The 55,954-nt window shown below is 61.7% G+C and carries 52 protein-coding genes and 6 tRNA genes (2 of these 58 only partly in view); 37 read left to right on the top strand and 21 right to left on the bottom strand.

The features are described from left to right. The 3 genes in view from cobW to cobO are tightly spaced (at most 3 nt apart) and all read left to right on the top strand, a layout consistent with a single transcriptional unit that may run on beyond the window. Positions 1-690, top strand: partial view of a cobalamin biosynthesis protein CobW gene (cobW, locus tag QWE_RS22705; RefSeq protein ID WP_006728523.1) — the 3' portion only. Its footprint begins 387 nt before the window's first position; 690 of the gene's 1,077 nt are visible here — the last part of the coding sequence; its start codon lies off the left edge, out of view; its stop codon occupies positions 688-690. Positions 691-693: 3 nt separating this feature from the next. Further along, positions 694-4,773: a cobaltochelatase subunit CobN gene (cobN, locus tag QWE_RS22700; protein ID WP_006728522.1), complete on the top strand. Its 4,080-nt coding sequence runs from the start codon at positions 694-696 to the stop codon at positions 4,771-4,773. Continuing rightward, positions 4,770-5,405 carry a cob(I)yrinic acid a,c-diamide adenosyltransferase gene (gene cobO, locus QWE_RS22695; RefSeq protein WP_006728521.1) on the top strand — a complete coding sequence of 212 codons (636 nt, stop codon included), beginning with the start codon at positions 4,770-4,772 and terminating at the stop codon, positions 5,403-5,405. Before cobN ends, cobO begins: the two co-directional genes overlap by 4 nt. A gap of 3 nt (positions 5,406-5,408) precedes the next feature. Here cobO and QWE_RS22690 read toward each other — a convergent pair whose 3' ends face one another. Then, positions 5,409-6,194, bottom strand: coding sequence for a TSUP family transporter (locus tag QWE_RS22690; protein WP_006728520.1), 786 nt, complete (start codon positions 6,192-6,194; stop codon positions 5,409-5,411). Positions 6,195-6,541: 347 nt separating this feature from the next. Here QWE_RS22690 and QWE_RS22685 point away from each other — a divergent pair, with 347 nt between their 5' ends. The 8 genes from QWE_RS22685 to QWE_RS22650 all read left to right on the top strand — a co-directional run bounded on the left by QWE_RS22685 (position 6,542) and on the right by QWE_RS22650 (position 16,118). Continuing rightward, the gene (locus QWE_RS22685) at positions 6,542-7,915 is read left to right on the top strand and encodes a sirohydrochlorin chelatase (RefSeq protein WP_006728519.1); all 1,374 of its coding nucleotides are present in this window, start codon (positions 6,542-6,544) and stop codon (positions 7,913-7,915) included. A 1,082-nt stretch (positions 7,916-8,997) separates the two neighbouring features. Next, complete coding sequence (locus QWE_RS22680) at positions 8,998-9,678, top strand: precorrin-8X methylmutase (RefSeq protein WP_052018260.1); 681 nt, start codon at positions 8,998-9,000, stop codon at positions 9,676-9,678. Beyond that, positions 9,671-10,912, top strand: coding sequence for a bifunctional cobalt-precorrin-7 (C(5))-methyltransferase/cobalt-precorrin-6B (C(15))-methyltransferase (locus QWE_RS22675; RefSeq protein ID WP_006728517.1), 1,242 nt, complete (start codon positions 9,671-9,673; stop codon positions 10,910-10,912). The genes QWE_RS22680 and QWE_RS22675 overlap by 8 nt, the downstream gene beginning before the upstream one ends. Positions 10,913-11,069: 157 nt before the next feature. Next, the gene (gene cobI / locus QWE_RS22670) at positions 11,070-11,807 is read left to right on the top strand and encodes a precorrin-2 C(20)-methyltransferase (protein WP_006728516.1); all 738 of its coding nucleotides are present in this window, start codon (positions 11,070-11,072) and stop codon (positions 11,805-11,807) included. After that, complete coding sequence (gene cobJ, locus QWE_RS22665; RefSeq protein WP_006728515.1) at positions 11,807-13,822, top strand: precorrin-3B C(17)-methyltransferase; 2,016 nt, start codon at positions 11,807-11,809, stop codon at positions 13,820-13,822. The genes cobI and cobJ overlap by 1 nt, the downstream gene beginning before the upstream one ends. Further along, the gene (gene cobM, locus QWE_RS22660; RefSeq protein ID WP_006728514.1) at positions 13,819-14,601 is read left to right on the top strand and encodes a precorrin-4 C(11)-methyltransferase; all 783 of its coding nucleotides are present in this window, start codon (positions 13,819-13,821) and stop codon (positions 14,599-14,601) included. Before cobJ ends, cobM begins: the two co-directional genes overlap by 4 nt. Before the next feature lie 33 nt (positions 14,602-14,634). Continuing rightward, positions 14,635-15,087: a GFA family protein gene (locus QWE_RS22655; protein ID WP_006728513.1), complete on the top strand. Its 453-nt coding sequence runs from the start codon at positions 14,635-14,637 to the stop codon at positions 15,085-15,087. Between the two features lie 65 nt (positions 15,088-15,152). After that, positions 15,153-16,118: a nucleoside hydrolase gene (locus QWE_RS22650; RefSeq protein WP_006728512.1), complete on the top strand. Its 966-nt coding sequence runs from the start codon at positions 15,153-15,155 to the stop codon at positions 16,116-16,118. An 88-nt stretch (positions 16,119-16,206) separates the two neighbouring features. On the opposite strand, the gene QWE_RS24900 is transcribed toward QWE_RS22650, so the two are convergent. After that, on the bottom strand, positions 16,207-16,353 hold the full coding sequence (locus QWE_RS24900) for a DUF1127 domain-containing protein (protein WP_006728511.1): 147 nt from the start codon (positions 16,351-16,353) through the stop codon (positions 16,207-16,209). A 572-nt stretch (positions 16,354-16,925) separates the two neighbouring features. Here QWE_RS24900 and QWE_RS22645 point away from each other — a divergent pair. From QWE_RS22645 to QWE_RS22625, 5 genes are all read left to right on the top strand, one after another. After that, on the top strand, positions 16,926-18,035 hold the full coding sequence (locus QWE_RS22645; protein ID WP_006728510.1) for a DUF2157 domain-containing protein: 1,110 nt from the start codon (positions 16,926-16,928) through the stop codon (positions 18,033-18,035). Then, complete coding sequence (locus QWE_RS22640) at positions 18,032-18,604, top strand: GDYXXLXY domain-containing protein (protein ID WP_006728509.1); 573 nt, start codon at positions 18,032-18,034, stop codon at positions 18,602-18,604. Before QWE_RS22645 ends, QWE_RS22640 begins: the two co-directional genes overlap by 4 nt. 148 nt (positions 18,605-18,752) lie before the next feature. Beyond that, positions 18,753-18,837, top strand: a tRNA-Leu gene (locus QWE_RS22635). A gap of 184 nt (positions 18,838-19,021) precedes the next feature. Further along, entirely contained in the window at positions 19,022-20,500 is a 1,479-nt protein-coding gene (gene tig, locus QWE_RS22630; RefSeq protein ID WP_006728508.1) for a trigger factor, read from the top strand. 77 nt (positions 20,501-20,577) lie between these two features. Then, a complete protein-coding gene (locus QWE_RS22625) occupies positions 20,578-21,327 on the top strand; it encodes an MBL fold metallo-hydrolase (RefSeq protein ID WP_006728507.1) in 750 nt (249 codons plus the stop codon). Positions 21,328-21,332: 5 nt separating this feature from the next. Here QWE_RS22625 and QWE_RS22620 read toward each other — a convergent pair whose 3' ends face one another. The 6 genes from QWE_RS22620 to QWE_RS22595 all read right to left on the bottom strand — a co-directional run bounded on the left by QWE_RS22620 (position 21,333) and on the right by QWE_RS22595 (position 27,242). Next, a complete protein-coding gene (locus QWE_RS22620; protein WP_006728506.1) occupies positions 21,333-22,547 on the bottom strand; it encodes an MFS transporter in 1,215 nt (404 codons plus the stop codon). A gap of 154 nt (positions 22,548-22,701) precedes the next feature. Further along, entirely contained in the window at positions 22,702-24,126 is a 1,425-nt protein-coding gene (gene sthA, locus QWE_RS22615) for a Si-specific NAD(P)(+) transhydrogenase (protein WP_006728505.1), read from the bottom strand. 147 nt (positions 24,127-24,273) lie between these two features. Continuing rightward, complete coding sequence (gene radC / locus QWE_RS22610) at positions 24,274-25,140, bottom strand: RadC family protein (protein ID WP_006728504.1); 867 nt, start codon at positions 25,138-25,140, stop codon at positions 24,274-24,276. Positions 25,141-25,254: 114 nt separating this feature from the next. After that, positions 25,255-26,079, bottom strand: coding sequence for a type I methionyl aminopeptidase (gene map / locus QWE_RS22605; RefSeq protein WP_006728503.1), 825 nt, complete (start codon positions 26,077-26,079; stop codon positions 25,255-25,257). A 41-nt stretch (positions 26,080-26,120) separates the two neighbouring features. Next, complete coding sequence (gene sfsA, locus QWE_RS22600) at positions 26,121-26,840, bottom strand: DNA/RNA nuclease SfsA (RefSeq protein WP_006728502.1); 720 nt, start codon at positions 26,838-26,840, stop codon at positions 26,121-26,123. Between the two features lie 18 nt (positions 26,841-26,858). Continuing rightward, complete coding sequence (locus tag QWE_RS22595; RefSeq protein ID WP_085942955.1) at positions 26,859-27,242, bottom strand: winged helix-turn-helix transcriptional regulator; 384 nt, start codon at positions 27,240-27,242, stop codon at positions 26,859-26,861. 77 nt (positions 27,243-27,319) lie between these two features. Between QWE_RS22595 and QWE_RS22590 the strand changes: the two genes are divergently transcribed. Both QWE_RS22590 and QWE_RS22585 read left to right on the top strand, forming a co-directional pair. Continuing rightward, positions 27,320-27,649, top strand: coding sequence for a nuclear transport factor 2 family protein (locus QWE_RS22590; protein ID WP_040300884.1), 330 nt, complete (start codon positions 27,320-27,322; stop codon positions 27,647-27,649). Then, on the top strand, positions 27,646-28,443 hold the full coding sequence (locus QWE_RS22585; RefSeq protein WP_006728499.1) for an SDR family oxidoreductase: 798 nt from the start codon (positions 27,646-27,648) through the stop codon (positions 28,441-28,443). Before QWE_RS22590 ends, QWE_RS22585 begins: the two co-directional genes overlap by 4 nt. A 40-nt stretch (positions 28,444-28,483) precedes the next feature. Here the strand turns inward: QWE_RS22585 and phaC are convergent, their stop codons facing one another. After that, positions 28,484-30,316, bottom strand: a complete 1,833-nt coding sequence (phaC, locus tag QWE_RS22580) for a class I poly(R)-hydroxyalkanoic acid synthase (protein ID WP_006728498.1) — start codon at positions 30,314-30,316, stop codon at positions 28,484-28,486. A 160-nt stretch (positions 30,317-30,476) separates the two neighbouring features. On the opposite strand from phaC, the gene QWE_RS22575 reads away from it, so the two are divergent. From QWE_RS22575 to recJ, 5 genes are all read left to right on the top strand, one after another. After that, positions 30,477-30,887, top strand: coding sequence for an SHOCT domain-containing protein (locus tag QWE_RS22575; RefSeq protein WP_240532604.1), 411 nt, complete (start codon positions 30,477-30,479; stop codon positions 30,885-30,887). Between the two features lie 230 nt (positions 30,888-31,117). Beyond that, complete coding sequence (locus tag QWE_RS22570) at positions 31,118-32,335, top strand: LL-diaminopimelate aminotransferase (protein ID WP_006728496.1); 1,218 nt, start codon at positions 31,118-31,120, stop codon at positions 32,333-32,335. Positions 32,336-32,406: 71 nt separating this feature from the next. Next, positions 32,407-33,726, top strand: a complete 1,320-nt coding sequence (locus QWE_RS22565) for a homoserine dehydrogenase (protein WP_006728495.1) — start codon at positions 32,407-32,409, stop codon at positions 33,724-33,726. Positions 33,727-33,895: 169 nt separating this feature from the next. After that, complete coding sequence (locus QWE_RS22560; RefSeq protein WP_006728494.1) at positions 33,896-34,105, top strand: hypothetical protein; 210 nt, start codon at positions 33,896-33,898, stop codon at positions 34,103-34,105. Positions 34,106-34,243: 138 nt separating this feature from the next. After that, positions 34,244-36,049, top strand: a complete 1,806-nt coding sequence (gene recJ, locus QWE_RS22555) for a single-stranded-DNA-specific exonuclease RecJ (RefSeq protein WP_006728493.1) — start codon at positions 34,244-34,246, stop codon at positions 36,047-36,049. A gap of 36 nt (positions 36,050-36,085) precedes the next feature. On the opposite strand, the gene QWE_RS22550 is transcribed toward recJ, so the two are convergent. From QWE_RS22550 to gloA, 5 genes are all read right to left on the bottom strand, one after another. After that, positions 36,086-36,160: transfer RNA gene (locus QWE_RS22550), tRNA-Glu, on the bottom strand. Between the two features lie 170 nt (positions 36,161-36,330). Continuing rightward, positions 36,331-36,405: transfer RNA gene (locus QWE_RS22545), tRNA-Glu, on the bottom strand. 170 nt (positions 36,406-36,575) lie between these two features. Then, positions 36,576-36,650 (bottom strand) — tRNA-Glu (locus tag QWE_RS22540). A 160-nt stretch (positions 36,651-36,810) separates the two neighbouring features. Further along, positions 36,811-37,788, bottom strand: coding sequence for a hypothetical protein (locus QWE_RS22535; protein WP_006728492.1), 978 nt, complete (start codon positions 37,786-37,788; stop codon positions 36,811-36,813). 105 nt (positions 37,789-37,893) lie between these two features. Continuing rightward, a complete protein-coding gene (gene gloA, locus QWE_RS22530) occupies positions 37,894-38,334 on the bottom strand; it encodes a lactoylglutathione lyase (RefSeq protein WP_006728491.1) in 441 nt (146 codons plus the stop codon). Between the two features lie 182 nt (positions 38,335-38,516). Here gloA and QWE_RS22525 point away from each other — a divergent pair, with 182 nt between their 5' ends. The 6 genes from QWE_RS22525 to QWE_RS22500 all read left to right on the top strand — a co-directional run bounded on the left by QWE_RS22525 (position 38,517) and on the right by QWE_RS22500 (position 41,148). Then, positions 38,517-39,095: a cold-shock protein gene (locus tag QWE_RS22525; protein WP_006728490.1), complete on the top strand. Its 579-nt coding sequence runs from the start codon at positions 38,517-38,519 to the stop codon at positions 39,093-39,095. A 79-nt stretch (positions 39,096-39,174) separates the two neighbouring features. Continuing rightward, positions 39,175-39,576, top strand: coding sequence for a DUF192 domain-containing protein (locus QWE_RS22520; RefSeq protein WP_240532603.1), 402 nt, complete (start codon positions 39,175-39,177; stop codon positions 39,574-39,576). Between the two features lie 104 nt (positions 39,577-39,680). Beyond that, positions 39,681-39,757, top strand: a tRNA-Pro gene (locus QWE_RS22515). Positions 39,758-39,840: 83 nt separating this feature from the next. Next, a complete protein-coding gene (locus QWE_RS22510; RefSeq protein WP_006728488.1) occupies positions 39,841-40,146 on the top strand; it encodes an ETC complex I subunit in 306 nt (101 codons plus the stop codon). Positions 40,147-40,179: 33 nt separating this feature from the next. After that, positions 40,180-40,256: transfer RNA gene (locus QWE_RS22505), tRNA-Arg, on the top strand. Between the two features lie 160 nt (positions 40,257-40,416). Next, the gene (locus QWE_RS22500) at positions 40,417-41,148 is read left to right on the top strand and encodes a hypothetical protein (RefSeq protein ID WP_006728487.1); all 732 of its coding nucleotides are present in this window, start codon (positions 40,417-40,419) and stop codon (positions 41,146-41,148) included. 84 nt (positions 41,149-41,232) lie between these two features. Here QWE_RS22500 and QWE_RS22495 read toward each other — a convergent pair whose 3' ends face one another. The 4 genes from QWE_RS22495 to QWE_RS22480 form a co-directional block, all read right to left on the bottom strand. Next, on the bottom strand, positions 41,233-42,006 hold the full coding sequence (locus QWE_RS22495; protein ID WP_006728486.1) for an amino acid ABC transporter ATP-binding protein: 774 nt from the start codon (positions 42,004-42,006) through the stop codon (positions 41,233-41,235). A gap of 17 nt (positions 42,007-42,023) precedes the next feature. Then, a complete protein-coding gene (locus tag QWE_RS22490) occupies positions 42,024-43,175 on the bottom strand; it encodes an amino acid ABC transporter permease (protein ID WP_006728485.1) in 1,152 nt (383 codons plus the stop codon). Between the two features lie 2 nt (positions 43,176-43,177). Then, on the bottom strand, positions 43,178-44,371 hold the full coding sequence (locus QWE_RS22485; RefSeq protein ID WP_006728484.1) for an amino acid ABC transporter permease: 1,194 nt from the start codon (positions 44,369-44,371) through the stop codon (positions 43,178-43,180). Between the two features lie 166 nt (positions 44,372-44,537). Next, positions 44,538-45,566, bottom strand: coding sequence for an amino acid ABC transporter substrate-binding protein (locus tag QWE_RS22480; RefSeq protein WP_006728483.1), 1,029 nt, complete (start codon positions 45,564-45,566; stop codon positions 44,538-44,540). 356 nt (positions 45,567-45,922) lie between these two features. Between QWE_RS22480 and QWE_RS22475 the strand changes: the two genes are divergently transcribed. After that, positions 45,923-47,113, top strand: coding sequence for a cystathionine beta-lyase (locus QWE_RS22475; RefSeq protein WP_006728482.1), 1,191 nt, complete (start codon positions 45,923-45,925; stop codon positions 47,111-47,113). A gap of 12 nt (positions 47,114-47,125) precedes the next feature. On the opposite strand, the gene QWE_RS22470 is transcribed toward QWE_RS22475, so the two are convergent. Together QWE_RS22470 and QWE_RS22465 are read right to left on the bottom strand one after the other, a co-directional pair. Beyond that, complete coding sequence (locus tag QWE_RS22470; RefSeq protein ID WP_006728481.1) at positions 47,126-48,289, bottom strand: FAD-dependent monooxygenase; 1,164 nt, start codon at positions 48,287-48,289, stop codon at positions 47,126-47,128. Between the two features lie 29 nt (positions 48,290-48,318). Continuing rightward, positions 48,319-48,564: a zinc-finger domain-containing protein gene (locus tag QWE_RS22465; RefSeq protein ID WP_006728480.1), complete on the bottom strand. Its 246-nt coding sequence runs from the start codon at positions 48,562-48,564 to the stop codon at positions 48,319-48,321. A gap of 162 nt (positions 48,565-48,726) precedes the next feature. On the opposite strand from QWE_RS22465, the gene QWE_RS22460 reads away from it, so the two are divergent. Next, positions 48,727-49,512 (top strand): alpha/beta fold hydrolase, encoded by a 786-nt coding sequence (locus tag QWE_RS22460; protein ID WP_006728479.1) that lies wholly within the window; start codon positions 48,727-48,729, stop codon positions 49,510-49,512. A 3-nt stretch (positions 49,513-49,515) separates the two neighbouring features. On the opposite strand, the gene QWE_RS22455 is transcribed toward QWE_RS22460, so the two are convergent. After that, a complete protein-coding gene (locus tag QWE_RS22455; protein ID WP_052018256.1) occupies positions 49,516-50,319 on the bottom strand; it encodes an enoyl-CoA hydratase-related protein in 804 nt (267 codons plus the stop codon). Between the two features lie 71 nt (positions 50,320-50,390). Here QWE_RS22455 and cysE point away from each other — a divergent pair, with 71 nt between their 5' ends. The 6 genes from cysE to QWE_RS22425 all read left to right on the top strand — a co-directional run. Continuing rightward, positions 50,391-51,215 (top strand): serine O-acetyltransferase, encoded by an 825-nt coding sequence (gene cysE / locus QWE_RS22450; RefSeq protein WP_006728477.1) that lies wholly within the window; start codon positions 50,391-50,393, stop codon positions 51,213-51,215. Positions 51,216-51,341: 126 nt separating this feature from the next. Then, a complete protein-coding gene (locus QWE_RS22445) occupies positions 51,342-51,545 on the top strand; it encodes a DUF3126 family protein (RefSeq protein WP_006728476.1) in 204 nt (67 codons plus the stop codon). 206 nt (positions 51,546-51,751) lie between these two features. Next, a complete protein-coding gene (locus QWE_RS22440) occupies positions 51,752-52,099 on the top strand; it encodes a phasin family protein (RefSeq protein WP_006728475.1) in 348 nt (115 codons plus the stop codon). A 241-nt stretch (positions 52,100-52,340) separates the two neighbouring features. Continuing rightward, the gene (gene clpS, locus QWE_RS22435) at positions 52,341-52,688 is read left to right on the top strand and encodes an ATP-dependent Clp protease adapter ClpS (protein ID WP_006728474.1); all 348 of its coding nucleotides are present in this window, start codon (positions 52,341-52,343) and stop codon (positions 52,686-52,688) included. A gap of 9 nt (positions 52,689-52,697) precedes the next feature. Continuing rightward, positions 52,698-55,175 (top strand): ATP-dependent Clp protease ATP-binding subunit ClpA, encoded by a 2,478-nt coding sequence (gene clpA, locus QWE_RS22430; RefSeq protein WP_006728473.1) that lies wholly within the window; start codon positions 52,698-52,700, stop codon positions 55,173-55,175. 73 nt (positions 55,176-55,248) lie between these two features. Next, a protein-coding gene (locus QWE_RS22425) for an AzlC family ABC transporter permease (protein WP_006728472.1) crosses the window boundary here: on the top strand, positions 55,249-55,954 show its 5' portion. The gene runs 77 nt beyond the window's last position; the window shows 706 of its 783 coding nt (coding positions 1-706); its start codon is at positions 55,249-55,251; the stop codon falls past the right edge of the window.

Below are 55,954 nucleotides of genomic sequence, written 5' to 3'. Positions count from 1 at the left end.
GTCACCGTGGTCGATAGCGCCGCCGTCGCCGCCGGCCGTTTTGCCGACGACCACGATGCGGTCGCTGCCCAGCGCGCCGAGGACGACAATCTCGACCACGAAAGCCCGATCGAGGAACTCTTCGAGGACCAGCTGACCTGCGCTGACCTGATCGTCCTCAACAAGACAGATCTGCTGGATGCTGCCGGGATTGCTGCCGTGCGCGCTGAGGTGACCAGCCGCACCAGCCGCAAGCCTTCGATGATCGAGGCAAAGAATGGTGAGGTGCCCTCGCTTGTCCTGCTCGGCATCGGCGCCAGCACCGAAGACGACATCGAAAACCGCAAGTCGCATCACGAGCTGGAGCATGAGGCACTGCATGCCTCGGGCGAAGACCACGACCATCATCATGATCACGACGAGTTCGAAAGCTTTGTGCTGAAGCTCGGCGCGATCAAGGACGCTTCCGATTTCATCGACCGCCTGAAGCCTGTCATCGAGAAGCATGACATCCTACGCCTGAAGGGTTTCATCGACGTGCCCGGCAAGCCGATGCGCCTCGTCATCCAGGCCGTCGGCACCCGCATCGACACCTATTTCGACCGCCCCTGGACATCGAGTGAAAAGCGCGAGACGCGCATCGTTGTCATCGGTCTGCATGAATGGGATTTTGGCGCCGTGGTCGAAGACGTCCAGACAGCGGCTGGCTGATCCATGCATCTGCTTCTCGCCCAGAAGGGATCGATCAGCGACGGTGACGAGGCGATCGATCTTGGCCAGACGCCGGGGGACGTGTTGTTCCTCTCGGCGGCTGACACGGAGCTTGCGGCAATCGCCGCAGCCGTGGAGGCGAGGGGCGAGCAAGCGGTGCGCTGGCGGCTCGCCAGCCTGATGACGCTCAAGCATCCGATGTCGGTCGATACCTACATCGAACGTACGGCACGCCATGCGCGGCTGATCGTGGTCAGGGCCTTGGGCGGGGCAAGCTACTTCCACTACGCGTTGGAGGCGCTGCACGCCTGCGCCCGTCGCAGCGGCGCCGTCATTGTCGTGCTGCCCGGTGACGACAAGCCGGATGAGGGTCTTTCGCCATTCCAGGCCTGTGCGGAGGACGAACGCCAGGCTCTCTGGACCTATCTGACCGAAGGCGGGGCGGGGAATGCCTCGGCTTTCGTGTCCTATGCCGAGGCTATTCTCGACGGTACCGACCGTCCGGAACCGGCGCGTCCGCTGCTGAAGGCCGGCATCTGGTGGCCGGGTAGGGGCGTGATCGGGGTTGAGGAATGGGAAAGGCTGGCGTTTCCGGAGCCCCCCTCTGGCCTGCCGGCCATCTCCCCCACAAGGGGGGAGAGCGGCGAGACGCAAGCGTTGGCTCTTCCTTCTCCCCGTTCACGGGGAGAAGGTGCCCGAAGGGCGGATGAGGGGCGAACCTCTGCGCAAGACCAGCCCCTCACACTGACCTCCTCCCCGCAGGCGGGGAGAGGGAATGTCGCCCCCCTCTGCTTCTACCGCGCCCTCGTCCAGAGCGGCGAAACGGCACCCGTCGAAGCCATGGTCGAAGCGCTGAAGGCCAAGGGCCTCGTTCCTCTGCCAGTCTTCGTTTCGAGCCTCAAGGACCAGGTCTCCGTCGACACGCTGCGCGCCATCTTCAACCGCTTTCCGCCATCTGTTGTCATCAACACCACAGGCTTCGCCGTCTCCACGCCGGGCGCGGAAAAGCCATCGACCGTGCTCGACGAGACGGGTGCCGTGGTCCTGCAAGCCATCTTCTCCTCGTCGTCACGCGAGACCTGGGAGGCTTCGACCCAGGGCCTCAGCGCCCGTGACCTGGCGATGAGCGTCGCCCTGCCGGAGGTCGATGGCCGGGTTCTGACCCGCGCCGTCTCCTTCAAGTCGAAGGCGCGGTTCGATGAGCGGGTCGAGGCCAATCTCGTCAGCCACGAGCCGGATCCCGGCCGCATGCGCTTCGTCGCCGAACTCGCTGCCAACTGGGCGAAGCTTCGCGCGACCGAAGCTGCGGATCGCCGGGTCGCCTTGATCATGGCCAATTACCCGAACCGCGATGGCCGCCTCGGCAATGGCGTCGGACTGGACACCCCCGCCGGCACGATTGAGGTGATGCGTGCCATGCGCGACGCCGGTTACGACGTCGCCGATCTGCCTGCCGATGGCGACGCGCTGATGCAGGCCCTGATGGCTGGGCCAACCAATGCGGCAAATAATGGGCGCGTCATCCGCGAATGTCTTTCCGTAAGAGATTACATTGGGTTCTACGAGGATCTTCCCAAAGAAGTTCAAGCTCGCGTCACCGCGCGCTGGGGTGCACCGGAGGCGGATCCTTTCCATCTCGACGGCGCCTTTGCGCTGCCGCTGATGCGTTTCGGCAAGCTTATGATCGGCATCCAGCCGGCCCGTGGCTACAACATCGATCCCAAGGAAACCTACCATTCCCCGGACCTCGTTCCGCCGCACGGCTATCTCGCCTTCTACGCCTTCCTGCGCCGGGAGTTCAGGGCGCAGGCCGTCATCCACATGGGCAAACACGGCAATCTCGAATGGCTGCCTGGCAAGGCGCTGGCGCTGTCGGAGACGTGTTTGCCTGAAGCCGTGTTCGGGCCGCTCCCGCATCTCTATCCCTTTATCGTCAACGACCCCGGCGAGGGCACCCAGGCCAAGCGCCGGACTTCGGCCGTCATCATCGACCACCTGACCCCGCCGCTAACGCGAGCCGAAAGCTACGGTCCGCTGAAGGATCTGGAGGCGCTGGTGGACGAATACTACGAGGCCTCGGGCGGCGATCCTCGCCGGCTGGTGCTATTGAAGAAGCAGATCCTCGAGCTGATCGCCGACATCGGCCTCGACCAGGATGCCGGCATCGCCAAGGGCGAGGCGGAAGATCAGGCGCTGGAAAAGCTCGACGCCTATCTCTGCGACCTCAAGGAAATGCAGATCCGCGACGGCTTGCATATCTTCGGGCTCGCGCCGGAGGGACGGTTGTTGACCGATCTCGTCGTTGCGCTGGCGCGGGTGCCGCGGGGGCAAGGCGAGGGCGGGGATGCGAGTTTGCAGCGGGCGATTGCGGGGGATATCCAGCTTCAGAAAAACCCTTCCCCAACCCCTCCCCACAAGGGGGAGGGGCTGACCCCGCATTCGGCGTCGGCCGTAGTGGTCGAGCCGGTGCCGCTTGTCCTCTCCCCCCTTGTGGGGGAGATGGCCGGCAGGCCAGAGGGGGACTTGGCTTCAACCATTGACCCTCTCGACTGCGTCATGTCCGATCCGTGGACCGGCCCGAGGCCTGCCATCCTCGCTGATCTCACCTATGCCCCGTGGCGGACCCATGGCGACACCGTCGAGCGCATCGAGCTACTTGCTGCACAGTTTGTCTCCGGCGGCGTCACGTGCCCAGAGGATTGGCCGCGCACCCAAGCCGTCCTCGCCGAAATCGAAACCCGCCTCAAACCCGCCGTCGTCTCCTCCGGCCCCGCCGAAATCCGGGGGCTGCTGAAGGGGCTCGCCGGCCAGTTCGTGCCCCCCGGTCCCTCCGGCGCGCCGACCCGTGGTCGCCCGGACGTGCTGCCGACGGGGCGAAACTTCTACTCCGTCGACAGCCGCGCCGTGCCGACGCCGGCGGCCTATGAACTCGGCCAAAAATCCGCCGAACTGCTGATACAGCGTTATGTCCAGGATCACGGCGAATGGCCCGTTTCCTTCGGCATTACCGCCTGGGGCACGTCGAACATGCGCACCGGCGGCGATGATATCGCACAAGCCTTGGCCCTGATCGGCGTCAAGCCGCTCTGGGACATGGCCTCGCGCCGGGTCACCGGCTTCGAGGTGATCCCGATGGCGATCCTCGGTCGGCCGCGTGTCGATGTGACGCTTCGCATTTCCGGCTTTTTCCGCGATGCCTTCCCCGAACAGATCGCGCTCTTTGACAAGGCAGTGCGTGCCGTCGCAGCTCTCGATGAAGACGAAGGCGACAATCCGATTGCGGCCCGTGTGCGGGCCGAAACCGAGAAGCTGAAAGGCGAGGGACTTGACGAAAAGCAGGCTGCTCGCCGCGCGGGCTACCGCGTCTTCGGTTCCAAGCCTGGCGCCTATGGCGCAGGCCTGCAGGCCCTGATCGACGAGAAGGGCTGGACCGACCGCGCAGATCTCGCGGAGAGCTATCTCGTCTGGGGTGGTTATGCCTATGGTGCCGGCGAGGAAGGGAAAGCGGAACGCGGCCTGTTTGAGGAGCGGCTGCGCTTGGTGCAGGCCGTGGTGCAGAACCAGGACAACCGCGAACACGATCTGCTCGACAGCGACGACTACTACCAGTTCGAGGGCGGCATGACGGCGGCAATCGAACATGTCGCGGGTGTGAGGCCCACGGTTTATCACAACGACCATTCGCGACCGGAAAAGCCTGTCATCCGCAGCCTTGAGGAGGAGATCGGCCGCGTCGTGCGTGCCCGCGTGGTCAATCCCAAATGGATCGACGGCGTCATCCGCCACGGTTACAAGGGGGCTTTCGAAATCACCGCTACGGTCGACTACATGTTCGCCTTTGCGGCGACGACGGGCGCCGTCCGTGACCACCATTTCGAGGCCGTCTACCAGGCGTTCATCCTTGATGAGCGCGTGCGCGACTTCATGGCCGAGAAGAATGCTCCGGCACAGAAAGAACTCGCCGAGCGGCTGATCGAAGCGATCGAGCGTGGCTTGTGGACGCCGAAGAGCAATTCGGCAAAGTTTACATTGGAGGAGCTGGCCGCTGTCGGCTCCAAGGATTTGAAGGAAGTGCGGATATGAGCGACGAGCCCACCATCGAAACCTCCGAGACCGATCTCGCCCGCCATGCGGAAAAAATGGCGAAGAAAAAGGCCGCCCGCGACAAGATCATGGCAACGAAGACGGGCGAGAAGGGCCTGATCATCGTTCATACGGGCAAAGGCAAAGGCAAATCGTCCTCCGCGTTTGGCATGATCTTCCGCCATATCGCCCATGGCAAGAAATGCGCCGTGGTGCAGTTCATCAAGGGTGCGATGTCGACGGGCGAGCGCGACCTGATCCTGAGGCATTTCTCGGATCTCTGCGAATTTCACACCATGGGCGAGGGCTTTACCTGGGAGACGCAGGACAAGGCGCGCGATATCGCCATGGCCAAGGCTGCCTGGGACAGGGCCAAGGAACTGATCCGCGACCCCGCCAATTCCATGGTGCTGCTCGATGAGGTGAACATTGCCATTCGCTACGACTACATCGACTTCGCCGAGGTGCTGGAATTCCTGGCGACCGAAAAGCCCCCGATGACCCATGTCGTGCTCACCGGCCGCAACGCCAAGGATGAGCTGATTGAACTTGCCGATCTCGTGACCGAGATGGAACTGGTGAAGCATCCATTCCGCTCCGGCATTAAGGCGCAGATCGGCGTGGAGTACTAGCGATCAGACCCCGAGCCAAACCCGGATCGGATTGGTCGGATCGGCGAGCAGGCGGATGGCAAGGGCGACGCAGGTGATCACAAGCAACGGCTTGATCAGGCGTGCGCCGTTCTTCATGGCGAGTTTCGACCCGGTCTGGGCGCCGAGGAACTGGCCGATGCCCATCATCAAGCCGATTTTCCAGAGCACTACGCCGCTCGCGACGAAGATCAGGAAGGCGCCGACATTGGAGCCGAGGTTCAGAAGCTTCGTATGCGCCGTCGCCTTCAACATGCCGAAGCCGGCAAGCGAGACGAAGGCAAGCATGAAGAACGAGCCGGTGCCCGGGCCGAACACTCCGTCATAGAGGCCGATCAGCGGCACTAGCGTAACGCCGAACATGAAGGGCGTCATGCGCTGATGGCGGTCTTCGTCGGAAATGTTCGGCTTCAGCGCAAAGTAGAGCGCGATGGCAACAAGCAGGAAGGGCATGAGCACCCGCAGAACGTCTCCCGGCACCACGGTTGCGATCAGGGCACCGATGGCACCACCGATGACCGCCATGACAGCCATCGGCAGCTGCTTTTTCAGATCCACATGACCTTTGCGCGCATAGGCAAGCGTCGCGGAGCCAGCGCCGAACATCGATTGCAGCTTATTGGTACCAAGCGTTTCCAGCGGCGGAATGCCCGCGATCAGCATCGCAGGAATGGTGATCAGCCCGCCGCCACCCGCAATCGAATCGATGAAGCCGGCGATAAAGGCGGCAATGAACAGCAGCAGCAAAGCTTGGAAAGCGAGATCGGCCACGGCGAGACTCGTGAAGGGTGAGGGAAGGTGGCGCCGTTGTGGACCAAACGCCTCGGCTGCGCAACCTTGCACGCCATGTCGTGCAGGTCGCGCAAGGGACATTCTGTGAACTGCCGCTTCCGTCACACAAAGCGCCGCAATCCGGTTTGACCGTTCGATAAGCCTTCGATAAAGCTCAGGGTAATGTGCGACGGCGCCTGTTCGACAGGCTGGAAATAGTCCGGTGCGGCCGACCCAAACAGGGGGCCAATTCCGGAGCTGTCCCAAAGGCCATGGACCGTGTCGAAAGGCGCGATAAGTCCGGCGCTTCGTACAGAAAGAAAAACGAAGCAGGGAGGCCTTGTCTCATGGCAGAAAAACTCGGAATCATGGTCTGCGGCCACGGCAGCCGCAATCAGAACGCAGCGAAGGAATTCGCTGTGATCGCGGAGGCGCTGCGCGCCCGCAATCCCGACATGCCGGTGGAATACGGCTATCTCGAATTCTGCAATCCGGTGATTTCTGCCGGCCTCGACAGCCTGCGCGAACAGGGCGTGACCCGCGTGCTCGCTGTCCCCGGCATGCTCTTTGCCGCCGGCCATGCCAAGAACGATATTCCCTCGGTGCTCAATACCTATCAGGCGCAGCACAAGGATTTTGTCATCAATTACGGCCGCGAGCTCGGCATTGACCTGAAGATGATCCGTGCCGCCGGCGACCGCATCCAGACGGCGGTCGACGAGGCAAACGAAACGCTGGGCTTCGTGGACAAGCACGAGACGCTGTTGATGGTCGTCGGCCGTGGCTCGTCGGATCCGGATGCCAATTCCAACGCCACCAAGGTCATGCGCATGCTCTGGGAAGGCATGGGCTTTGGCTGGGGCGAAACCTGTTATTCGGGCGTGACCTTCCCGCTGGTCGAGCCGGGTCTGACGCATGCCGCCAAGCTGGGCTACAAGCGCATTGTCGTTTTCCCCTATTTCCTCTTCACGGGTGTGCTGGTGAAGCGCATCTACAGCTATACCGACGAAGTCGCTGCCCGTTACCCGGAGATCCAGTTCGTCAAGGCGAGCTATCTCAACGACCACCCGCTGGTGCTCGATGCCTTCCAGGATCGCGTCAAGGAAATCCTCGAAGGCGCGGCGGTGATGAACTGCCAGATGTGCAAGTACCGCGAACAGGTGCTCGGCTTCGAGGCCGATGTCGGCCAGCCACAGGAAAGCCACCACCACCATGTCGAAGGCATCGGCGGCGGTCTGGAAAACTGTCCCTGCAAGGGCGATTGCGATGCCTCCTGCCGCGACCCCGATTTCTGTCGCGAGCATGGTCTGCCCTGGACGCCCGTGCACAGTCATGCGGAACCGGCACCGTTGACGCCCGTGCCGGTCGAGCCCGCATTCGACTATGCGCCGTCCTTCACGCTCGGCGGCAAATATGCAGTCCTGAAGGACAAGACGCCGGATGCCGAACTGCAGGCCGTCATGGACGCTCCGTCCTCGGGCAAAGTGGCGCATCACGAGCATGGACCCAATTGCGGCTGCAGCCACCACGACCATGATCACAGCCATGCCCATGCGCACGACCATGGGCACCATCACCACCATGATGACCACGGCCACCAACATCATGGGCACGATCACGGTCATGATCACGCCCATCATCATGGCCACGACCATCACCACGCGCCTTATCCGCATGCGGATCATCCGCTGGGGCCGAAGTCGATGCAGAAGAAAAAGTAATGCCGCTTTTCGATCGCATCCTGATCGTCGATTGGTCCGGGGCCGGGCAACCGGTCACCGGCAAGAACTCGCTCTGGGCGTGCCTCGCCCGGCGAGATGACGATGGTCATGCGATCGAATGGATCGAGAACTTTTCGACCCGACACGCCTTCATGCAGCGACTCGATGCGGTAGTCGGCGCAGCGGTCGCCGAGGGCCAGCGCCTCCTCTGCGGTTTTGACTTTGCCTTCGGTTATCCCGCCGGCACCGCCGAACGGTTGACGGGGGAGCCACACTGGCGGTCGCTCTGGCGCAAGATCGCCGACGAGATCGAGGACGCGCCCGACAACCGCAACAACCGCTTCGATCTCGCCTCGCGCTGGAACGCCATCCATTTTGCCGGCGAGCCGCGCTTTTGGGGACGGCCGCATCAGCATGCCTATGCCGATCTCTCGGACAAGAAGCCGTCAGCCCCGCAAACGGCGCCATTTGCATTTCGTCGCTCGGAGCAGTTCGCCAAAGGGGCTAAATCCGTCTGGCAATTGACCTATAACGGTTCCGTCGGCAGCCAGACATTGCTTGGCATCAACAGACTGTTGCGTTTCCTCGACGAGAGCGGCCATGGTGAACACATTGCCGTTTGGCCGTTCGAGACCGGCTTTGCCACAGGTTTCGAGAAGCTGATCGTTTTCGCAGAAATCTATCCGTCGTTGTTCGACCTGTCGGGAGAGGACGCGGTCAAGGATCAGGCGCAGGTCCGCACCGTCGCCGAAACCTTCGCTCGGTTCGATGCGGATGGCCGGCTTGCAATGCTGCTGGATCGTCCGGCGGTGTTGTCGGATGACGAGGTCGCCGTTGCGATTGCGGAAGAGGGTTGGGTCCTCGGGATCGGGCATCGGGAACTGGAGATCGCGGGTGGGGATACCCCCCTCTGGCCTGCCGGCCACCTCCCCCACAAGGGGCGAGAGCGGACTGCGACTGGCATCGTGCCAACCTCTGATGTCGATAGTCTATCCGTAAATGCCGGGGCTGCCGTGAGCGATCATGTAGCTGTGTCCGAGGCCGCCACACGGCACACCCCGCTCTCCCCCCGTGTGGGGGAGATGTCGCGCAGCGACAGAGGGGGGTATCCACACGCCGCGGCATGCTCCCTCGACTACATCCGCGATCCTGCCGAAATCTATCGCCAGTCCTTCGCCACCATCCGCGAGGAAGCCGATCTCGATCGATTCCCAGCTGTCCTCCAGCCGCTGGTGATCCGCCTCATCCATGCCTGCGGCATGGTGGATCTAGCCGATGATGTCAGGTGGTCCGAAGGCGCATTCGAGGCCGGTGCTGCAGCGCTGGAAAAGGGGGCCCCAGTTCTTGTCGATGTCGAGATGGTCCGCCACGGCGTGATCCGCCGCCTGCTGCCGGTCGAGAACGAGATCCTCTGCCTCTTGAACGATGAGCGTGTGCGTCCGAAGGCCGCCGAGATTGGCAATACGCGCTCGGCCGCCCAGGTCGACCTCTGGGACGAGCATCTAGAAGGCGCCGTGGTCGCGATTGGCAATGCGCCGACGGCACTCTTCCGCCTGCTGGAACGCATCGATGCCGGAGCGCCGAAGCCGGCGGTCATCCTCGGTTTCCCGGTCGGTTTCGTTGGTGCGGCCGAAAGCAAGGATGAACTGATCGCCAATCCCAGGGGCATCCCCTATGTCGCCGTGCGCGGCCGCCGGGGTGGCTCGGCCATGGCCTCGGCTGCTGTGAATGCCTTGGCGGGAGGGCTCGGCACCAATGTCTGACGCGCAGCACACCCCCTGGCTCACCATTATCGGCATCGGCGATAACGGGCTGGAAAGCCTGACCCCTGAGGCGCAGGCCATTGTTTGGCAGGCGGAAACGCTGGTCATCGGCGAGCGACTGGATGCCGTGATTGATGGCTCGAACCTGCCGCAGCTAAAGCGCATGCTCACCTGGGGCGCCGGCTTCCGCGAGACACTGGCGGAGATCCTGAAACTGCGCGGCACGCCAGTCACGGTGCTTGCAACCGGTGACCCCTTGCATTTCGGCATCGGCGCGACGCTTCGACGCTATGTGGCGGCCGAAGAGATGTTCGTGCTCCCGAGCCCGTCCGCCTTTTCGCTCGCGGCTGCACGGCTCGGCTGGCCCGTGCAATCGGTGACGCAGATCTCGCTGCATGGCAGGCCGCTGGCCTTCCTCAACCGTCACGTCATGCCGCGCGCCCGCATTCTCGCGCTGACCTCCGACGCGTCCACAGTGCAGGCCGCTGCCGTGCTGCTCGCGGAGCGCGGCTTCGGCGCTTCCGTCCTGCATGTGCTCGAACATATGGGCAGCCATCGCGAGCGCATTCTGCGCATGACCGCGCTCGAAATGGCAGAGACATGTCCTCACATGTCGGACTTCAACACGCTGGCGATCGACTGCGCCGCGGACGGACCATTGCTGGCGCCGGTCCCCGGCTTGCCAGACGAGGCCTTCCGCCACGACGGGCAACTGACGAAGCGTGAGATCCGGGCCGCGACCCTGGCGCAACTGGCTCCGTTTCCGAATGCGCTGCTCTGGGATGTCGGCGCCGGCTGCGGGTCGATCGCCATCGAATGGATGCGATCCGGCATGGGAACCAAGGCGATCGCCATCGAGGCGAAGGCCGAACGCCTTGCGATGATCCGCGAGAATGCCGTGACGTTGGGCGTGCCGGATCTGGATATCGTCGAGGGTCATGCGCCGGAAGCACTCGCCGGTCTCAAGCGTCCCGACGTGATCTTCATCGGCGGCGGCATCAGCGGCGAGGGACTGTTCGAGGCCTGCTGGGCAGCGCTTGGGCTCGGCGGGCTGCTGGTGGCCAATGCCGTCACCATCGAAGGCGAGGCGCGGCTTGCTGGATTGCGCGGGATCTATGGCGGTGATCTCGTTCGCATCCAGGTGGCGCGCGCGGCTCCGGTCGGGCGCTATTGCGGCTGGAAGTCGCTGATGCCGGTTACGATGTGGACGGTGGTGAAGGGAGAGGGTGCGTGAGTTTGAACCGCTGCCCCTCATCCGGCTGCCGCCACCTTCTCCCCGCATGCGGGGAGAAGGCCAGCGTGGCTGGCGTCGTGCCCCCTTCTCCCCGTTCACGGGGAGAAGGTCCCAGCAGGGGGATGAGGGGCAAAGTGCCAAGCAAGGAGCAGCGTACATGATCGGTAAACTCTACGGCCTTGGCCTTGGCCCCGGCGATCCGGAGCTGCTGACGCTGAAGTCGCATCGAATCCTGACGAGCTGCTCCGTTGTCGCCTATCCGGCGCCCGATACCGGGCCGAGCTTTGCCCGCCAGATCGCGGCCCCTTATCTCACCGCCGCCCAGCTGGAGGTGCCGATCATCGTGCCGATGCGTGTCGAGCGTTTTCCGGCCCAGGATATCTACACGAAGGCCGCCGAGACGCTGTCGCATCATCTCGATGCCGGCTCGGATGTGGCGGTTCTTTGCGAGGGCGACCCCTTCTTCTACGGCTCCTTCATGTATCTCTTCGAGCGGTTGGCTGATCGTTACCCGACCGAGGTGGTCCCCGGCGTGTCCTCGATGATGGCCGCGGCCGCGGGTCTGGGGAGGCCGCTCGCGGCCCGCAACGACGTGTTGACGGTGCTGCCCGGACCTCTCTCGGATGACGAACTCGCCGCCCGGATCGAGGCCTCCGGCGCCGTCGCCATTATCAAACTCGGCCGGCATTTCGTTCGGATCCGTGCGCTGATCGAAAGCCTCGGGCTGACAGCGCAGGCGGGTTATGCCGAGCGCGTCAGCCTTGCCGAACAGAAGCTCACGCCATTGGCCGATGTGGCAAACGATACCGCCCCCTATTTCTCGATGATCCTGATCTACAAGGGCGACGAGCGTTGGCATCCGGCGCTCGCCAAGACGCTTGGAAGCGAGGACTGATGTCGGGGCTTTCCACATCTGCGCCCTCGGTGGCGACACCTGCCATTGTCATCCTGAGTGACGCAGCCCGCCAGCTCGGCCGCCAGATTGCGTTGGAAGTGTCCGGCGAGCTGCATGGCGCGGCAGCGCGTGTGACGGATCCGGATGTCAGCTTCACCTCCGCCAAGGATCATCTCCAGTCCCTGTTCTCTGCCGGTCGGCCGATCATCGCCGTCATGGCCTCAGGCGCTCTGATCCGCTTGTTGGCGCCGCTACTCCGAGACAAACACGCGGAACCGCCGGTTCTTGCCGTCGCCGAGGTCGGCTCCTCGGTGGTGCCGCTTCTCGGCGGTCACCACGGTGCCAACGATCTTGCACGGCGGATTGCGACCGCCCTCGGTGCCCACGCCGCGATCACTACGGCTGGGGATCTCAAGTTTGGCGTGGCGCTGGATCAGCCGCCTGAGGCTTATGTGCTGGGCAATCATCAACAAGCCAAGGCCGTGATGGCAGAGCTTGTCGCGGGCGCTGGCGTGCGGCTCGTCGTTGATGGCATTGCGGTTACCCCCCTCTGGCCTGCCGGCCATCTCCCCCACAAGGGGGGAGAGCGAAACACCGCCGATGTTGCCGGTGAGACCGGCGTCGAAACGAGCGCCCACTCTCCCCCCTTGTGGGGGAGATGTCACGAAGTGACAGAGGGGGGTGCCGTTCCGACAATCGCCGACTGGCTCATTCAATCAAGACTCCCATTCCAACAAGAGGCCCGCGTGACGCTCTCCGTGACCGACCAACAGAAGACCGCAGGCGAGCTGGAACTCGTCTATCACCCGAAGACGCTGGTGCTTGGCATGGGCTGCGAGCGCCATGCAAAGCCGGAAGAAGCCATCGCGCTCGCCGAGGAAGCGCTCGCCAAGGGTGGTTTCGCCAAGGAAAGTATCGCTGCAGTGTGCTCGATCGACCTGAAGGCGGATGAGACGGCGATCCATGCCGTGGCCGCCCATTTCGGCGTGCCGGCCCGCTTCTTCAACGCAGTCACGCTCGAAGCCGAGGCACCGCGCCTGAAGAACCCGTCCGAGGTGGTTTTTGCCGAAGTCGGCTGTCACGGCGTGGCGGAAGGGGCAGCGCTTGCGGCTGTCGGCACGTCCGGCGAACTCGTCGTCGAAAAGATCAAATCGAAGGGTGCCACGGCTGCGATTGCGAGGGCCGCTGATATCATCGACCCGAAGACAACAGGCCGTGCCCGCGGCACGCTCTTCGTCGTCGGTATCGGCCCGGGCTCGGAAGGTTGGCGGTCGCCCGAGGTCTCGCGCATGGTTGAAGCCTCCACTGATCTCGTCGGCTACTCGCTCTATCTCGACCTGCTCGGGCCGCTTGCCGATGGCAAGACCCGCCACGATTTCGATCTCGGCAAGGAAGAGGCCCGCGTCGTGCATGCTATGGAACTGGCCGGTGAGGGAAAGACCGTGGCGCTGGTCTGCTCTGGCGATGCCGGTATCTATGCCATGGCGACGCTGGTTTTCGAACTCTTCGACAAGGGCGGCATCACCGATGACGCAAGCCGGATCGAAGTTCAGGTTTCGCCCGGTATTTCCGCCCTGCAGGGTGCCGCTGCCCGCATCGGCGCGCCGCTCGGCCATGATTTCTGCACCATCTCGCTTTCGGATCTTCTGACCCCCTGGGAGCATATCCAGCGCCGAGTGAAGGCGGCAGGCGAGGGCGATTTTGTCATCGCATTCTACAATCCCGTTTCGATGAAGCGTCGGACACAGCTCGCCTATGCCCGCGATGAATTGTTGAAATATCGCCCGGCCACGACCCCCGTCATCCTCGCCACCAATCTTGGCCGTGAAGGAGAAAACGTCCGTACCGTTCCGCTTGGAGAATTGAACGTCGACGACGTCGACATGCTGACCGTCGTGGTGGTGGGGTCGTCGGAGAGCCGGACGGTGACCACCGGCGACGGCAAGACCTGGGTCTACACGCCGCGTGGTTATTCGGGGAAGGCAGACAGTGGCATGAAGGGAAATGAAGCATGACCGTCTATTTCATTGGCGCCGGCCCCGGAGCCCCCGATCTCATTACCGTACGCGGCCTGCGCCTCATCGAGCGCTGCCCGGTCTGCCTCTATGCCGGCTCGCTGGTGCCGCAAGAGATCGTCGAGGCAGCACCTGAGGGCGCCATCGTCAAGGACACCGCCCCAATGCATCTCGACGAGATCGTCGCCGACATGGTCGCCGCTCATGAACGCGGAGAGGATGTCGCGCGCGTACATTCCGGCGACCCATCGATCTACGGCGCGATCGCTGAACAGATGCGCAGGCTCGATGCTCTCGGCATTCCCTATGACGTCGTGCCGGGTGTGCCGGCCTTTGCCGCGACCGCAGCACGGTTGAAGACCGAACTGACGCTGCCGGAGATCGCCCAGACGGTGATCGTCACCCGCACCGAGATGAAGGCCTCCTCGATGCCGGAATTCGAGACGCTGGACATTCTCGGGAAATCCAGGGCGACGCTCGCGATTCATTTGTCGATCCGCAACCTCACGCATATCCGCGATACGCTGACACCCTATTATGGCGAGGATTGCCCTGTTGTGATCGCCTATCGTTCGACATGGCCGGACGAACTCTTCATCCGCACCACGCTCAAGGAAATGGCCGAGGAAGTGCGCAAGGCGAAGATCACCCGCACGGCTCTGATCATGGTCGGCAAGGTCTTCGGTCATGTGGAGTTCCGCGACAGCGATCTCTACAATGCCGGCTTCAGCCATGTGCTGAGAAACGTCGGCAAGAAGAAGGTCGCCAAGGCGGGCTGATTGGATATCGCCTGCTCATAGAGGAGAAGGGCCATGCAAGCTGGAGACGAAGACCACGGCAGTTGCCGCTGCGGGCAGGTGACGCTCAAGGTGAAGGGCCGGCCGCTGATGACCATGGCCTGCCATTGCAAGGGCTGCCAGCGAATGACGGCCAGCGCCTTTTCGCTGGGTGCGCTCTTTTCGCAGGACTGCGTCGAGATTGCAGGCCTTGAGCCCGTGATCGGTGGCATGCACGGCGAGTTGCGCCATCATTTCTGCCCCCATTGCCTAAGCTGGATCTTCACCCGGGCCGAACTCTTCGGCCCCCTGATCAACATCCGCGCCACCATGCTCGACAGCACGGCTGAGTTCGCCCCCTTCATGGAGACCTGCGTCTCTGAGAAGCTGCCCTGGGTCACGCTGCCAGCGCGGCACAGCTACGCGCAATTCCCGCCGATGGAGGACTTTCCCAAGCTCATGGGCGAGTTTGCGCAAACATCGGGTTGATCGCTTTCCCGTTCACCGGGATTGGGATATGTAACGCGCTTCCCTGATACAGGACGACCAACTTCATGCATAAAGTCATCTTCGATACGGATCCTGGCGTCGACGACGCCATGGCGCTCCTCTTCCTGCACCATCATGCTGACATCGACCTCCTTGGCGTCACCACGGTCTTCGGCAATGCCGAGATCGATGTGACCACCCGCAACGCTCTGTTCTTGAAGCGTGAATGGAAGATCGATTCACCCGTGTCGCGCGGTGCTGGCGAGACTTTCATTCCGCATCGCGTGAGCCATGCGCCGCCGAAATTCATCCATGGCGATGATGGCCTCGGCAATATCGGCGTGCCCGAGGTGACGGATGTCCATCCCGATCCGCGCCCGGCCCATCGCTTCATCGTCGAAACGGTCCGCGCCAATCCGGGCGAGGTGACCATCGTTGCCGTCGGCCGCATGACGAACCTTGCCAATGCGCTGAAGGAAGACCCCGAGATCGTCGATCTTGTAAAGGAGATCGTCATCATGGGCGGCGCCTTCGACGTCAACGGCAACGTGACGCCGGCCGCCGAAGCCAATATCCATGGTGACCCGGAAGCAGCCGATGTGGTCATGACCGCCCGCTGGCCGGTCGTCGTCGTCGGCCTCGACGTGACCATGCAGACGGTGATGACGCGTTCGCAACTTGCAGACATCCGAGACGCCGCCGGCACCAGCCGCGCGCGCCTGCTGTTCGACCTGTCCCAGTTCTATATCGATTTCTACGAGGGGCTGGTCGACGACGGCATGGTCGTTCACGACAGCTGCGCCTGCGTTTATGTCGTGGCGCCGGAACTCTTCAAGACCCGCAGCGGCGTCATCCGGGTGGTCTGCGGCGGCATTGCCGATGGCCAGACGATCCAGAAGCCGGATGGTCGTGGATTCGGTCCCTCCGATTGGGATGGCGACCTGCCGAGCCAGAAGATCTGCACCGAGATCGACGCACCGGCGGTTCTGAAGCTCATTCACGATGTCATCGTCTCGGTCCGCGAGGACTGACCGATATCCATGCAGACAAAGAAAAACCCCGGATCTGGGAGGAGATCCGGGGTTTATCTATTCTGTACCCGACCGAAGTCGGGACCAATCAGCCGTTGACGGCGTGACGGGCAACGCGACGGATGTCTTCGCGGCCAATGCCGAGGTCACGCAGTTCGCGGTCCGACATGCGGCCGAGTTCGGTGATGGTCTGACGATACTTGCGCCAATTGTTGAGCGAGCGAGCGATGTTCATGGGGTCTACCTCTTTGGTGGTTTGGACCCGTCTGTGGGCCCCTTCGAATTTGTTGCTCTGAATATATGCTGCAATGCGAAATCATTGAAGACATAATGTGGCAGAGCACCCATGCGTCTTGCGCATATCAATCGATTTAACTCATTGTTAACCGATGATTTTTTGTGCGTTTGCCTCAGATCCCATCGTGCATCGCATTTGGGCAGGTCATACGGCAGGCCGCAGTACAAGGCTGTCAGAAGTGGGGAGAAGACAAAAAAATAACGCTCACCGGGGGAGGAGGTCCGGTGAGCGTCATTTTTGCAGACCAACGACTGGGAGGAGGAGTGTCGTTGGCCAATCGATCCCGCTCTGGGAGGAGGAGTGAGCGGGTCGAAGAAGAAGCGCCAGAAGTTCCGTCGCTCTGTTGAGAATGAATATAGGCGACACGTACGACTTTGTGCAGTGCAAAAAGAGCATGGAAGGCATGCGGTTCTTGCATGGGCGGCTGGCTTTGCTGCTCCCTGTGTCTTGCGGCTTGTTTTTCTGCCTGTGTCGTTTCAGATTGCCTTCGATTTCAAGGGGGCTGGCAGATGTACAGAGGCAGGTTGAAGCGCGACCTCGACGACTGGGTCAAGCGGGGGCTGATCGACGCCACCGCGGCCACAAGGCTGCTCGATGACGTGGATCGCCGCGGCTCGGGCTTCAGCATGGGCTCGATCCTGTCGATGTTCGCCGCGGTCCTCATCGCGGCATCTCTGCTGATGCTGATCGCGGCCAACTGGGAACTGATTCCCCGGCTGACCAAAGTCGCCGGCATCATCGGTCTGATCTGGATCTTTCATCTGGCGGCGCTGCTTGCAAGAAGCCGCGGCGCCGACCGCATTGCGGCCGCCTCGCTCGTGCTGGGCTCTGCGGCTTTCGGTGGGGCGATCGCGCTGATCGGCCAGCTGTATCACCTTTCGGGCGATACATTCTCCGCGATGTTCCTGTGGTTTTCGGTGGCTGCGGTCTCGGCGGCCCTCTTCCGGTCAGGCGCTCTGGCTGTCGTGACCGGTGCGCTCGCGCTCGTCACTTTTGGCGGCGGTTTCGACAGTTTCGGCTGGGATGTCGGCAGCCATGGCCTCTGGGCCTGGTGGCCGCCATTCGGGGCGGCCTTGGTCTTTGGCCTGTCGCGCTGGACGGCCGCGGACCGGGCCAAGCATTTCGGCTACATGCTTCTCCTCGCCTGGATCTGGTGGATGGTCATACTTGAGCGGGGCGAGCTCTACGCCCTCGTTGTGGCCGTCGTCGCGACGCTTCTCTTCCTGTCACTGACGCTGCCGCGTTCGCCTCTGTTGGACCTGCATCGCAGGCTTGGCGCGTCTGCCAGCTTCTACACCCTGATCATTGCGATGAGCGGCTTCGCCTATGTGCAGGGAAGTGCGGTGGATGCGGTGTCCATCGCTGTGCTCGGCATCATCATTTTGGGGCTCTCGATTGCCGCCATCGCCCTGGATGGTCGTGACAATGGCGCGGTGCGTTTGCTTGCCTACGGGGCATTCGCGGCGGAAATTCTCTACCTCTCCTACGAGACGATCGACAGCATTCTCGGCACATCCGCCTTCTTCCTCCTCTCCGGTCTCGTGGTGGCTGTGCTTGCCTTCGTGGTCATCCGCCTCGAGAAACGCTTCTCCCGTCCTGCCGCAGAGGTGAAGTCATGATCGCTGCCAGACCCTTTGCCGCCGCTGCACTCTTCGTCGCTCTCCTGCAGACGGCTATCCTCGGCTACATGATCGAGGGACGCGCGGGCATATTGCGGTCAGGAACAGAGGTGCTGTTGAAGACGGCGCCAGTCGACCCGCGTGATCTGCTGCGCGGTGATTATGTGGTGCTCACTTATGATATTTCGTTGGTGTCCATAGACTCGATCACCGGGCCGAAGCCTCAAGCCGGGGAGGTTGCCCGTCTCCATGTCCGCTTGAAGCCGCAAACGGACGGCTTCTGGAGTGTTTCCGAGGCGTCCTTCGATCCGCTTGCGTCGCAGGAGGGTAGTGTGGTCCTGGTCTCCCAGCCCGTCACGATCTATGAGTGGGTGTGGCAGACCGGAAACCTGACGGTCTCCTATGGCATAGAGCGCTATTACGTGCCTGAAGGCGAGGGCAAGCCGATCGAGGATGGCCGGAACCAGGGCCGGGTTTCGGTCGCGGTTCGTGTTTCGGAGACAGGGCAGGCGCAGATTCGCGCCCTGATGCTCGACGGCGAGCCACTCTACGAGGAGCCGCTCTACTGAGCCGCGCCATTCGCCGGCTGCAATGCCGTGAAGCGGGCTGCGAGCGCCCTGCAAGACTGTCATTTTTCCTTTGCGTGCGGGAAAACGGGTGTTATAGAGACGCGCGCTCCGGAGGGGCCATGCGCGAATGCGACATGCGCTTTTGGACGCGGGTATGGTGAAATTGGTAGACACGCCAGATTTAGGTTCTGGTGCCGCAAGGCGTGGGAGTTCAAGTCTCTCTACCCGCACCAGCTAAGCCGCGCGGGATCGACGAGAGAACACCGAGGTGTGGCTCCTGTCAGTCCGGCGCCGTTTTGCTTGGCAGATTGTTGACGAATTGCGACGCAGCCACGTCCGGGAAAATCAATTCCGGCGTCGTGCTCAGGGAAAACACCGGCTGTCCGAGCACGGCCGCCACGACATGAAGGTAAGAACATGCAGGTTATCGAAACGCTCGCTGAAGGGCTGAAGCGCGAAATCAAGGTCATCATTCCGGCCAAGGACATGGAACAGCGCATGAATGAGCGCCTGGCCGATGTGAAGGACAAGGTCCGCATCAACGGCTTCCGTCCGGGCAAGGTGCCGACCTCCCATGTCAAGAAGATGTACGGCAAGTCGATCATGGCTGAACTCGTCAACGAGATCATCCGTGACAAGCCGTCGGCGATCCTGTCGGAGCGCGGCGAAAAGTCGGCGACCCAGCCGGAAATCGTCATGACCGAGGACGAGAAGGAAGCGGAAAAGATCCTTTCCGCCCAGGCTGACCTCGAGTTCACCCTGTCCTACGAAATCATCCCGGCGATCGAACTGAAGTCGGTCGATGGCATCAAGGTGACCCGCGAAGTCGTTGAAGTCTCTGAAGACGAGATCAACGAGCAGATCGAGAAGATCGCTGAGAGCGCCCGCACCTTCGAAACCAAGAAGGGCAAGGCCGCTGATGGCGACCGCGTCACCATGGATTACCTCGGCAAGGTCGATGGCGAAGCCTTCGACGGCGGCAAGGACGAAGACGCAGAGCTGGTCATTGGCTCGAACCGCTTCATCCCGGGCTTCGAAGAGCAGCTGGTTGGCCTGAAGGCTGGTGACGAAAAGGTCATTACCGTGACCTTCCCGACCGAATACCCGGCTGCCAACCTCGCTGGCAAGGAAGCCACCTTCGACATCACCGTCAAGGAAGTCGCAAGCCCGGCCAAGACCGAAATCAATGACGAACTGGCAACCAAGCTCGGCGTCGAATCGGTCGAGAAGCTGAAGGAAATCGTTCGCGGCCAGATCGAAAGCCAGTACGGCAACGTCACCCGTCAGAAGGTCAAGCGTCAGATCCTCGACCAGCTGGACGAGCTCTACAAGTTCGAATCGCCCTCGAAGCTCGTCGATGCCGAGTTCGAGAACATCTGGCGCCAGATCAACACCGATCTCGCCCAGTCCGGCAAGACCTTCGCTGATGAAGACACGACGGAAGAAGCTGCCCGCGAAGAATACCGCGCGCTTGCCGAGCGTCGCGTACGCCTCGGCCTCGTGCTATCCGAAATCGGCGAAAAGGCCGGCATCGAAGTGACCGAAGAAGAAATGCAGCGTTCGCTCTTTGCTCAGCTGCAGCAGTTCCCGGGCCAGGAAAAGCAGATCCTCGACTTCTTCCGCAACACGCCTGGCGCTGCCGCTTCGCTGCGCGCACCGATCTTCGAAGAGAAGGTCATCGACAAGCTGCTCACCGAAGTCTCCGTCACCGACAAGGCCGTGAGCAAGGAAGAGCTTCTCGCCGACGACGCCGAAGAAGGCGACAAGCCGGCGAAGAAGGCTGCTCCGAAGAAGAAGACTGCTGCCAAGGCTGAAGACGCTGCAGAAGGCGAAGAAGCCGCTCCGAAGAAGAAGGCCGCTCCGAAGAAGAAGGCTGCCGAAGGCGACGCCGAGTAATCTTCGTGCCCGATTGAACTTCAGAGAAAGCCGTCCCTCGGGGCGGCTTTTTCGTCTTTAAGCGATGGAGACGGGTCATGCAGATCAGGCTTATCAGAAGTGCGACGCTCACCGTCGATGTGGCTGGCAGCCGGCTGCTCCTCGATCCCTGGCTTGCGGCCAAGGGCGAAGGGCGCAGCTATTCCGGCCGCGCTACCTCACCGCTCGTAGACCTGCCTCTGACGGTCGAAGAATTGCTGGATGGCATCGATGCGGTCCTGATTTCACCTCTCCATTCCGACCATTTTGACGAAGCGGCACAACGGGCGCTGCCGAAGTCGATGCCGATCCTCTGCGACAGTCGCGATCAGGCGGCGATCATGGCGATGGGTTTCGAGGACGTCCGAGCGATCGGGCAGCGGCTCACGCTTGGTTCGGTCCAGATCCGCACGACGGATGGCCGTCATGGACCTCCGGAGGTTCTGGACGATATGGGCGAGGTTTCGGGCTTTCTGTTGAACGCGGCCGATGAGCCGACGCTCTATTGGGCGGGCGACACGATTCTGTGCCCGGAGGTGGAGGTAGTTCTGGCGAATGAACGACCCGATGTCGTCGTTGTTCACGGCTGTGGCGCGCTCTGGAAGGGCAAGGGGCCATTAGTGATGGATGGTCCAATGGTCCTTGAGACGGTCAGGCTGTCAGGTCATGCAAAGGTTGTTGTCACCCATCTCGATGCCGTCGACCATGCGACGGTCTCGCGCGCCGATCTCACGCGTATGGCTGCCGCCGCCCCCATCGATCAGAGCCGTTTGCTGGTCCCCGAGGATGGCGAACTCCTGAGCTTCTAGGCGGATCAGCTCTCAGAACTGGCACGCGCCACGCGTCGCTCCACCGACCAGAGACCGATCACGCCGAGCACGGCCAGCACCAGCCCGAGCCACGCAGATCCGGAATAGCCAAGGTAATGCGAGCCGACCGCGAAGGCTGCGGCGTTGATTCCATTGCCGAGGAAGGAATTGATCGGCAGGAAGGCCGTACCGAGGCCGGGGCGTCCGGGAAATAGATCCTGGAAATAGCTGAGCGGCAGCGCCAGAAGTGCTGCGGCAAAGGCTGCACCCGGCAGCGCCAGCGCATAGATGTGCCAGGGCGCCGAAGCGAAGCTGAGGGCTGCCATATAGCCGCCATAGCCGAGCGCCGCGGTCACGATCATGCCGACAATGCCGTGGCGCTTGAGTAGGTGCGCCCAGATCAGCATGAAGGGGATCTCAACCAGTGCGGTCATTCCGGCGATCAGCCCGACATCGGCAGTCTTGCCGCCAAGCTGTAGCGTGAGGATCAGAGGCCAGACCGTGCCGCTAAGCCGCAAGGTCGAAGTGATCGCTGCGATCGAAACCATGCCGATCAGCACGTCGCGAGCGGCGAGTTCCTTGAGCGCGGCAAGAAAGCCAGGCGCCGACGTGTCACGGGCCGGCCGGCTCGGCGGAGCCTTAAGGATGAATGTCGCGCAGATGAGGATGAACAGGCAAAACAGCGCGGCAAGCCCCCAGGCACCAAGCATGTTGCCGGAAGCGCCGAGCGCCAGTCCAAGACCCGCCGGCGTTATCACCCAGGCGGCAGAAACCACGGCGCGCAAGGTGCCGTTGATCGAGGCTGCATCCGCCGGTTCGATGTCGCCGGTTTCCAGCCGCGCGCTGGCAAAGAGCAGCGAGCTTGTGGCGTAGAAGAAGGGCACGATCAGCGAGGTCGCGCCAAGGAAGACCGGTACCGAGGGAAACAGGTAGATGGCGCCGTAGCCGATGACACCCATCGCTGACATCGCCATCAGCATATGGCGCCTGTCGCCCAAGAGGTCCGAGAGTATGCCGAGCGAAACGCTGATGACGACAGCAGAAACCGAGGACACCAGAACGAGCAGCGAGAAGGCCTGATCGCTCATCCCGAGCGTGCCGATCGCGGTCACCGAAAGATACGGGATTGTTGCCCCGAAGGCCGAGCCCTGGGCGAAGATCATCAAGGACAAGACAAGCAATTGCGGACGGCCGGCAATCTGGCCGAAGGATGAAAACATCAGAAAATCTCTGCTGCAGCCCCAGGAAAAATCGGCGGGGAGCCGGAGGGTTTAAAGAGACCCATCCTGACATGAGTCGCGCCTCGGCGTCAGCCGTTCTCATGCAAGCTGCAAGTGTGCCTTCCGCAAATGGATACTTATCGCTGGCTAGGTTCTATTCCGCCGCGCGTCGTTCGATCTTCTCCACCTTCAACTCGCCCATGCGGTTCCAGGCATCGAGGCCGGCGATCTTGTAGGCTTCGGCCAGCGTCGGATAGTTGAAGGTGTTCTCGACGAAATATTCCACCGTGCCTTTGAGGTTGAGGACCGCCTGGCCGATGTGAACGAGTTCGGTCGCGCCTTCGCCGACGATGTGCACGCCGAGAAGGCGACGGGTTTTGAGCGAGAAGATCATCTTCAGCATGCCGCTGTCGAGACCCATGATATGGCCGCGCGACGTCTCACGGAAATGCGCAATCCCGGTTTCATAGGGAATGCCGCGCTGAATGACCTCTTCTTCTGTGAGGCCGCAGGTCGAGATTTCCGGCACCGCATAAATGCCATAGGGGAAGAATTGCGGCGGATCATGCGCCGGTGCGCCGACGGCATGGCGGGCGGCGATTCGGCCCTGTTCCATCGAGGTAGACGCAAGCGACGGGAAGCCGACGACATCGCCGGCGGCATAGATGTTCGGAACCGAGGTCTGGAATGTCTCGGGGTTGACCTTCAGCCGACCGCGATTGTCGGCTTCGAGACCGGCGGCGGCAAGGTTCAGCGAATCGACTGCGCCAACGCGACCGGCAGCAAAAAGAACCATCTCGGCGGTCAGTACACGACCGTTCTTCAGCGTCACGCGGCATTTGCCGTCGACCTTTTCAACGCCCTCGACTGTCTGGCCGAAGATCAGCTTCATATTCCGGTCGCGCAGCTGGTAGGTGAAGTCTTCGACGATTTCCTTGTCGATGAAATCGAGCATGGTGTCGCGCGGTTCGACAACGGTCACGACCGTATCGAGCGCCGAGAATATCGTCGCATATTCGATGCCGATGACACCTGCACCAATCACGATCATCGAGCGCGGCAGTTCCTTGATCTCAAGGATCTCGTCGCTGTCGATGATGCTAACGCCGTCGAAGGGGATATGCGAGGGCTTGAACGGCCGGGTGCCGACGGCCAACAGAACGGACTGGGCCTGCACCTGCAGCACTTCGCCATCGTCCTTCGTCACCTCGATCGTATGCGCGTCGATGAATCGCGCCGTGCCGCGCATCTGCTGCACGCGGTTGCGCGAAAACTGGTGTTCGAGCACCTCGACCTCGTGATCGAGTGTGATGAGCAGCCGGCGACGCAGGTCGTCAGCGTTGATTTCCTGCTTCACACGATAGCTGCGGCCGTAGAAGCCGCGCTCGCGCCAGCCGGTGAGATTGAGAGCCGTCTCACGCAATGTCTTCGAAGGGATCGTGCCGGTATGAACCGAGACGCCGCCGACGCGCGTGCCCTTCTCGATGACGAGAACCTTCTTTTCCAGCTTCGCGGCCTGGATCGCCGCTCGGCGTCCGGCTGGTCCGCTGCCAATCACGACGAAATCATACTGGTTCATGAGATGCCTCTGTTTGCCCGCCGCCATGCTGCAGTGCACATTATCCGGAAGCAGTATGACAGGGCAACGTCACCGTTTCGTTATCATGCCGGTGCGGCGAAAGAGTTGAGGCACCCACGATCTGGGGGAGCCTGCAGGAGCTGGCCGTCAGATCAGCCGCAAACCCTTGAGGCTGGCATGACCATCCTTGCCGATGATGATATGGTCATGCACGGTGATGCCTAATGGCTTGGCGGTTTCGACGATGGTCCGCGTCATGTCGATGTCCGCCCGCGACGGTGTCGGGTCGCCACTCGGATGGTTGTGGACCAAGATAATGGCGGTCGCCGAGAGTTCGAGCGCCCGTTTGACCACCTCGCGCGGATAGACCGGCGTGTGATCGACGGTGCCGCGCCCCTGGATCTCGTCTGCGATCAGCACGTTGCGCTTGTCGAGGAAGAGAATGCGGAACTGCTCTGTCGTCTCGTAGGCCATGGCGGCGTGACAGTAATCGATCACGGACGACCAGGATGACAGGACCTGCTTTTCGCGAAGCTCGCTCTTCAGCATGCGCTGTGCGACACTGGCGATCAGCTTCAGATCGAGTGCCACTGTCTCGCCGACGCCCTTCACCTCCTGCAACAGCGCGGGCGGCGCACCGAGCACGCCGGCGAGTGTCTGGAAACGGGCAAGCAGTGCTTTCGCGATCGGCTTAGTGTCGCGGCGCGGAATCAGCCGGAAGAGCAGCAGTTCGAGGATCTCGTAATCTGCAAGTGCCGTCTCGCCTCCCTCGCGAAAGCGGCTGCGCAATCGCTCCCTATGCCCCAGATAATGGGCCTCTGGCGGCATTGCGGCGCGTGTCGATGCGGCCTTGGCAATGGTGTTTTCTCTTGCTGGCTGCTCTGCGAAGAAGCTGCGCTCGTCGGCTTCATCATGGGGCAGCTGTCGACCGGAGCCGAATAGGTCGCTGACCTGTTGCGCGGCTGCGCTTTCATGGCGCAGGGATTCACCTGGGAACGGAAACTTGCTCGTCATGCCACCCAATCCTGACCCTCATGGTCGAGCGGCCGATCCGCCGCGAGGATATAGTGACACGACTGCCGCCGTGCGCAAGTTCAAGTTGCGGCAGCTCGGATTGACGCGCGTCTGTCAGCCGAGGCCCGGACGGTCGAGGCCAGCAGGCGACAGGGTGAAGATCTCGCAGCCATTGGCGGTCACGCCGACCGTATGCTCGTATTGCGCCGTCAGCGACCGGTCGCGGGTGACGGCGGTCCAGCCGTCCGAGAGTACCTTCACATGCGGCTTGCCGAGATTGATCATCGGCTCGATGGTGAAGATCATACCCTCGCGCAATTCCGGGCCCTCGTTCGCCTTGCCGTAATGCAGGATGTTCGGGCTGTCGTGGAAGAGACGCCCGACCCCATGGCCGCAGAAGTCGCGCACCACCGAGCAGCGTTCAGCCTCGGCATAGGTCTGGATCGCGTCGCCGATGGCACCCGTGCGAGCGCCGGGGCGCACTGCGGCGATGCCGCGCATCAGGCACTCATAGGTGACTTCCATCAGCCGCTCGGCGGCCCGTTTGATCTGGCCGACCGGATACATGCGGCTCGAATCGCCGTGCCAGCCGTCGAGCAGGTAGGTCACGTCGATATTGACGATATCGCCGTCGCGCAGCGGCTTGTCGTCCGGCATGCCGTGACAGACGACATGGTTGATCGAAGTGCAGACCGAATACTTGTAGCCACGATAATTGAGCGTTGCGGGCAGGGCACCGTAATCGGCGCCGAACTCGAAGACAAACTTGTCGATGGCAGCCGTCGTCACGCCGGGCTTCACCATCGGCACGAGTGCGTCGAGGCAGCGTGCGGTCAACTGGCAGGCGCGGCGCATGCCTTCAAAGTCCTCGGCGCCGTAAAGACGGATCGCGCCGGTATTCTTGAGCGGCGCCGTCGCCGCGTCGATATAGGTGACCATGGGGTACCTCTATGAAATTCTAATCGAGGAGCTTTGCCCGTTCATAAAGCACGCAGACCGTCTTCGTCTATCGGGATGAGGCTTTCGGGCACGATTTTGAAGCGATCGAGCCGGCAGCGTACCGCATAGGCTTCGACACCGCGGGAGATGGCGCGGGTAAAGGCACGGCCATAACCGGGGTCGAGATCGGCGCAGATCCTCAGGCGGTCGCAATCGGCGCGCTGGATGACGAAAAGCATGGCCGCTCGCGGGCCAGTCTCGACCAGGTCGCCCATTTCGTCGAGATGCTTGGCACCGCGGGTCGTGACACTGTCGGGAAACTCCGCGAGACCCGCCTCTCGGATGAAATGCACGTTCTTGACCTCGACATGCACGCTGCCCTTCGTCTCATCGTCGAGCAGGATGTCGATGCGCGAGTTGCGGCCGTAACGCTGCTCGCGCTTCAGAGTGGAAAAGCCTGCAAGCTTCGGCACGAGCCCGGCCAGAATGGCTTCCTCCGCGAGCCGGTTGGGCAGTGCCGTATTCACCCCGACCACGGTGCCGTCCGCCTCGACGAGTTCAAGTGCGTGAGCATATTTCCGCGTTGCGGCTTGGTGCTGGGAAAGCCAGATGCGCGATCCCGGTTCCGTCAGCCCGCGCATCGAGCCCGTGTTTGGGCAGAACCCGGTGATTTCAGTTCCGTCGTCCAGCAGCGCATCGAAGAGGAAGCGCTTGTAGCGACGCACGAGCCGGGCAGGGATGAGGGGCGGAGAAAAGATCATGGCAGTTTTCGCAGGGGCTCAGCCAGCCGGATCGTCATCGGGCTTGTTGATCGCCCAGGTCAGCAGCGCATCGAGAGCAGGGCAGAGCGCCTGTCCCCAGTCCGTCAGGCAATACTCCACCTTGGGCGGCACCTGATGATGAACGATGCGCTGGACAATCTCGTCGCTCTCCATCTGGCGAAGCTGCTGGATCAACATCTTCTGCGATATTCCCGGGATGGCTCGCTCCAGCTCCGAGAAGCGCAACACCGCGCCGCCGAAGAGATGAAACAGGATCACCAGCTTCCAGCGACCTTCCAGGATTCGCAAAGCGTTTTCCACGCCTTGGGCCCCGTCGGCGGGCGTCAGGAAAGCATCCTTACTTTTTAGTGGGTACCTTACTTTTTCGTCGGTTTTTGTCATTTTTCAAGCGTATCGCCATCTTCGTTTTCGAGCAAGCGCGCCGCTCTTTCGCAACGGACAACGAAAGATCTGATCCCATGTCGAACACCATGACCGGGCCTGTCGAGGCCTATTTTGAAGGCCGAAATGCGCGCGACCTCGCACGAGCACTTTCCGGATTTTCCGAGACTGCCGTGGTCCACGACGAAAGCCGCATACATCGCGGCCCGCAGGAAATCCGCGCCTGGATGACGGAGACCATCGCGGCCTACGATGACCGTTCCGAACTTCTCGACGTTGAGACCGATGGTGACACCTTCATTGCCACGGCCAGGGTCTCGGGGAACTTTCCGGGCAGCCCGATCACGCTGCGCTACCGCTTCGCGACCGAGCGCAGTCTGATCTCCAGCCTGGAGATCGCGCCATGAGCGTGCATTTCAGGGTCGATCCCACGGAATTTGCGGATAAACGCGTCGTGGTCACCGGTGGCACGATGGGCGCAGGCGAGGCAATCGTGAAACGCTTCGCTGGGGCAGGGGCGCGGGTCGCAACAGCCGCCCGAAACCTGCCGGAAGCACCGGTGACGGGAGTGACCTTCGTCAAGGCGGACTTGTCGACGGAGGACGGTGTCGCCCGGTTGGCGGAGCATGCGCTGTCTGAACTCGGTGGAATAGACATTGTCATCCATTCCCTCGGCGGCTCATCCACCCCCGGCGGCGGCTTCAGAGCGGCGACGGAAGAGTTCTGGCAGCAGGAGTTGTCGCTCAATCTTCTGGCGGCCGTTCGCCTCGATCGCCTGCTGGTGCCTCAAATGCTGGAGCGCAGACAGGGCGTCGTCATCCATGTGGCCTCGATTCAGCATCGATTGCCGCTGCATGATTCAACGACCCCATACGCGGCGGCGAAGGCGGCACTTGCAAGCTACAGCAAGTCGCTGTCGAAGGAGGTTGGTCCATCCGGTGTGCGCGTCAACACTGTTTCGCCGGGCTGGATTCGCACGTCTGCGGCCGATCGAATGGTGCAACGCCTGGCCGAAAGCGGCGGGATTGATGAGGATCAGGCCCGCCAGGGCATCATGGATGCGCTCGGCGGCATTCCCTTGGGCAGGCCTGCCTGGCCGGAGGAGGTCGCCGAACTCGTGGCGTTCCTGTCATCCGAACGCGCGGCATCGATTCACGGTGCGGACTATGTGATCGATGGCGGTACAGTACCGACGCTGTGAGGGATTCGAGCCGAGAGGGGGCATTGCCCCCTTATCGGTTCTAGACCCTTGCCATGACATTTCGGCCGGGCGCGTCGGCAATAGCGTTGAGCGCATCGCCACCCGGCTTACGGGCTGGCACGCGTTCGTCGGCAAGGTTCTCGATCCAGATCTGCCAGTGAGGCCACCACGAACCGGATGTCTCCTTGGCATTCGCCATCCAGTCTTCGTAAGTTCCCGCGACCTTGCCATTGGTCCAATACTGGTACTTCTGCTTGTCCGGCGGATTGACGACGCCGGCAATATGGCCGGAACCTGAGACCACGAAATCGACCGGCCCCCCGAAAAGGCTGCTTCCGACGAAGACGGATTTCGCAGGCGCGATATGGTCTTCCTTGGTTGCCAGATTGTAGATCGGGATTTTCACGTCCTTCAGCGACAACCGCTTGCCGGCGAGCTCCATCTTGCCCTGGCTCAGCGTGTTGTTGAGGTAGCAATTGCGCAGATAGAAGGAGTGGTTCGCCGCCGCCATCCGGGTCGAATCGGAGTTCCAGTAGAGGAGGTCGAAGGGCATCGGATCCTGGCCCTTCAGGTAGTTGTTGACGAAATAGGGCCAGATCAGCTCGGAAGCGCGCAGCATGTTGAAAGCCGCAGCCATCTTCGAGCCATCGAGATAACCCGTCTCCAGCATGCGCTGTTCAAGGTTGGCAAGTTGCCCTTCGTCGACGAAGACCTTGAGGTCTCCTGCATACGTGAAGTCGACCTGGGTGGTGAACAGCGTCGCGCTGGCGATCCGCTTGTTCTTCTCCTGCGCATGCAGCGCAAGGGCTGCCGCAAGCAGCGTGCCGCCGACGCAGTAGCCGATGGCGTTGACTTCTTTTTCCCCGGTCGCCTTCTCCACGGTGTCGAGGGCGAAATCCACGCCTTCGCGGATATAGGCCTCCCAGCCCTTGTCCGCATGGCGTTCGTCCGGATTGACCCAGGAAATGACGAAGACGGTGTGGCCCTGGTCAACGCACCACTTGATGAAGCTTTTCTGTGGGTTGAGATCGAGGATGTAGAACTTGTTGATCCAGGGCGGGCAGATCAGCAGAGGCCGCTTCAGCACTGTCTCGGTCGTCGCCTCGTATTGGATGATCTCGCAGATGTCGCTCTGAGCGATCACCTTACCCGGCGTGATCGCCATGTTCTCGCCGACGGCGAACTTGCTTGTGTCGGTCTGGCGGATGCGCAGGTCACCGTCACCGGCCGCGATGTCTTCGGCGAGCATCTGCATGCCCTTGACGAGGTTCGCGCCGCTGCTCTGCACGGTCTCGCGGTAGAGCTGCGGGTTGGTGGCGACGAAATTGGCGGGGGAGAGTGCGGCCGTGATCTGCCGCATGTAGAAATTCGCCTTGTGCCGCGTGTGCTCGTCGAGCCCGCCGGCATCATTGACCATCTTCTCCGCCCATTGCGACAGCACGAGATAGGTCTGGCGCAGGAAATCAAAGAAGGGATTGCGCTCCCAGTCTTCGTCGGAGAAACGCTTGTCCTTGGGCAGGGGATCGGCGAATGCCTGGTCCGGTGTGGCGAATCGCGCCAGCGACCGGCTCCAGACGCCGAAGACGGCATTGAGCAGATGGGTCTGCGCTTCGAGCGTCCGCTTCGGGTCGGACATCCAGTATTCCGCAACCTTGCCCATAGTCTTGACCATTTCGGCAACCGGCTCGGCCATGGGATCGGCGATCTCCCCGGTTTCCCGGGGCTTGAGCCAGACGGATGCGGCCTTGCCGAGGTTTTCCAGCGCCTTGGCCGCGTTGACGGTCAAAGCCTGCGGATCCTTTATGATGTAGGGTTCGATCAGCTTCGGATCGAACGCGGCGTTCGCTTCGGCCTCTTCGCGCGTCCTGTCCATGCCGTCCTCCCCAGGATTGTTCTGGCGTCTTTTGTGTTTGCCTATCCTGCATGAAAACGACTACAAGTTCCAGCGATTGGCGCATAGTCTTTCGATGAGGATCGACGGTTGCGCCCTTGAGGAATGTCAGTTTCCCGCGCAGATGCGGGCGGTCGGGGCTATGGTGCACAAGAAGTTCAATCTTTCGGGTCATTCTCTGCAGGCGCTCGTGGTCGCCTTGGTCGCACTGATGGCCGGCACCGCGTGCCAGTCTTCTGCACCGACCACGACGCAAGTCGCAGCCGCACCAACGGCGCTCGAAGTTACCGTCGAGGATCCGGACAATCCGGAAGCGCCGCAGGCCCGGGCGACCTATCCAGACGGTTACCCGAATTTTGCCGGCTCGCTGAACGCTGCGAATGTCCAGTTGAGCAATGACGAGGCGACCGCGCTGCAGGCACAGTTGACCTCGCTGGGTGCGGCCCGCCAATCCGGCAGCATCAGCGAAGCCGCCTACCAGGCGAGACTGGCTGAACTGCGCAAGCTCGCAGCACAGCACGGCCCCGAAACGCAGGCTCTGATCGCCAATTAAGGCTTGCGCTGGCGGCGTTTTTTTCGCAAAGCAACCGAGGCGTTTTTGACATAAAATTTCGTCGGCGATTCAGGCCCTGCGTCGGATTTGCGACAAAATTTCCTGCGAGCGCTTTGATTGGGATATCATCACGCGCATTCGGTTTTGCGGTTCGTTGCGGAGCGTGTGGTCACTGGGACAACGAGCGCGCCTGCCGCGGTTTCTGATCCGCGCGGTTTCAGGGGTTGAAGATGGAAGAGTTTCACAAAGTCCGGCGCCTGCCGCCGTACGTTTTCGAACAGGTCAACCGTTTGAAGGCGAGCGCGCGAGCCGGTGGGGCCGACATCATCGATCTCGGCATGGGCAATCCCGATCTTCCGACCCCGCAGGCGATTGTCGACAAGCTGTGCGAAGTCGTCCAGGACCCGCGCACCCATCGTTACTCTTCCTCCAAGGGAATTCCGGGCCTGCGCCGCGCCCAGGCCGCCTACTACGCTCGTCGTTTCAATGTGAAGCTCAATCCCGACACGCAGGTCGTGGCGACGCTCGGCTCGAAAGAAGGCTTCGCCAATATGGCGCAGGCGATCACCGCGCCTGGCGACGTCATCCTTTGCCCGAACCCGACCTATCCGATCCACGCCTTCGGCTTCCTGATGACCGGCGGCGTGATCCGTTCGATCTCGATCGAGCCCGACGAGACCTTCTTCCCGCCGCTCGAGCGCGCCGTGAAGCACTCGATCCCGAAGCCGCTGGCGCTGATCATCAACTATCCATCCAACCCGACGGCACGCGTCGCGAGCCTCGACTTCTACAAGGACGTCATCGCATTCGCGAAGAAGCACGACATCATCGTGCTGTCCGACCTTGCCTATTCGGAAATCTATTTCGACGGCAATCCGCCGCCATCCGTTCTCGAAGTGCCGGGCGCCATGGATTGCACCGTCGAGTTCACCTCGATGTCGAAGACCTTCTCCATGCCCGGCTGGCGCATGGGCTTTGCCGTCGGCAACGAACGCCTGATCTCGGCACTGACCCGCGTGAAGTCCTATCTCGATTACGGCGCCTTCACGCCGATCCAGGTGGCCGCGACCCACGCACTGAACGGTGACGGCTCCGACATCGCTGAAGTCCGAAGCGTCTACAAGCGCCGCCGTGACGTCATGGTCGAGAGCTTTGGCAAGGCCGGCTTCGAAGTGCCGCCGCCGGCAGCCACAATGTTCGCCTGGGCGAAGATCCCGGAAAAGTTCCGCCATCTCGGCAGCCTCGAATTCTCCAAGCTGCTCGTCGAGAAGGCCGATGTGGCCGTGGCACCGGGCATCGGCTTCGGAGAAATGGGCGACGAATATGTCCGTCTCGCGCTCGTCGAGAACGAACACCGCATCCGTCAGGCCGCCCGTAACATCAAGAAGTTCCTGTCATCAGCCGATGACACGCTTCACAACGTGATTTCGCTCAACGCACACCGTTGAGCCCACGTTGATACCCAGGCGGTCCCATCAGGACCGCCTCACTTCCTTTTCGATGACGTCAGGAATGCCTCATGGCAAATGCCCTTAAAATCGGCGTGGCGGGTCTCGGCACCGTCGGTGCCTCGCTCGTCCGTATCCTCCAGACCCGTGCCAATGCGCTCGCCGTTGCCTGTGGTCGCCCGATCACGGTTGCGGCCGTCTCGGCGCGCGATGCCTCCAAGGATCGCGGCATCCTGATGGACGGCATCACCTGGTATGCTGATCCGGTGGAGATGGCCAAGCAGGCCGATATCGACGTCTTCGTCGAACTCGTCGGTGGCTCTGAAGGGGCCGCCGAAGACTCGGTCCGTGCAGCGCTTGTACGCGGTTTGCATGTGGTGACTGCGAACAAGGCGCTCCTGTCGCATCATGGCGTCGAGCTTGCCAAGTTGGCAGAGGAAAAGGGCCGCCTCCTGAACTACGAAGCAGCGGTCGCCGGCGGCATTCCCGTCATCAAGACACTGCGCGAATCGCTCACCGGCAACAATTTCTCCCGCATCTACGGGATCATGAACGGCACCTGCAATTACATCCTGACCCGGATGGAACGCGAGGGCCTGTCCTTCGCCGATTGCCTGAAAGAGGCGCAGCGCCTCGGTTATGCCGAAGCCGATCCGAGCTTCGACATCGAAGGCAACGACACGGCCCACAAGCTGTCGATCCTGACGACGCTCGCCTTCGGCTGCGAGATCTCGGCGGACAAGATCTATCTCGAAGGCATCACCAACATCTCGATCGAGGACATCCATGCGGCCGCCGATCTTGGCTACCGCATCAAGCTCCTCGGCGTCGCCCAGAAAACCGAAAGCGGCATCGAGCAGCGCGTCCACCCGACCATGGTGCCGCTCGATAGTGTGATTGCCCAGGTCGACGGCGTCACCAACGCTGTGGCGCTCGAATCCGACATTCTCGGCGAACTGCTGATGGTCGGCCCCGGCGCCGGCGGCGAGGCCACGGCATCTGCCGTGCTCGGTGACATCACCGATATCGCCAAGAGCCGCCCCGGCGCGCAGGAAGTGCCGGTGCTTGGTCGTCCTGCCCATCTGCTCGAACCCTATCGCCAGGCAGAGATGCAGAGCCATGAAGGTGGCTACTTCATCCGCCTCACCGTTCAGGACCGCACCGGCGTCTTCGCAAGCATCGCGACGAAGATGGCGGAGAACGCCATTTCGCTCGAATCGATCGTCCAGCATTCCAAGCAGCCGGTGACGCCGGATCGGCCCCAGACGATCATCCTCGTGACCCACGCGACGATGGAAAGCGCGGTCCGCAAGGCCGTGGGTGCGATCAAGGGCGAGGGTTATCTGATCGGCGAGCCGCAGGTGATTCGCATCGAGCGCCCGAAAACTTGAGTTCAAATGATGCCGTTCGAGGGCCAGATGCGGCCTGCGGACGGTTCAGCACGGTATGAAACCCCATTAATCTGATGATTTCGGCGCTGCCGAGACTTCCTCTCTCGCCAAAAGTCTAATGCGGGCGTAGTCTCCGCCCACGATCGGGGTCTTGGGGAGGAGTTCGTCGATGGCACTGGGCGAGGGGAGTGCGCGCTGGGACGACGTGGGCGATGGCCCGGCGCCACCCGACCGCAGCGATGAAACTGCCATATATCAAAGCCAGTTTGAGCACGAAGGTTCGGGGTCCGCGCAGACGAATTCCGGCTGGGGGCCGCTCCTTGCCTTTGCGGCAGTGATGGCCGTTCCCTTCGCGCTGGTTGCCTGGTTGATGTCCTGATCCGGTTGAGACCGGATTGAATGAGGCCTCCTGCCTCTGGTGATTTTTTGCGATCGGTATAGAACGGGAAGGGGCGGTTCCGCCGCCCCAGGCCCTGTCGCGCAGCCAAACCTTGGTCGCGCCCCGTAAAGAGCAAGAATGTCGACCGAACCGGTAGATCCCGTCATCCGCGCCTTTCTTGGCGTTGAACACTCAGCAAGCGGTCAGCGCTGGATGTCGCGCACGGACCAGGCAGGCCAGAACAAAGCGCTGGCCATCAGCCAACTCCACGGTATTCCCGAGCTCGTTGCGCGCGTTCTGGCAGGCCGCGGCGTGGGCGTGGACGAGGCCCCGGCCTTCCTCGATCCGACGATCCGCAACCTGATGCCGGATCCGTCGAAACTCACCGATTGTGATGCCGCCGCCCGTCGGATCGTCGAGGCGATCGACCGCAAGGAGCGTGTTGCGATCTTCGGAGACTACGATGTGGACGGCGCTGCCTCCTCGGCATTGATGGCTCGCTTCCTGCACCATTTCGGCATCGAGGCCGAGATCTATATTCCCGACCGCATCTTCGAGGGGTACGGCCCGAATGCTGCTGCCATCGATCAGCTGATCGAACGGGGCGCCAATCTTCTCATTACCGTGGACTGTGGCTCGACCAGCGTCGAGGCTTTGGGGGCGGCGGAGCGCCGCGGCGTCGATGTCGTCGTCATCGACCACCACCAGATGGGCCACGAGATGCCGGTCTGCCACGCCTTGGTCAATCCGAACCGGGAAGACGATCTGTCGGGGCAGGGGCATCTCTGCGCGGCAGGCGTTGTCTTCATGGTTCTCGTGGCGACACTCCGGGTTCTGAGGGAGGTAGGGCATCCGCATGCACGCTCGCTCGACCTGCTCGCCTGGCTGGATCTCGTGGCGCTGGCGACCGTTTGCGATGTCGTGCCGCTCAAGGGGCTGAACCGCGCCTATGTGACGAAGGGGCTGATCGCAGCTCGCCACCAGAACAATGCTGGCCTTGCTGCCCTCCTGCGGGTGGCCGGCATAGGCGGTCCTGTAACACCCTATCATTTCGGATTTCTTCTTGGCCCCAGAATCAATGCCGGTGGCCGTATCGGCGATGCAGCACTCGGCAGTCGTCTGCTGACGCTGGACGATGCAAGTGAGGCGGATCAGATCGCCGCCAAGCTCGACGAGCTCAACCGCGAGCGCCAGGCGATGGAGGCGGTGATGCTTTCCGAGGCTGAAGCCGAGGCCATGGCGGAATACGGCACGGGCGAGAAAGCTTCTGTTATCGTGACCGCCAAGGAGCACTGGCATCCGGGCATTGTCGGCCTGCTGGCGGCCCGGCTGAAGGAGAAGTTCAAGCGCCCCGCCTTTGCAATTGCCTTCGATCCGCTCGGCAAGGGTACCGGCTCTGGCCGTTCCATCAATGGCTTCGACATGGGCCGCATGGTGCGCGCAGCCGTGGACGAGGGGCTTCTCGTCAAAGGCGGCGGTCATGCCATGGCAGCGGGCCTGACGGTCGATCGCGCCAATCTCGGCCGGCTGCGCAGCTTCTTCGAGGAGCAGGCCTCCACGCAGGTCCTGGCGCTCGCGGCAAATCAGACGCTGAAGATCGACGGCGCGATTGGCGCCTCCGGTGCGACGCTTGCCCTGGTCGACCAGCTGGAAGCCGCCGGCCCCTATGGCTCGGGCCATCCGCAGCCGATCTTCGCCGTACCGCTCCACCGGCTAAAGGATGCCCGTCCCGTTGGCACGACTCATATCAAGATCACGCTCGAAGGCATGGATGGCAGTCGACTGGAGGGAATCGCCTTCCGCGCTGCCGAAACCGATCTCGGCCATTTCCTGATGAACAACCGTGGCAGCCAGGTGCATGTCGCGGGTACGTTGAGCGCCGATCACTGGCAGGGCAACAGGCGCGTGCAGTTCCGCGTCATGGATGCTGCCAAGGCGCCCTGAACGGCTGAAAGTCTCTTCATGTCGGGGAGATCGAAGTGGCACGCCCTAGGGGAGTCGAACCCCTCTTCCCAGAATGAAAATCTGGTGTCCTAACCGATAGACGAAGGGCGCGTGCGCTTCGGTGGCGCCCTTATGGCCGGAACTTGGCCCAAGCGCAAGAGGTCTTGTAGCCCGTGTGACGTTTTTATCCACAGGCTTGCCGAGCGACCGTAACATAAAGACAAACAAGGACTTGGATCTTGTCGATCCACAGGTTCTCAGATGTCGGGGAGAGATCGAAGTGGCACGCCCTAGGGGAGTCGAACCCCTCTTCCCAGAATGAAAATCTGGTGTCCTAACCGATAGACGAAGGGCGCGTGCGCTTCGGTGGCGCCCTTATAGTCAGGCCTCCTGACGACCGCAAGCGGAAATTTGACGATCCGCAGTGGAAAAATTCTGAGTGGGTGAAACCGCAGAATGGCGCCGTAACCGCGTGCAGTGATACACCGATCAAGACGTTCATAATGTCTGGAAAAGAGAAACGAAGTGGCACGCCCTAGGGGAGTCGAACCCCTCTTCCCAGAATGAAAATCTGGTGTCCTAACCGATAGACGAAGGGCGCGTCTGCTTCGTGGCGCCCTTATAGTCAGGCTGTTTGAAGACCGCAAGCGGCATTTTCGCCTTTCATGCAAAAAATATGACAGCGGCAACAAAGACCCTTCGAAATGCCGATAAGGCCAGTTTTTCGAAGGACTTGGCGCCCGGATCGTTTGACAAGAGCCTTAAGGCGCCGTTGCCTGTGTCGACTTCTTGCCGCCTTTCAAGAGATCCGAGAAGGACGGCAGCCAACCCTTCTTCTTCTTTGCAGCTTCGGCATCCGCCACCAGCTCCTCGGCCGAGAGCGGCTCGGCCGGATCGGCTTCCTCGACGGCACCCATGGCCTGCAACTGATCGGGCGTCAGTTGAACCCGATCGGGCACCGACCCGGTGGGCTCGCGTAGCGAAAGCATCTTTCGTTTCGGACGGGGATCGGAGAGTTTCTTCAGGACCGGTTCTTCGCTGCCGACGGCTGCAGCCTCAGTGAGCGGGGCTTGAGCCGCGGCGTCCGCGCGCGCCTGCTCCTCCAGCGCCCGTTGTTGCATCAGCATCTGCTGTTCGGCGGACGGGCTGAACAGGCTCTTGCTCACCGCATTGACGCCGAGTGTCGGCATTTCGCTCGGCACGAGGCTGCCGCGCGGTGCGGGTCCACCGGCTGAGGCCTGAACGGAGGCTGGCTCGATGGCCTGCACGGCTGCCGTCTGCGGCCTCTGACCGGCAGAAAAGAGGCTGTTGCTCTTCGGTGCGGCATTGGTCGGCTGCATGGTGAGGTCGCCGAGATCGGCGGAGGACTGGGAGGCAGCCTGAGGGGAATCGCCTTGTGTCGCCTGTTGCTGCAGGGCGAGAACTTCCGGCGGCGGTTCGGCGATGTCGCTATAGGCGGCAGCCATCGGCACCGGCTTGCGCTTCAGGCGCGCGGGATCCGTCTCGTTCTTGGACGGCATTGACGCCGATGCGTCGACAACCTGTCCCGAAACGGCACTCACATAGGGATCGCGGAACGCATTCTTGCCGGCAGACTTGCCGGACGCTTCCTCCGCGGGCGTGGCTTCTCCGAGCGAGAGCACTTCGTCCGCGCTCGTCTGGCAAGAGGCGAGCATCACGCCGCTGACAACGGCCAGAATGCCGAGTGTCGGTCTGCGGGAATGGGATTTGCTGGTCATGGCAGGTCTCCGTCATCGCTCCCATCGGGGAAGCAGGGAGGGCCGCCAAGGCGGCCCTCGTCTGATGCGGAGACTAAGTGCGCAAACTTGCGCGAGGCGGTGGTCTTACCAGGCGCCGGTATTCGGCATCGAGGCCCAGGGCTCGGCAGGCGCCAGGTTTTCGCCCTTCTGCAGGATCTCGATCGAGATGCCGTCCGGCGAGCGGACGAAGGCCATGTGGCCGTCGCGCGGTGGACGGTTGATGGTGACGCCATTGTCCATCAGCTTCTGGCAGATCGCATAGATATCGTCGACCTCATAGGCGAGGTGGCCGAAATTGCGGCCGCCCGCATAGTCTTCGGTATCCCAGTTGTAGGTGAGCTCCAGGCAGGGCGACATGTCGGCCTTGGCCTTGTCGAGATCCTTCTCGGCGGTCAGGAAGACCAGCGTGAAGCGGCCCTTCTCGTTTTCATAGCGGCGGATTTCGGTCAGGCCGAAAAGCTCGCAATAGAAGTGCAGGGAAGCCTCGAGATCCTTCACTCGGACCATGGTGTGTAGGTAGCGCATGGGTGTTCTCCTTTGACCCGGACGATATGGAACAGCAGTCAGCTTCGAGCAAGGCTGTGGTGCAAAAGCAATTGGTGAAATGTAAAACTAGGGCTTGCGCTGATCCGTTGACCAAATGTTAATCTGAATCTCAAGAATCAGTTAACTGAGCAATGTGACGCGTTTTCGAGGGGCTTGGGGAAATGGCGGACAGGATATCATCGAAGGGGCTCGGCGAGTTCGAAGAGCTGTCCGGAGAAGCCGTAGACCTGATCGAGATCACCGGCGTCGTCAAATGGTTCGACGTCGCCAAGGGGTTCGGCTTCATCGTTCCGGACAACGGCATGCAGGATGTCCTCCTGCACGTGACCTGCCTGCGCCGCGACGGCTACCAGACCATTCTCGAAGGCACGCGCATCGTGGCGCTCATCCAGAAGCGCGATCGCGGTTACCAGGCCTTCCGCATACTGTCGATGGACCAGTCGACCGCGATCCATCCCTCGCAGATGCCGCCGGTCCGCACCCATGTTCAGGTCACCCCGACCAGCGGGCTTGAGCGCGCTCTGGTCAAGTGGTTCAACCGTACCAAGGGCTTCGGCTTCTTGACGCGCGGCGAGGGCACCGAGGACATCTTCGTGCATATGGAGACCCTGCGCCGGTTCGGCCTGACCGAACTGCGTCCGGGTCAGACGGTGCTCGTGCGCTTCGGACCGGGGGACAAGGGCCTGATGGCGGCGGAAATCCATCCGGACAATCCCGGCCCAGCAGCACGGGCGCATTGAGCCCATGGTGCCTATGCCAAATCTTCTCAGAAGCGCCCTTGCGGCGCTTTTGCTGTTTTTCGCTCCTGTCGCTTCGGCCATGAGCGATGTGACCTTCGAACGCGGTCAACTCGCCTTCGAAACGACTGCTGGCGGCACCATTACGATCGACGTGGAATGGGCCCTGACGGCCGAACAGCGAGCAAGGGGGCTGATGGAACGGCCGCCGCTTCCCGATCGCACCGGCATGTTGTTCGACTTCGGTGATACCCGCATGGTCACCATGTGGATGGCCAACACGCCATCCTCCCTGGACATGATCTTCATCGACGAAACCGGCCGCATCGTTCGCATCGCAGAGCGCACCACGCCCCTGTCCGAATCGATCGTGTCCTCAGGCGAGCCGGTCCGTTATGCTCTCGAGATTCGCGGCGGTCATGCAGCCGAACTCGGGCTCGATACATCCGCACGTCTGGTCTTACCGCTCGATCTTCCGAAATGATCCCGGTCTCTGTCGGTTTCGGTTGAAAAATCAGTACCCGTAAAACCGCTTTTTTACTGTTGCGGGGGCAGTGTGAACCGTGTATTCCGGCAACATTGCTGGAACGGAGTGTAGCGCAGCCTGGTAGCGCATCTGGTTTGGGACCAGAGGGTCGGGAGTTCGAATCTCTCCACTCCGACCAGCAGTCAAAGACCGCCGGCTAAGGCGGTCGGGAAGTGTGCGGCAGGCTGCCTTGCCGTGAAGTCTTGGAGATGGATGAGACCCATGTCTGCAAAGATCTACCGCCCCGCGAAAACCGCCATGCAGTCCGGCAAGGCAAAGACCCATCTCTGGGTTCTGGAATTCGACCAGTCCGCGCCGCGCAAGATCGATCCGATGATGGGCTACACCACCTCGGGAGATACTCGCCAGCAGGTCAAGCTGACCTTCGAAACGCTGGAGCAGGCGGAAGCCTATGCCGCGCGCGAGGGCATCGAGTATCGCGTGATCCTGCCGAAGGAAGCCAAGCGCCAGGTCGTCTCCTACACCGACAACTTCCGCTACAATCGTCTGCAGCCCTGGACGCACTGATCCGGGCTCAACCGCTCTCTGCAGTCCCCAGACGGTCCCTTAGCTCAGCTGGATAGAGCAAGTGCCTTCTAAGCACTAGGTCGTAGGTTCGAGCCCTACAGGGATCGCCAAACTCTGCCATCATGCCTGACGACGTCTCAGACCGCCAAGCTCCGGTTTTCTTCCAGTTCTACTGAGCTGTGCAGAAACCAAACAGCGCGACGTTTTTTCATGTCTGCCAACCTTTCGGAAACCCTTGGGCGTCATGATGCCGCTCACGAGAGGTTAACCATGTCCAGTCGCACCGCTTCTTCCCGCCGCGCGCCGGCAAAGCGCCGCAAGTCGAGCCGTTCTTCCGCCGGTCAGGGCATGACATCCTGGCTCGCCATCCTCGCGGTGGTGGCCGGTGGTATCGCGCTCTATGAGAACAGGGCCGTCGTCATCAAGCAAGTGTCGCCTTTGCTGTCGAACGAACGGTCCGTCGCAGCGAACCCGAAGCCGAAATCGGATACAAGCCGAGAAAAGCAGCCCCAGCCCCAGTCCAAGACGCAAGCGGCCACCGCAAAGGCACCCGTGCCGCCGGCCGCGGTCGGTGTCGTCAAGGCGGCCGTGCCTCCGGTACGTCCAGCCACGGGCGCGACCGAGACGGCTCAGCTGACGGGCGAGAATTTCTCCGGCAAATTCTATTTCTGCGGCACGTCCGGTCTCGACAACTGCGTCATGAGCGGTGACACCTTCTGGTATCGCAAGACGAAGATCGTGCTGGCGGATATTGCCGCCCCGCGCACCGATGGTGCAGCCTGCCAGCAGGAGCGCGACCGCGGCTTCGCAGCCAAGGTCCGGCTCAAGGACCTCCTGAGTTCCGGCCGATTCGATCTCCAGACGCTTAAGGTGCAATCGGCAGGCGCTGCACCCGGGATGATGCGGGTGGCGACCCGCGACGGTCGTTCGCTGGGCTCCATTCTCGTCTCGGAAGGTCTGGCCAAGCCGCGCATGGCCCGTCAGCAGAGTTGGTGCCCCTGACGGCAGCTGATTTCTTGCCCTTGATGCAGAAGAGCCCGCCACGGTGTCGCGGCGGGCTCTCGTGTTTCGTGTCTGAACGGCAGCTCAGTGCAGGATCTGGCTGAGGAAAAGCCGGGTGCGCTCATGCTGCGGGTTGTCGAAGAACTCGGCGGGCGAGTTCTGTTCGACGATCTGGCCCTGGTCCATGAAGATCACGCGGTCGGCAACCTGGCGGGCGAAGCCCATTTCGTGGGTGACGCAGATCATGGTCATGCCTTCTTCGGCAAGGCCGACCATGGTGTCGAGAACTTCCTTGACCATTTCCGGGTCGAGCGCCGAAGTCGGTTCGTCGAACAGCATGATCTTCGGCTTCATGCACAGCGCACGCGCAATCGCCACGCGCTGCTGCTGACCACCGGAAAGCTGGCCCGGATACTTGTTGGCCTGTTCCGGGATCTTGACGCGCTTCAGGAAGTGCATCGCCACTTCTTCCGCATCCTTCTTCGGCATCTTGCGCACCCAGATCGGTGCCAGCGTGCAGTTTTCGAGGATGGTCAGGTGCGGGAACAGGTTGAAGTGCTGGAACACCATGCCGACTTCACGGCGCACTTCGTCGATCTTCTTCAGGTCGTTGGTCAGTTCGATATTGTCGACGATGATATTGCCCGTCTGGTGTTCTTCCAGTCGGTTGATGCAGCGGATCATTGTCGATTTGCCGGATCCGGATGGTCCGGCCACGACGATGCGTTCGCCCTTCATCACCTTGAGGTTGATGTCTCGCAGGACGTGGAAATCCCCGTACCACTTGTTCATGTTGATCAATTCGACTGCCACATCGGTGCCCGACGCGGTCTTTTTTGCGGAGTTGGCTTCAGCCATTGTTGTTCCCCTTGTCCTTATCGCTTGTGGCCGGTGTCGAGGTGCCGCTCCATGAAGGCGGAATAGCGCGACATGCCGAAGCAGAAGATCCAGAATACGAAGCCTGCGAAGATCAGACCCGTGAGCGGTGTCACAGGTGTGGCCCAGGTGGCGTCGGTGAAATTGAGACGGACGATGCCGAGGAGGTCGAACATGCCGATGATCGACACGAGCGAAGTATCCTTGAACAGACCGATGAAGGTGTTGACGATGCCCGGAATGACCAGCTTGACTGCCTGCGGCAGGATGATCAGGCGGGTCTTCTGCCAGTAGGAGAGGCCGAGCGAGTCTGCGCCCTCATACTGACCCTTCGGGATCGCCTGCAGGCCGCCGCGCACGACTTCCGCCATATAGGCAGAGGCAAACAGCGACACGCCGACCAGCGCGCGTAGGAAGTTGTCGATGGTCCAGCCCGTCGGCATGAAGAGCGGCAGCATCACATTGGCCATGAACAGCACGGTGATCAGCGGCACGCCGCGCACGACTTCGATGAAGACGACGCAGATCATCTTGATGACAGGCATGTTCGAACGGCGCCCGAGTGCCAGCAAGATGCCGAGCGGCAGCGAGACAGCGATGCCGACGAAGGACAGGATCAGCGTCACCATCAGGCCGCCCCAGAGCGGGGTTTCAACCACTCGCAGGCCGAAGCCGCCATGCAGCAGGAAGAAGGCCACGATCGGGAAGATGATGAACAGCAGAAGGGCGTTGAGGCCCTTCCGCGGCGCCTTCGGGATCAGCATCGGTATCAGAAGGGCCACGAACATGACGCCGACGAGAATGACGCGCCAGCGTTCGTCGAGCGGGTAGCGCCCGAAGATGAACTGCGAGAAACGGCTCTCGACGAAGGCCCAGCAGGCACCTTTCCAGCCGTCAGGCTGGGTGCCGCCCTGGGCGATCGTCGCGCAGACCGAGCGATCGGTGCCGAACCACGCAGCGTCGAAGAACAGGAAGTTTAGGGCGCCGGGCAGGGTGAGAGCCAGAACGGCGAGCCCGATGATTGTCAGGACGACATCCTTCGGGGTTGCCAGAAGATTCTTTCGAATCCAGCCCACGACGCTCGCTTCCGAGGTCGGCGGGGGCAGAGGGGCCAGCATTTCCTGGCGAACATAAGTGACTTCATACGCCATGATCAACGCTCCACCAGGGCCATTCTTGCATTGAACCAGTTCATGAAGAGCGAGGTCACAATGCTGATGGAGAGATAGACCATGAGCCAGATCGACACGATCTCGATGGCCTGGCCGGTCTGGTTGAGGGTGGTTCCGCCCGTCGAGACCAATTCGGGGAAACCGACGGCGACACCGAGAGACGAGTTCTTCGTCAGGTTGAGATACTGGCTGGTGAGCGGCGGAATGATGATGCGCATCGCCTGCGGTACGACCACGAGACGCGTCGTGGTCGACGGCTGCAGGCCAAGCGCAGACGCAGCCTCGGTCTGGCCCTTCGAGACGCCCTTGATGCCGGCGCGGATGATTTCCGCGATGAAGGCAGCCGTGTAGAAGGACAGCGCGAGATAGAGCGCAACGAATTCCGGTGCGATGACGGCGCCGCCGGACATGTTGAAGCGGCTTGCGACCGGATAATCGAAGGTCAATGGCGAGCCGGCCGCCAGGAAGGCGAGAACGGGCAGGCCGACGATCAGGCCGAGGCCGACCCAACCGGTCGGGAAAATCTGCCCGGTCCGCATCTGCCGTGCCTTGGCGAAGCGCGCGATTACAATCGTGAGGACGATGCCGACGAGCAGGGCGATCGGGATCACGCTTGCCCCGTCACCCCAGATCGGCTTCGGGAAGGCGAGGCCACGATTGTTGAGGAAGGTCGAGAACGGCAATTCGAGCGAGTCACGCGGCTGCGGCAGGGTCGCAAGCACGCCCGAGTACCAGAAGAAGATGACGAGCAGCGGCGGCAGGTTGCGGAAGGCTTCCACATAGACGGTGCAGAGCTTGGCAATCAGCCAGTTCCGCGACAGGCGGCCGATACCGATGAGGAAGCCGATCACGGTCGCTGTGACGATACCGGTTGCAGCGACCAGCAGAGTGTTGAGCAGGCCAACCAGGATGGCGCGTCCGTAGGTCGAGTCTGCACTGTAGTCGATGAGGCTCTGCCCGATATCGAATCCGGCGCGGCCATTCAAGAAGCCGTAGCCCGTTGCAGTGTTGCTACGGGCAAGGTTTGCGATGGTGTTGTTTGCAATGGTCCAGACGATAAACGTCATGACGGCGATCGTAGCGATCTGAAAGAAGATCGATCTTACTTTCGGATCGTAGATCAGCGAGCCAAAGCTCCGCCCTTCGGCGGGCAAACTGGTGGCGTGATCTGTCATGCTGTGCCAAATCCCCGAGGCTTCTGTGAGCCCTCAATGTTATTGTTTTTCGAGACAGCCGGCATTCTCTGATGTCGCCGCTGACCGCAGCGCGCGTGCCGGTCTGAACACGTAGTCCCGATAAGCGCGAGGCGGCTTTCGCCGCCTCGCAAAGTCCAGCCTGATCTTAGCGGATCGGCGGTGCGTACTGCAGGCCACCGTTGGTCCAAAGGGCGTTCACGCCGCGCTCAATCTTGAGCGGGGTGCTGGCGCCGATGTTGCGCTCAAAGACTTCGCCGTAGTTACCGACGCCCTTGATGATGTTGTAGGCCCAGTCATTGGAAAGACCAAGATCGGTACCGATCTTGGTGTCGGCTTCGGCGCCCAGGAAACGGCGGATGTCCGGGTTGGTCGTCGAAGACTTGATCTCGTCGACATTAGCCTGGGTGATGCCGAATTCTTCAGCCTGTACCAGAGCGTAGTGGGTCCACGAAACGATGTCGAACCACTGGTCGTCACCCTGGCGAACGGCCGGGCCAAGCGGCTCCTTCGAGATGATTTCCGGCAGAACGATGTGATCGTCCGGGTTGGTCAGCGTCAGGCGGATCGAATAGAGACCCGACTGGTCGGTCGTGTAGACGTCGCAACGACCGGCTGCGTAGGCTGCGTTCACTTCCTCAAGCTTTTCGAAAACGACCGGCTTGTATTCGAGGTTGTTGGCCCGGAAGTAGTCGGCGAGGTTCAGTTCGGTCGTGGTGCCCGACTGAACGCAGACGGCGGCGCCCGAGAGCTCAAGAGCGGAGCTGACGTTCAGGCCCTTGGTGACCATGAAGCCCTGGCCGTCATAGTAGTTGACGGTACGGAAGTTGAAGCCGAGCGCGGTGTCGCGGCTGATGGTCCAGGTCGTGTTACGTGCGAGCATGTCGACTTCGCCGGACTGCAGTGCCGTGAAACGGCTCTGGGCGGTGGTCGGCGTGTATCGTACCTTGGTGGCATCGCCGAAGATGGCAGCAGCTACGGCCTTGCAGTAATCGACGTCGAAGCCGGTCCAATTACCGGCAGCATCCGGCGAAGCGAAGCCGGCAAGACCCGTGTTCACGCCGCACTGGACGAAACCCTTGGCCTTCACGTCATCAAGCGTCGCGGCGGAAGCTGCGGACGCGCCAAAACCCAGGACCGCAGCGCCGATGGCAGCTGACAGGAACTTGTTGTTCATTTTTCCCAACCTTTTTTCTCTTGTTGTATGCCAGCGACGGCCACCAGCCGAATTCAGCAGCGTACGTCGGTTCGCAGCCTCCCGGTGCGAACCTTCACATTCCATTCGTAAATTCAGGCAGGGTCAAGTCTTTATGCCGCAGAACGGCCACAAAAGCGCGAATTTGCCAAATTCGCCCTCCAAATAGGCAAAAATGTGTGGTTTTTAGCCTGAAGTGATGAAAATCTCATCTTTTTGACTGTTCTGATATGCTCGAACTGCAAGACTTGCGCCGCGGATCACAGAATTGTGCAACTTGACCGCCCCGCAAGGAGGCGCGAAAACCACGGCATCCGAGCCTGAGGAATCGTCAATCCATGAGCAAATCCAAAGACTGGCTGGCATCTGCCGGCACCGACACGAAACTGTGCCATATCGGCTATGATCCGGCCGATTACCACGGCTTCGTCAATCCACCGGTGGTGCATGCCTCCACGGTCCTCTTTCCGAATGCGCGGGCCATGGAAACGCGCACGCAGCCCTACACCTATGGCACGCGCGGCACACCGACGACGGATGCTCTGTGCAAGGCGCTCGATGAATTGGAAGGGTCTGCCGGAACCATCCTCGTGCCGTCGGGCCTCGCCGCGATCACGGTTCCCTTCCTTGCCTTCCTGTCCGCAGGCGACCATGCGCTGATCGTCGATTCCGTCTATTCGCCCTGCCGCCATTTCTGCGACACGATGCTGACACGCCTCGGCGTCGAGGTCGAGTATTACGATCCCGAGATCGGATCCGACATCGCGCGCCTCATCCGGCCAAACACCCGGCTCGTGCACACCGAAGCGCCGGGCTCCAACACCATGGAAATGCAGGACATCCGGGCGATCTCTGATGCGGCACACAAGCATGGCTGCGTCGTCACGATCGACAACACCTGGGCCACGCCACTCTATTTCAAGGCGCTCGACTTCGGGGCCGACATCTCGATCCACGCCGCCACGAAATATCCGTCGGGCCATTCCGATATCCTGATGGGGACAGTCTCGGCCAATGCCAAGCACTGGCCCGTGCTGAAGGAAGCGAATATCACGCTCGGCATCTGCGGCGCTCCCGACGACAGCTATCAGATCCTGCGCGGACTGCGCACGATGGGCCTGCGTCTGGAGCACCACTACAAGAGCGCGCTATCGGTCGCCCGCTGGCTGGAAGCGCGAAGTGACGTCGACCGTGTCCTGCATCCGGCGCTCGAAAGTTTTCCCGGCCACGCCATCTGGAAGCGGGATTTTAAGGGCGCGAGCGGCGTCTTCTCCTTTGTCCTTCCGGCAGCCTCCAGGGACAAGATCAAGCCCAAGGCGCATGCCTTCCTCGACGCCCTGCAGCTTTTCGGCCTCGGCTGGTCCTGGGGCGGCTACGAGAGCCTCGCGGTTCTCGTCAATCTCGAAGACCGCAAGATCCGCAAGGGCCCGACCGACGGCGCCGTGATCAGGCTTCAGATCGGTCTGGAGAACGTCGAGGATATCTGTGCTGATCTCGAGCGCGGATTTGCAGCGGCAGCCGCGGTCTGACGACGAAGTCGCTCAGCCGTCGATCCGGTGGCCGTAGAGCCAGTCCAAGTCGGCGGCGAGCGTCTCGGGTGAGCGCAGCGACAACACGATGTCGCGCCCGAGGCGGAAGGGGCCGCGTGCATGGTAGGCGAAGCGGTTGAAGTCGCCGCGGGCCTTGACCCGCGCGGCGCGTGCCTTGCGTTCGGTCGTGAAGGTAGCAAGTGCTGAGGGCAGGGGTGCCCGCGCGACATGGACCACCAGCGCAAATGCATCCTCGATCGCCATGGCCGCACCCTGTGCGGAAAAGGGCATCATCGCATGCGCCGCATCCCCGATCAGGATCGTATCGCGCCCATTGTGCCAGTTGCCCTCGGAAGCCTGGTAGAGAGGCCAAAAGGTTGGTCGCTCCGCGCCGGCCAGAATGGTTCTGATGTCACGATGCCAGCCGGAAAACTGTTCGAGCAGCATGGCGCGCCGCGCCGCATCTGCATCGATGGCCCAGCTTTCGTCGCTCCTCGTGCCGGCCGCAATAGCAACCAGGTTGAAGCCCTCGATCTCGTTCAGTGGATAGCTGACGAGATGCGCCTTGGCGCCGAGATAGGCGGTCACACCTGTCCGGGACAAAAAGCCCGGCGCCGCAGCCTGGCTGACGGTGAAGCGCCAGGCGATGTTGCCGGAAAAGCTGACGCTCGGCGCACCGACGATCGCATCGCGGGCGACTGACCAGGCGCCATCGGCGCCGATGACCAGATCAGGTTTGCGATGGGTGATCGAGGCGAGGGCATCGCCCCCAACGCCCTGTACCCGATGGCCGAGATGCAGCCGGCAAAGCGGTTGGTTGAGCACGGCCCGCAGAAGCCCTTGCTGAAGGGTCGAACGATGCAGAACGCCATAAGGATGCCCCCAGCGCTTCCTCGCGAATTGACCGGCGGGTACCGATGCCAGTGGGCGGAGGTCCTTGCCAGAGACAAGGCTGATCGCCGTAGGCTCCACCCAGTGACGCTCGAGTTCGCTGAGCACGCCCAGCGCGTCGAGGACGCGCGTCGCATTGGGCGACAGCTGCAGGCCGGCGCCGACCTCTCCGAGTTGCGGCGCCTGCTCGATGATATCGGAGGAAATGCCCTTGGCGGCGAGCGACAGGGCAGCAGTGAGCCCCGCCACCCCGGCTCCGACGATGGCGGCGTGCTTGATGGACATGGATATCGATGCCGATCGTGACGCCGCGGTCACGCCGCCTTGATGTGGAAGACGCAGCCCGGCGGGTTGGTCTGTTCAGCCTTCAGGCTCGGATTGTAGCGATAGAGCGTGGAACAATAGGAGCAGACCTTTTCATTGTCGTGTCCCATGTCGATGAAGATGTGCGGATGGTCGAAGGGCACGGATGCGCCGGTGCACATGAATTCCTTCACGCCGACTTCGATCACGCGGTGACCGCCGTCGTTCTGAAAATGGGGAATGGTGTGGCCGGCCATGACTTGCTCCGAATGCTGTGCGAATTTGCGCGGACATTAGCGCCGTCGTCGCCAAATGTGTAGAGCCGGGGGAGCGCAAAAGTCACAGAAAATCTGCCTGCGGCAATTGATGTCACCGTCCCGATGGCTATGGTTGCCGACCGTGCTCACAAGGACTGATCGATGAATCTCGACGCGCCGCCGTTTTCCTCCTTCCGCAACGATGGCCTCGACCTCGCCTATTTCGACGATGGTGATCCGGCCGGCGAGCCGGTGCTACTGATTCACGGCTTTGCTTCTTCGGCAAGCGTCAACTGGGTCTATCCCGGCTGGCTGCGCACGCTCGGCGATGCCGGCTATCGGGTGATCGCCATCGACAATCGCGGCCATGGTGGAAGTGCCAAGCCGCATGATCCGGAAGCCTATCACCCGACCTCGATGGCCGCTGATGCCGCCGCATTGCTCACCCATCTCGGGATCGCCGATGCCCATGTGATGGGCTATTCGATGGGGGCCCGGATCTCGGCCTTTCTGGCGATCGAACATCCCGATCGCGTCCGCTCGCTGGTCTTCGGCGGCCTCGGCATCGGCATGTGTGACGGTGTGGGCGACTGGGATCCGATTGCCGATGCGCTGCTTGCGCCTTCACTAGATGACGTGTCCCACGAGCGGGGCCGGATGTTCCGAGCCTTCGCCGACCAGACTAAATCGGATCGTCTGGCGCTTGCCGCCTGTATCCGCACCTCGCGCGACCTAGTGCGCCGGGAAGATATCGCTAGGGTCGAGATCCCGACCTTGATCGGCGTCGGGACGAAGGATGACATCGCCGGATCCCCGCATGAACTGGCCGAGCTCATGCCGCGGGCCGTGGCGCTCGATATCCCCAATCGCGACCATATGCTGGCGGTTGGAGATCGCGTGTTCAAGAAGGCCGCACTCGACTTCTATTCGGAACTGGCCGGAAACTGACGCTCAGCGGCCGGTGAAAACAGGCCGCCGGCGTTCGGCAAAGGCTGAGCGGCCCTCGCGATAGTCGGCGCTTTCGAAGGTCGTTGCACCAATGATCTCGGCTTCCCGTAGCAGGTTGTCGTCCACCTGTTCCACGGCGCGCAAGGCGAGCTTCGATGCGCGCAGCGACAGAGGCGCATTGGCGGCGATGGTATCCGCCAGGATCTGAACACGCTGTTCCAGCTCGTCGGGCTCGGTGACTTCGGACAGGAAGCCGCAGTCGATGAGGTCTGACGCCTTCATGGCCGCACCGGTGTAGAGCGCGCGTCGCGCCATCTGGCTGCCGAGGCCGCGGACGAAATCCTGGACTGCATCGGCCGGGTAGGCGAGGCCTAGCCGCGCGGCCGGGACCGCAAACACCGCATCGGATGCCGCAATCCTCAGATCTGCCGCCGCCGCGAGGCCAAACCCGCCGCCGTAGCACACGCCCCTGATCGCTGCGATGATCGGAACCGGCGCCTCCCGAATGGCTGCAAAGGCGCGGCTGTTCGAGGCCTCGTAGACGCGAGCGGTCTGAGCATCCTTGCGTAATTCGGTAAATTCCGAAATATCTGCGCCTGCGCTGAAATCCGCAGCGCCGCCCCCGGAGATCACGATCACGCGGGCCTGTGCTTCAACATGGAGCCAATGGATGGCCTCGGGGATCGCCCGCCACATGGCCGCTGTCACGGCATTCTTGCGGTGCGGATTGTCGAGGATCAACAGCCCCGTTCCGCCTTCACGGAAAGCTTTGATAAAGCCATTGGCGAAGCTCATCGACTGTTTCATGCGGCCCCCATTTGAGTTCATCTGGTCTTGGACTATATAATGGGTCTTCACGACGAATGAGGAGACCGGCAATGGTCGCACACAACGACGTCCTCAAGACCGAGACTGTCAAGTCCATGGACCCGATCTGGGACAGCCTGCGGCAGGAAGCCCGCGTGGCCGCCGATCGCGATCCCATGCTGGCGGCTTTCTTCCACTCGACGGTGCTGAGCCACCGCTCGTTGGAAGACTGTGTGATCTACCGGATCTGCGAGCGGCTCGATCACTCCGACGTGCCGGCAATCGTGCTGCGCCAGGCCTTCGAGGCGATGATGGCGGACTGGCCGGAATGGACCGGGATCCTCCGCGTCGACATCCAGGCGGTCTACGACCGTGACCCGGCCTGCACGCGCTTTCTCGAGCCCGTCCTCTATTTCAAGGGTTTCCACGCGATCCAGACCCATCGTCTGGCGCATTGGCTCTGGAATAATGGCCGAAAGGACTTCGCGCTCTATCTGCAAAGCCGCTCCTCCAACATGTTCCAGACGGACATCAATCCGGCTGCCTGGATCGGCAAAGGCATCTTCCTCGATCACGCGACCGGCCTCGTCGTCGGCGAAACCGCGCGCATCGGAGACAATGTTTCCATCCTGCATGGCGTCACCCTCGGCGGCACAGGCAAGGAAGGTGCGGATCGGCATCCGAAGATCGGTGACGGCGTGATGATCGGGGCAGGGGCCAAGGTCCTCGGCAATATCGAGGTCGGCAGCTGCTCGCGCATAGCCGCAGGCTCGGTCGTTCTGAAGCCGGTTCCCCGCTGCACCACCGTTGCAGGCGTTCCCGCACGCGTGGTCGGTGAGGCCGGCTGCGCCGAACCGAGCCGTTCGATGGACCAGATGATCGCTTCGGAAGACTGACAGCACGATAACGTGAACGGCAAGCTTTGCCGCGGTTCCCTGGGCAAACTTCACTTCGCGTCTTTACAGGTCCGGAATGCCCGTGCGACAAGCGCGCACCCAAGAAACAGTCCACGGAGACGCAGTGTGAAGCCCGAAGAACTGAAGAAACTCGACGCCTATTTCAAGCGCACCTTCAACCCGACGATGAGTGTGAAGGCTCGTCCGCGCAAGGACGATTCCGCTGAAGTGTATGTCGGTGACGAGTTCCTCGGCGTTGTCTTCAAGGACGACGAAGACGGTGATCTCTCCTACAATTTCTCCATGGCGATCCTCGACGTCGACCTGTGATTGCAGGGATGTCCGCTGCTGGCCGAAGTTCGCCAGCGCGCCAAAAGATGTATCATGAAGATGGGGCCGCGCCGGTTGGTGCGGCCCCATTTCCTTATCCGGCTTACAATTGACGATTGTTGTGCGCCGCACAAATTCACTTGACCGTTTTTGTGCGACTGCTATGTTTCGGCTATCTGATATGCCGACAGAAGGAGGATGCTCGCATGTTCAACATCGATGACGCCAGCAAGAAGAGCAAGGAAGCCATGGACACCATGCTGAAGAATTATTCGGAAGTGACCAAGGGTTTCCAGGCCATCGCGACCGAGGCGACGGACTACTCCAAGAAGTCGTTCCAGGATCTCGCGTCCTTCATGGAAGCCATGACTTCGGTCAAGAGCATCGAGGCTGCCTTCGAGCTCCAGACGTCCTTCATGAAGTCCTCCTACGAGAGCTTCGTCGCCGAAGCGACCAAGATGGGCGAAATGTATGCCGATCTCGCCAAGATCGCCTACAAGCCTTACGAGGGCACAATCAACAAGGCCATGGCGCCGATGTCGTCGGCTGCCTGATCCAAGCTTGCGTGGAACCTGCGAGACCGGTCGTGCCCTGCACGGCCGGTCTTGTTATTTGTGCCTGCTGGTATAACCTATCCGTTCAATTTCCTCGCTTTTCAGGGCTTCGTGACAAATTGTCGTCACCGCTGTCCGGGGGGCTTAAAATCACCGCATAATGAACTACCTTACTGTGCTGAGTGTTCGTCCGCACCGATGTGTAACGGCAAACCGGCCGGACAACGGAGAATGAACTGAAATGACTGCCAAGCCGGCCTTCATGCAGAGCCAGGGTGACGGGGACAATGCCAATCGCGGCACCTCGGTGATCACCCGCACCAAGCCGAAGACGAAGAAGCCGAACCTGTATCGCGTCCTGCTTCTGAACGACGACTACACCCCGATGGAATTCGTGATCCATATCCTGGAGCGCTTCTTCCAGAAGGACAGGGAAGCCGCCACCCGCATCATGCTGCACGTCCACAATCATGGTGTCGGGGAATGTGGTGTCTTCACCTACGAAGTCGCCGAAACCAAAGTCTCACAGGTGATGGATTTCGCCAGGCAACATGAACATCCGCTTCAATGCGTCATGGAAAAGAAGTGAGGATCAGACGTGCCAACATTTTCACCCAGCCTCGAAAAAGCGCTGCATCAGGCCCTGACCTACGCCAACGAGCGTCACCATGAATATGCGACGCTGGAGCACCTGCTGCTCGCTCTGATCGACGACGCCGATGCCGCCGCCGTAATGGGGGCCTGCAACGTCAACCTCGATGCCTTGCGCAAGACCGTCGCCGATTTCGTCGACAACGATCTCGCCAATCTCATCACCGGTTACGACGAGGATTCGAAGCCGACTTCGAGCTTCCAGCGCGTCATCCAGCGGGCCGTGATCCATGTCCAGTCCTCGGGTCGCGAGGAAGTGACCGGCGCCAATGTGCTTGTTGCGATCTTCGCCGAGCGCGAAAGCAATGCCGCCTATTTCCTGCAAGAGCAGGAAATGACCCGCTACGATGCGGTCAATTACATCTCCCATGGCATCGGCAAGCGTCCGGGCGCGTCCCAGGTTCGCAGCCCGCGCGGTTCGGATGAGGGTGAGCCCGAGGCCAAGCAGGGCCGTGAGCCGGATGAAGCCTCCGCCAAGGGCAAGCAGGAGGCGCTGAAGGCCTATTGCGTCAATCTCAATGAGAAGGCGAAGACCGGCCGCATCGATCCACTCATCGGTCGTCATGACGAAGTCAACCGCACGATCCAGGTGCTTTGCCGTCGCTCCAAGAACAACCCGCTTTACGTGGGTGATCCCGGCGTCGGCAAGACGGCGATCGCCGAAGGTCTCGCCAAGCGCATCGTCGAGGGCAAGGTGCCGGAAGCGCTCTCAGATGCGACCATCTTCTCGCTCGACATGGGCACGCTGCTCGCCGGCACCCGTTATCGCGGTGACTTCGAGGAGCGCCTGAAGCAGGTGGTCAAGGAACTCGAGGATTACCCTGGCGCCGTGCTCTTCATCGACGAGATCCACACCGTCATCGGTGCGGGCGCCACTTCGGGCGGCGCCATGGACGCGTCGAACCTCTTGAAGCCGGCATTGTCCTCTGGTGCGATCCGCTGCATCGGTTCGACCACCTACAAGGAATACCGCCAGTTCTTCGAAAAGGACCGGGCGCTGGTCCGCCGTTTCCAGAAGATCGACGTCAACGAGCCGTCGATCGATGATGCGATCGAGATCATGAAGGGCCTGAAGCCCTATTTCGAGGACTACCACAAGCTTCGTTACACCAACGAGGCGATCAAGTCGGCTGTCGAGCTTTCGGCCCGCTACATCTCCGACCGCAAGCTTCCCGACAAGGCGATCGACGTGATCGACGAGACGGGTGCGGCTCAGATGCTGCTGCCGGCCTCGCGTCGCCGCAAGCTGATCACCGAGAGGGAAATCGAAGCGACCATCGCGACCATGGCCCGCATTCCCCCGAAGACGGTGTCCAAGGACGACGAGATGGTGCTTGCCAATCTCGAAAAGGAACTGCGGTCCGTCGTCTACGGCCAGGACAAGGCAATCGAAGCCCTCTCCACCTCGATCAAGCTTGCCCGTGCCGGTCTGCGCGAACCGAACAAGCCGATCGGCTCTTACGTTTTCTCCGGCCCGACCGGCGTCGGCAAGACGGAAGTGGCCAAGCAGCTTGCGTCGTCGCTCGGTGTCGAACTCCTGCGCTTCGACATGTCTGAATACATGGAGCGGCACACGGTCTCGCGTCTGCTCGGTGCGCCTCCCGGCTATGTCGGCTTCGACCAGGGCGGCCTGCTGACCGATGGCGTCGACCAGCATCCGCATTCGGTCGTGCTGCTTGATGAAATCGAGAAGGCGCATCCGGACATCTACAACATCCTGCTGCAGGTCATGGACCATGGCCAGCTGACCGACCACAACGGCAAGAAGATCGACTTCCGCAATGTCATCCTGATCATGACAACGAATGCGGGGGCGTCGGAAATGGCGAAGTCGGCGATCGGCTTCGGTTCGTCCAAACGGACCGGCGAAGACGAGGAGGCGCTGAACCGCCTGTTCACGCCGGAATTCCGCAACCGCCTCGATGCGACGATCCCGTTCGCGCCGCTGCCGACGGAAGTCATCCATCAGGTGGTGCAGAAGTTCGTCATGCAGCTGGAAGCGCAGCTTTCGGAACGCAACGTCACCTTCGATCTGTCGGAGCCCGCAATCGCCTGGCTGGCGAAAAACGGTTACGACGAGAAGATGGGTGCCCGTCCGCTGGCACGTGTCATCCAGGAGCACATCAAGAAACCGCTCGCCAACGAGATCCTCTTCGGCAAGCTGAAGAAGGGCGGCGTCGTCAAGGTCGGCATCAAGACCGATGACACCGGCGCCGAAGTGCTCGATCTGGAGTCGATTGCCGAAGTGCCTGCCGTCAAGCCGAAGCCGGAAGCCGAAGTGGCCTCCGCAAAGCCTGCAAAGGCGAAGCGCAAGCCGGCGGCCAAGGCGACTGCGATTGCCGATGAAGGCGATGTCGCCGTCATCGACGAGGCACCGAAGCAGCCGAAGCGCTCTGCCGTGCCGAAGGTGCCGAAGAAGAAGTAAGCACCCAACGCTTTGAGAGACCCGTGCCGGGCGTTCTGCCCGGCACTTTCTTTTTGCCGATCCGGATTTTCAGATGTCTTCGGCCACTTCCGATATTTCCCATACACGGTGGTTTTTCACCGGCATGCGCGGCCTCTTCAGCCTGCCTGCGATCATCCTGATGATTTCATTCGTCGGCTTCTCCGCCTTCGCCCTTGAATCGGGCGTGAGCCGCGCGGAAGCGATGTTCATGACGGTTGCCGTCTGGGCTTTGCCCGCCAAGATGATCCTGATCGGCACCATGACCAGCGGCGCCAACCTGCTGGCGATCTTCCTGGCCGTGTCGCTCTCCTCCATCCGCATGATGCCCATGGTCGCCTCGCTTGTGCCGGAAATGCGCACCGAACGCACGCCGACATGGCTCTTGCTCTTCCTGTCGCATTTCATCGCGATCACTGCCTGGGTCTTTGCCATGGGCAGCTTCAAGAATGTGCCGAGGGAAGGGCGGGTCGCCTATTTCGCCGGCTTCGGCATCACCCTTGTGACGATCAACATGATCCTCGTCGGTGTCTGCTACGGGCTGGTGGCAAAGTTTCCGCCTGTGGTTGCCGGTCTGCTCTTCTTCCTGACGCCGGTCTATTTCATTGCCTCCATCTGGGCGACGGGCCGCCAGTCCGTCGTCAAGGTGGGCTTTATCGTCGGTGCGGTCTCCGGCCCGCTCCTGGCGCTGGTCATGCCCGGCTTTGACATCCTGGTTGCCGGGCTCGGCGGCGGCACGCTGGCCTACCTCTTCGACCGCT

This window comes from Agrobacterium albertimagni AOL15 (assembly GCF_000300855.1).
Lineage (GTDB): Bacteria > Pseudomonadota > Alphaproteobacteria > Rhizobiales > Rhizobiaceae > Allorhizobium > Allorhizobium albertimagni.
This window is presented reverse-complemented; position numbering and strand designations above follow the sequence as displayed.

Excerpts from the sequence above, each read along its gene's own strand:
- cobN (WP_006728522.1), top strand. The coding sequence starts at position 694 with ATGCATCTGCTTCTCGCCCAGAAGGGATCGATCAGCGACGGTGACGAG.
- cobO (WP_006728521.1), top strand. The coding sequence starts at position 4,770 with ATGAGCGACGAGCCCACCATCGAAACCTCCGAGACCGATCTCGCCCGC.
- QWE_RS22685 (WP_006728519.1), top strand. The coding sequence starts at position 6,542 with ATGGCAGAAAAACTCGGAATCATGGTCTGCGGCCACGGCAGCCGCAAT.
- QWE_RS22680 (WP_052018260.1), top strand. The coding sequence starts at position 8,998 with ATGTCGCGCAGCGACAGAGGGGGGTATCCACACGCCGCGGCATGCTCC.
- QWE_RS22675 (WP_006728517.1), top strand. The coding sequence starts at position 9,671 with ATGTCTGACGCGCAGCACACCCCCTGGCTCACCATTATCGGCATCGGC.
- cobI (WP_006728516.1), top strand. The coding sequence starts at position 11,070 with ATGATCGGTAAACTCTACGGCCTTGGCCTTGGCCCCGGCGATCCGGAG.
- cobJ (WP_006728515.1), top strand. The coding sequence starts at position 11,807 with ATGTCGGGGCTTTCCACATCTGCGCCCTCGGTGGCGACACCTGCCATT.
- cobM (WP_006728514.1), top strand. The coding sequence starts at position 13,819 with ATGACCGTCTATTTCATTGGCGCCGGCCCCGGAGCCCCCGATCTCATT.
- QWE_RS22655 (WP_006728513.1), top strand. The coding sequence starts at position 14,635 with ATGCAAGCTGGAGACGAAGACCACGGCAGTTGCCGCTGCGGGCAGGTG.
- QWE_RS22650 (WP_006728512.1), top strand. The coding sequence starts at position 15,153 with ATGCATAAAGTCATCTTCGATACGGATCCTGGCGTCGACGACGCCATG.
- QWE_RS24900 (WP_006728511.1), bottom strand. The coding sequence starts at position 16,353 with ATGAACATCGCTCGCTCGCTCAACAATTGGCGCAAGTATCGTCAGACC.
- QWE_RS22645 (WP_006728510.1), top strand. The coding sequence starts at position 16,926 with ATGTACAGAGGCAGGTTGAAGCGCGACCTCGACGACTGGGTCAAGCGG.
- QWE_RS22640 (WP_006728509.1), top strand. The coding sequence starts at position 18,032 with ATGATCGCTGCCAGACCCTTTGCCGCCGCTGCACTCTTCGTCGCTCTC.
- tig (WP_006728508.1), top strand. The coding sequence starts at position 19,022 with ATGCAGGTTATCGAAACGCTCGCTGAAGGGCTGAAGCGCGAAATCAAG.
- QWE_RS22625 (WP_006728507.1), top strand. The coding sequence starts at position 20,578 with ATGCAGATCAGGCTTATCAGAAGTGCGACGCTCACCGTCGATGTGGCT.
- QWE_RS22620 (WP_006728506.1), bottom strand. The coding sequence starts at position 22,547 with ATGTTTTCATCCTTCGGCCAGATTGCCGGCCGTCCGCAATTGCTTGTC.
- sthA (WP_006728505.1), bottom strand. The coding sequence starts at position 24,126 with ATGAACCAGTATGATTTCGTCGTGATTGGCAGCGGACCAGCCGGACGC.
- radC (WP_006728504.1), bottom strand. The coding sequence starts at position 25,140 with ATGACGAGCAAGTTTCCGTTCCCAGGTGAATCCCTGCGCCATGAAAGC.
- map (WP_006728503.1), bottom strand. The coding sequence starts at position 26,079 with ATGGTCACCTATATCGACGCGGCGACGGCGCCGCTCAAGAATACCGGC.
- sfsA (WP_006728502.1), bottom strand. The coding sequence starts at position 26,840 with ATGATCTTTTCTCCGCCCCTCATCCCTGCCCGGCTCGTGCGTCGCTAC.
- QWE_RS22595 (WP_085942955.1), bottom strand. The coding sequence starts at position 27,242 with ATGACAAAAACCGACGAAAAAGTAAGGTACCCACTAAAAAGTAAGGAT.
- QWE_RS22590 (WP_040300884.1), top strand. The coding sequence starts at position 27,320 with ATGTCGAACACCATGACCGGGCCTGTCGAGGCCTATTTTGAAGGCCGA.
- QWE_RS22585 (WP_006728499.1), top strand. The coding sequence starts at position 27,646 with ATGAGCGTGCATTTCAGGGTCGATCCCACGGAATTTGCGGATAAACGC.
- phaC (WP_006728498.1), bottom strand. The coding sequence starts at position 30,316 with ATGGACAGGACGCGCGAAGAGGCCGAAGCGAACGCCGCGTTCGATCCG.
- QWE_RS22575 (WP_240532604.1), top strand. The coding sequence starts at position 30,477 with ATGGTGCACAAGAAGTTCAATCTTTCGGGTCATTCTCTGCAGGCGCTC.
- QWE_RS22570 (WP_006728496.1), top strand. The coding sequence starts at position 31,118 with ATGGAAGAGTTTCACAAAGTCCGGCGCCTGCCGCCGTACGTTTTCGAA.
- QWE_RS22565 (WP_006728495.1), top strand. The coding sequence starts at position 32,407 with ATGGCAAATGCCCTTAAAATCGGCGTGGCGGGTCTCGGCACCGTCGGT.
- QWE_RS22560 (WP_006728494.1), top strand. The coding sequence starts at position 33,896 with ATGGCACTGGGCGAGGGGAGTGCGCGCTGGGACGACGTGGGCGATGGC.
- recJ (WP_006728493.1), top strand. The coding sequence starts at position 34,244 with ATGTCGACCGAACCGGTAGATCCCGTCATCCGCGCCTTTCTTGGCGTT.
- QWE_RS22535 (WP_006728492.1), bottom strand. The coding sequence starts at position 37,788 with ATGACCAGCAAATCCCATTCCCGCAGACCGACACTCGGCATTCTGGCC.
- gloA (WP_006728491.1), bottom strand. The coding sequence starts at position 38,334 with ATGCGCTACCTACACACCATGGTCCGAGTGAAGGATCTCGAGGCTTCC.
- QWE_RS22525 (WP_006728490.1), top strand. The coding sequence starts at position 38,517 with ATGGCGGACAGGATATCATCGAAGGGGCTCGGCGAGTTCGAAGAGCTG.
- QWE_RS22520 (WP_240532603.1), top strand. The coding sequence starts at position 39,175 with ATGAGCGATGTGACCTTCGAACGCGGTCAACTCGCCTTCGAAACGACT.
- QWE_RS22510 (WP_006728488.1), top strand. The coding sequence starts at position 39,841 with ATGTCTGCAAAGATCTACCGCCCCGCGAAAACCGCCATGCAGTCCGGC.
- QWE_RS22500 (WP_006728487.1), top strand. The coding sequence starts at position 40,417 with ATGTCCAGTCGCACCGCTTCTTCCCGCCGCGCGCCGGCAAAGCGCCGC.
- QWE_RS22495 (WP_006728486.1), bottom strand. The coding sequence starts at position 42,006 with ATGGCTGAAGCCAACTCCGCAAAAAAGACCGCGTCGGGCACCGATGTG.
- QWE_RS22490 (WP_006728485.1), bottom strand. The coding sequence starts at position 43,175 with ATGGCGTATGAAGTCACTTATGTTCGCCAGGAAATGCTGGCCCCTCTG.
- QWE_RS22485 (WP_006728484.1), bottom strand. The coding sequence starts at position 44,371 with ATGACAGATCACGCCACCAGTTTGCCCGCCGAAGGGCGGAGCTTTGGC.
- QWE_RS22480 (WP_006728483.1), bottom strand. The coding sequence starts at position 45,566 with ATGAACAACAAGTTCCTGTCAGCTGCCATCGGCGCTGCGGTCCTGGGT.
- QWE_RS22475 (WP_006728482.1), top strand. The coding sequence starts at position 45,923 with ATGAGCAAATCCAAAGACTGGCTGGCATCTGCCGGCACCGACACGAAA.
- QWE_RS22470 (WP_006728481.1), bottom strand. The coding sequence starts at position 48,289 with ATGTCCATCAAGCACGCCGCCATCGTCGGAGCCGGGGTGGCGGGGCTC.
- QWE_RS22465 (WP_006728480.1), bottom strand. The coding sequence starts at position 48,564 with ATGGCCGGCCACACCATTCCCCATTTTCAGAACGACGGCGGTCACCGC.
- QWE_RS22460 (WP_006728479.1), top strand. The coding sequence starts at position 48,727 with ATGAATCTCGACGCGCCGCCGTTTTCCTCCTTCCGCAACGATGGCCTC.
- QWE_RS22455 (WP_052018256.1), bottom strand. The coding sequence starts at position 50,319 with ATGAAACAGTCGATGAGCTTCGCCAATGGCTTTATCAAAGCTTTCCGT.
- cysE (WP_006728477.1), top strand. The coding sequence starts at position 50,391 with ATGGTCGCACACAACGACGTCCTCAAGACCGAGACTGTCAAGTCCATG.
- QWE_RS22440 (WP_006728475.1), top strand. The coding sequence starts at position 51,752 with ATGTTCAACATCGATGACGCCAGCAAGAAGAGCAAGGAAGCCATGGAC.
- clpS (WP_006728474.1), top strand. The coding sequence starts at position 52,341 with ATGACTGCCAAGCCGGCCTTCATGCAGAGCCAGGGTGACGGGGACAAT.